Below are 56,435 nucleotides of genomic sequence, written 5' to 3' on the forward strand. Positions count from 1 at the left end.
GGGGGGGGGGGGGGGGGGGGGGGGGCCCGCGGCCGGCGGGGGGGGGGGGGGGGGGGGGGGGGGGGGGGGGGGGGGGGGGGGGGCCCCCCCCCCCCCCCCCACGGCGGTGACGGATGACGGACTCCAGGTGACGGATGACGGACTCCAGGTGACGAATAACGAATGACGGATGACAGATATTGAAATCTGTCATCCGTCATGCCATAGTTGAAACACGCCAGCCACCCCTCCCCGCACCCAGGAGCCCCCCGTGCCCACCACCCCCCGCACCACCCTCGGCGCCACCGGCCCGGCCACCTCCGCTCTCGGCCTCGGCTGCATGGGCATGTCCGACCTCTACGGCCCCGCCGACGAGGCCGAGAGCATCGCCACCATCCACGCCGCCCTCGACGCCGGCGTCACCCTGCTCGACACCGGCGACTTCTACGGAATGGGCCACAACGAGCTGCTGATCCACGACGCACTGCGCGGTCGCAACCGCGAGGACGTCCAGATCAGCGTGAAGTTCGGAGCCCAGCGCAGCCCCGCCAACGACTGGCTGGGCTACGACGCCGGCCCGGCCGCCACCAAGTCCTCCCTCGCGTACACCCTGCGCCGCCTGCGCACCGACTACATCGACGTCTACCGCCCGGCCCGGCTGGACCCGAACGTCCCGATCGAGGAGACCGTCGGCGCCATCGCCGACCTGGTCAAGGCCGGCTACGTCCGCCACGTCGGCCTGTCCGAGGTGGGCGCCGACACCCTGCGGCGCGCGGCCGCCGTGCACCCGATCAGCGACCTGCAGATCGAGTACTCGCTGATCTCCCGCTCCATCGAGGCGGAGATCCTGCCCACCGCCCGCGAGCTGGGCATCGGCATCACCGCCTACGGCGTGCTCTCGCGCGGCCTGCTCAGCGGCCACTGGAGCCCCGACCGCGAGCTGGCCGGTACGGACTTCCGCGGCCACAGCCCGCGCTTCCAGGGCGACAACCTCACCCACAACCTCACCCTGGTCGAGGCCCTGCGGGCGATCGCCACCGCCAAGGGCGCCACCGTCGCGCAGGTCGCGATCGCCTGGGTCGCCTCACGCGGCGAGGACATCGTCCCGCTGGTCGGTGCCCGCCGCCGCGACCGTCTCACCGAGGCCCTCGGCGCGCTGGACGTCGAGCTCACTCCGGCCGACCTCGCCGCCATCGAGGCCGCGGTCCCCGCCGGGTCCGCCGCCGGGGACAGGTACGCTGCCGCACAGATGGCCCATCTCGACAGCGAGCACTGAGCGCGGCAGACGCCGCCGACGGGCTCGCCGCCGAGCGCCGGACCGCCTGTCAGCCGCACGACCGTGCGCCACCCCGGTGGCGGACGCACCACCCGTAAGGACGTGTCCCCGTGACCACGGACAACGCACTCACCCCCGAGCAGATCCTGAGCGCGGCGGAGGACGTCCTCAGGCGGTTCGGCCCGGCCAAGGCCACCGTCGTGGACGTCGCCCGCACCCTCGGTGTCAGCCACGGCAGCGTCTACCGCCACTTCCCCAGCAAGGCGGCACTGCGCGACGCCGTCACCCGGCGCTGGCTCGACCAGACGCACACCAGCCTCGAACTCGTCGCCATCGAGCCCGGCCCCGCCGTGGAGCGCCTGCACCGCTGGCTGGTGACCCTGTTCACGGCCAAGAAGAAGAAGGCGCTCGACGACCCGGAGCTGTTCGCCACCTACATGGCGCTGATCCCGGAGACCGGCAGCACGGTCGAGGCCCACATCGAGACCCTGATCGCCCAGATCGGCCGGATCATCCAGGACGGCGTCGAGGCCGGGGACTTCCGCCCCACCCACATCGGCACGACCGCCAGGGCCGTGTTCGAGGCGACCGCGCACTTCCACGATCCGGCGTACGCGGTGGAGTGGAACGACCCGAGTGCTCCGGACCGCCTCGAGGCGGTGTGGGCCCTGCTGCTCGGCGGCCTGCTCCGCAACCCCTGAGCAACAGGGGCCGCCCGGCTGCCCGCCCGGCCCCGTGGCACTCGACGGACGACACGGCGACGGCCGCCGTCCTGCTCCGCCACCTGGTCCAGCACGGCGAGGTCCGACCGGACGCGCCGGCCGACGGGTTCGCCGAGGAGTTCACCAGGGAGTACAACCGCAAGTACGGCCCGTCGACGTACCGGGTGCTGCGCGAGATCCGCCGCGGCGACGACTGGCGGGCCGTGACCGCGCGGCAGTTCTGCGGCCAGGGCTCGTACGGCAACGGCGCGGCGTTGCGGGTGGCCCCGCTCGGCGCGTGGTTCGCGGAGAACCTCGACGCGGAGGCCTGACAGGCCGAACTCCAGGCGCTCACTACCCACTTCCACCCGGAGGCGGTGGTGGGCGCGGTCGCCGCCGCACTGGCGGCGGCGCTCGCCACCCGCAGCCGCGGCCGGAAACCGCCCGAGCGCACCGAGTCGCTGACGGAGGTCGCCGATCGACTGCCGGACAGCCACGTCCGCTCCGGGCTGCGGATCGCGGTCCGGCTGCCCCGGAACGGACAGCAGGACAGGCAACGCGACAGCAGCCGGCTCACGACCAGCCGGCGCACGACCAGACGGCTCAGGGCCGGCCGACGGACGGCCAGGGGCCGCGGCCGGACCGGCCCTGCCGGTACATCACGTCAGCTGCGGGAGTTCCCGAAGAAGATCCGGTAGAGGATCAGCAGCACCAGGGCCCCGCCGATCGCGGAGGCCCAGGTCGCCAGGTCGAAGAAGTGCGCCGACACGGACCGGTGGAAGACCTTCGAGGCGATCCAGCCCCCGACGAAGGACCCGGCGATGCCGATCAGAGTGGTCACCACCAGGCCGCCCGGGTCCTTCCCCGGCAGCAGCAGCTTGGCCAGGGCCCCGGCCACCAGCCCCAGCACGATCCACGCGACGATGCTCATCCGTCCGTCCTCCCGCCCTCCGTCGCGGCGGCACCCGAGCCGACCGCTCCACTGCCGTGGACGCCGGCGCACACCTGTCCGGTTCCCGGGCCCAGGGCCGCTCCTGCGGATCACGCCGCCCGCCTGGCGTGGCCCGAAAGAGAGGCCCCATGCGTGGCATCCTCGCCCGGACCGGCGGGCGGCGCGATACTGCGGCCATGCGCATCCTGATCGCCGCCGCCGGCTCCCGGGGTGACGTCGCCCCCTTCACCGGTCTCGGCACCCGCCTCCAGGCGGCCGGCCACCAGGTGGCGGTGGCCACCCACGGCACCTTCGCCGAATCCGTACGCGCCGCCGGCCTGGAGTTCCGCCCGCTCCCGATCGACCCCCGCGAGGAACTCGCCTCCGCCCGGGGCCAACGCCTTCTGCAGGCCGGCTCCGGACCGTCGGCGATCCTTCGACTCCTGCGCCTGGGCCGTGCGTTCATGCCCGCCCTCGGCGACGGCATCGCCGACGCCACCGCCCTGGGCGCCGACCTCCTGCTCACCACCGGCACCACCGCCGCCTTCGGCCAGGTCGCCGCCGAGGCCGCCGGCATCCCCAGCCTAGCCCTGTACCTCCAACCGCTGGCCCCCACCCGCGAGTTCGCCCCGGCCGTGACCGGCACCCGGTCCCTCGGCCGGACCGGGAACCTGCTCGCCGGGCATGCCGTCCAGGCCGCCGTCGACCAGCTCTTCGCCCCCGCCGTCCGCGGGTTGCGCCGCCGCCTCGGCCTGCCACCACGGGGGATCGCCCGCGCCCGCCGCAACCAGCGGATCCTGCACGGCTTCTCCCCCGCCGTGATCCCCCGGCCCGCCGACTGGCACCCCGGCCTCGAAGTCGTCGGCTACTGGTGGCCGCACCAGGACTACACCTGGCAACCCCCGGCCCGCCTCGTCGACTTCCTCGCCGCCGGCCCGCCGCCCGTCTTCGTCGGCTTCGGCAGCCTGGTCGTCCCGGACCCGGAACGCCTCACCGCCACCGTCCTCGCCGCCGTGCGGGCCGCCAAGGTCCGGGCCGTCCTCCAGTCCGGCTGGAGCGGCCTCGGCGCCGCCGACAGCGAGACCGTCCTCACCGTCGGCGACACCCCGCACCACTGGCTCTTCCCCCGGATGGCAGCCGTCGTCCACCACGCCGGCGCCGGCACCACCGCCGCGGCCCTGCGCGCCGGAACGCCCGTCGTCCCCGTCCCCGGCCAGCTCGACGCGCCGTTCTGGTCCGCCCGCGCCACCCGCCTCGGCGTCTCCCCCGGTCCCGTCCCGCTGCACCGGCTCACCGCCCCGCTCCTGGCCGCCGCGATCCGCCGGGCCCTGGACGACCCCCGCCACCTCGACCGCGCACGGTCCCTCGCCGCCACCCTCGCCGCCGAGGACGGCGCCGCCAGGGTACTGACCACCGCCGAGCGCCTGGCGGGTTGAGAAGCCCCAGCCGACGGCCCCGGCGACCGGAAACAGCCCCGCTAGCCGGGCAGCCCCCGCCCCATCACCCCTGTCTGGCCCGGGAGTCCAGGCTCAACAGCGTGTACAGCAGCAGGCCGGCCGCGAAGCCCACGGCCCAGCCGTAGTCGGCGAGCGGCTTCAGCACCGGGATCAGGCCGTCGACGGGGAACGGGCCGGTCGCCGCCCCGGCGGAGTCGACGGTGGAGTACGAGCCGCCGACGGCGAGCAGCCCGCCGACGCCGAAGGAGAGCACGGCGCGCCAGTTCCAACCCGCCCGGTACCAGTAGGGGCCGGCGCCCGGGGTGTAGAGGGCGGCCAGGTCGAGGAGGGTGCGGCGGACGATCCAGTAGTCGGCGATCAGGATGCCGGCCACCGTACCGAGCACGCCGCCGACCAGGCCCAGCCAGGTGAAGATGTACATCTCGGGGCTGGAGAGCAGCCTCCACGGGAAGATCGCGATCCCCACCACGCCCGTGATCAGCGCCCCCGTACGGAAGTTGACCAGACGCGGCGCGAGGTTGGCCAGGTCGTAGGCGGGTGAGACGACGTTGGCGGCGATGTTCACCGAGAGGGTCGCGACCAGCACGGTGACCAGGGCGAAGATGATCCCCGGCACACTGTCGATCTTCGCGGTGAGTTCGATCGGGTCCCAGATCGCCGTGCCGTAGACGGCCTCCGAGCCCGAGGTGACCAGCACCGAGAGCACCGCGAAGGCCGTCATGGTGGTCGGCAGGCCCAGCGCCTGGCCGAGGGCCTGGGCGCGCTGGCCGCCCCCGAAGCGGGTGAAGTCGGGGATGTTGAGGCTGAGGGTGGCCCAGAACCCGATCATGCCCATCAGTCCGGGGAAGAAGACCTTCCAGAACTCGCTGCCCCAACCGAGTTCGGAGGGCTGCGACAGCAGTGTGCCGAGCCCGCCGGCCTTCACCGCGATCCACACCAGCAGGGCCACCGCGCCCACGATGACGAACGGGGCGGCCCAGTTCTCCACCCTCCGCAGCGTGTCCATCCCGCGGTGGATGATCGCCATCTGGACCGCCCAGAACAGCAGGAAGGAGAGCCAGAGCGTCCACGGGTGGCCGCCGAACTCCGCCGCGGTCCGCCAGGATTCGCCGAACAGCTTGCCCGCCAGCAGGAAGATCCCGGAGCCGCCGATCCAGGTCTGGATGCCGAACCAGGCGCAGGCGACGGCGGCCCGGACGAGTGCGGGCAGGTTGGCGCCGCGCAGGCCGAAGGACGCGCGGGCGAAGACCGGGAACGGGATACCGTACTTGGTCCCGGCATGGCCGGTGAGCAGCATCGGCCCGAGCACGATCAGGTTGCCGAGCGCGATGGTGAGGACGGCCTGCTTCCAGTCCATGCCGAGCGCGACCAGGCCCGAAGCCAGCGTCCAGGACGGGATGTTGTGGGCCATGCCGACCCACAGCGCGAGGAAGTTGTAGGTGGTCCAGGTGCGCCCGGCGACGGGGACGGGCAGCAGGTCGTCGTTGGTGAAGCCGTTGGCCGGGAGGGTGACGGCCGGGTCCAACTCGACCCGGCCGTCGGGGTGCTGGATCTCGGGTGCGGCTGCGCCGCCCCCTATCGCGCCGGTTCCGGTCACCGGCGGGCCCCTTCGGCCAGGTGCGGGATGACGTCGGCGCCGTACGCGTCGATGGTCTGTTCGACGGCGTCGTGCATCGCGTAGACGGCGAACTGGTCGACGCCCAGGGCGCGGAGCCGCTCCAGGCGTTCCAGCTGGGTGGCCACCGGGCCGATGAGGCAGAAGCGGTCAACGATCTCGTCGGGGACGAAGGCGGTGTCGGGGTTTCCGGCGCGACCGTGGTGGCTGTAGTCGTAGCCCTGCCGGTCCTTGATGTAGTCGGTGAGGGCCTCGGGGACGAGGTCGGAGTGCTCGCCGTAGTGGGTGACCAGGTCGGCGACGTGGTTGCCGACCATGCCGCCGAACCAGCGGCACTGTTCGCGGGCGTGGGCGAGGGCGGCCGGGGAGTCGTCGTCGGTGACGTAGGCGGGGGCGGCGACGCAGATGGTGAGCGCGGCGGGGTCGCGGCCGGCCTCGGCGGCGGCCGCCCGGACGGCCTTGATCATGTACTCGGTGAGGTACGGGTCGGCGAGCTGCAGGATGAAGCCGTCCGCCTGACGGCCCGTCAGGGCGAGCGCCTTGGGGCCGTACGCGCCCATCCAGATCGGCAGTTCGGCGCCGGACCGCACCCAGGGCAGGTGCATCTCGGTGCCGTCCACCTCGATCGAACGGCCTTCGGCCAGGGTCTTGATGGCGTTCATGGCCTCGGAGAGCCGGGCGAGCGTGGCGGGGCGGCGGCCGGCGACGCGCATCGCGGAGTCGCCGCGGCCGATGCCGCAGACGGTGCGGTTGCCGTACATGTCGTTGAGGGTGGCGAAGAGGGAGGCGGTGACCTCCCAGGTGCGGGTGGAGGGGTTGGTGACCATCGGGCCGACGGTCAGCCGCTCGGTCTCGGCCAGGATCCGGCTGTAGATGACGAAGGGCTCCTGCCAGAGCACGCAGGAGTCGAAGGTCCAGCCGTGGGTGAAGCCGGCCCGCTCGGCGCGGACCATGCGGTCGATGAGCAGGCGGGCGGGCGGGTCGGTCTGCAGGACGAGGCCGATGTCCATCGGGGCGCTCCAGGGAAGGGGCCGCCCGGGGGCCGGCGGTGACGGCCCCCGGGCAGCGGCCGGGCGGGGAGAGGGGGGAGGAAGGAAGGAACGAGGGGGTTCAGGTGAGGTACTGGCAGGTGTCCCGGCGCAGGAAGGCGCCGTGGCCGGCCCGTCCGTGCCAGCTTCCGCCGTCCACGAGGACGGTGCCGCGGGAGATCACCGTCCGGGCGCGGCCGGTGAGTTGGCGGCCCTCATAGGCCGAGTAGTCGACGTTCATGTGGTGGGTGGCCGCGGAGACGGTCTGGACGGCGGTGGGGTCGTAGACGACCAGGTCGGCGTCGGCGCCGGGGGCGATGGTCCCCTTGCGCGGGTGCAGGCCGAACATCCGGGCGGGCGTGGTGCAGGCGATCTCGACCCAGCGGCGCCTGCTGATCCGCCCGTCGACGACGGCCTGGTGGAGCAGGTCCATCCGGTTCTCCACGCCCGGCAGACCGTTCGGGATCTTGGAGAAGTCGCCCCGGCCGAGCTCCTTCTGGCCGACGAAGCAGAACGGGCAGTGGTCGGTGGAGACCACCTGGAGGTCGTTGGTGCGCAGCCCCCGCCAGAGCGCCTCCTGGTGCTCGCGGGGGCGCAGCGGGGTGCTGCACACGTACTTGGCGCCTTCGAAGCCCGGTTCCGCGAGGTTGTCGGTGGAGAGGAACAGGTACTGCGGGCAGGTCTCGCCGAAGACGTTGAGGCCGGCGTCGCGGGCCTGGGCGAGTTCGGCGAGGGCGGAGGCGGCGGAGACGTGGACGACGTAGAGCGGGCTGCCGGCGACCTGGGCGAGCCTGATCGCGCGGTGGGTGGCCTCGGCCTCCAGGAGTTCGTGCCGGACCTCGCCGTGGTAGCGGGGGTCGGTCCGCCCGGCGGCGAGGGCCTGTTCGACCAGGACGTCGATGGCGATGCCGTTCTCGGCGTGCATCATGATCAGCCCGCCGTTGGCGGCGCCGCGCTGCATGGCGCGCAGGATGCGTCCGTCGTCGCTGTAGAAGACGCCGGGGTAGGCCATGAAGAGCTTGAAGGAGGTGGATTCGCCGGAGTCGACGAGGGCGTCCATCTCCTTGAGCACGCCGTCGTTGACGTCGGAGACGATGGTGTGGAAGGCGTAGTCGATGGCGCAGTTGCCGTCGGCCTTGGCGTGCCAGGCGTCGAGGCCCTCGCGCAGGGCGCCGCCGACGGGTTGGACGGCGAAGTCGACGATGGTGGTGGTGCCGCCCCAGGCGGCGGCGCGGGTGCCGGTCTCGAAGGTGTCGGAGGCCGAGGTGCCGCCGAAGGGCAGTTGCATGTGGGTGTGGGCGTCGACGCCGCCGGGGATGACGTAGTGGCCGGCGGCGTCGATGACCTGGGCGTCGCCGTTTCCCCAGGCCGCTGCGGCGTCGCTGCCGGTGGCGGCGAGGGCGGCGATCCGCTCGCCCTCGATCAGGACGTCGGCGTGCAGTTCGTCGGTGGCGGTGATGACGAGGCCGCCGCGGATGACGGTTCGGCTCATGGTGTCGGCCCCTCTCACGCCTCGGTCAGGGGTCCGTAGGCCTCGGGCCGCCGGTCGCGGTAGAACGCCCACTGTTGGCGGACCTGCTCGATCAGGCCGAGGTCGAGGTCGCGGACGACGAGTTCCTCCTCCTTGTCGGAGGCGACGTCGCCGACGAACTGGCCGCGCGGGTCGACGAAGTAGGAGGTGCCGTAGAAGTCGTTGTCGCCGTACTCCTCGGTGCCGACCCGGTTGATGGCCGCGACGAAGTACTCGTTGGCGACGGCGGCGGCGGGCTGTTCGAGCTGCCAGAGGTATCCGGAGAGCCCGCGGCTGGTGGCGGAGGGGTTGTAGACGATCTGCGCGCCGGCCAGGCCGAGGGCGCGCCAGCCCTCGGGGAAGTGGCGGTCGTAGCAGATGTAGACGCCGACCTTGCCGACGGCGGTGTCGAAGACGGGCCAGCCGAGGTTGCCGGGCTTGAAGTAGTACTTCTCCCAGAAGCCCTTGACCTGGGGGATGTGGTGCTTGCGGTACTTGCCGAGGTAGCGGCCGTCGGCGTCGATCACGGCGGCGGTGTTGTAGTAGACGCCGGGCTGGTCCTCCTCGTAGACGGGGACCACGACGACCAGGCCGAGTTCGCGGGCGAGGTCCTGCATCCGCAGGACGGTGGGGCCGTCGGGGACGGCCTCGGCCCAGCGGTAGTGCTCGGGTTCCTGGACCTGGCAGAAGTACGGGGCGTTGAAGACCTCCTGGAATCCGATGATCTTCGCGCCCTGGGCGGCGGCCTCGCGGGCGTACCGCTCGTGGAGGGCGATCATCGATTCCTGATCACCGGTCCACCGGGTCTGGACGAGGGCGGCGCGGACGATCTGCGACATGGGTACCTCCGCAACTCCGGGGCCCAGCCTGGGGGTCGGGCCAGCGGTCTGAGGGTTGACGGGGCGGATCCGCCTGCGGGTCCACGGGTGTTCCACCCGCGAATCTACGTGCGTAGAACGTGGTGCGTAGACCGTAGGCCCGGCTTCGGTGGCCTGACAATACGTCGGACGCAACGCGGTTGGGGCGGTCTTGTTGCGCTGACACGCGGGGTCTCCCGGATGGGATGAAACGGTCATCTACCCCGCGAGCCTCCTTCTTACTCATTTGAGTGAATCCCTGTGCGAGGTACTGCGTGTCGGGGTAGGAAGCGCCATGATGCTGCTCCGGTCCGTCACCGGCCGGCATCGGAGGGTCACAGCCGGGGTCGCCCGGCGGAAGCGGTCGGGCAGGAGTGGTCACGGGGGAGGTGGACGTGACGGCGGCACAGGAGCAGCACAAGCAGGCGGTACCGCAGGCGGAGTCGGTGCAGGCGGAGTCGGTCCGGCCCGCCGCGCGGCGGGCCGGTCGAGGCGGCCGGCGCCTGGCCGCCTGGGCCCGGGAGTCGGCGCGGCGGCCCCCGGTACCGGCGTGGGCGGGGCTGCTGCTCGGCCTCGGATCGCTGCTTCCGGCCGTGTCGGGGAGCCTGCTGTTCGCCCACCGCGCCCCGCCGGTGCAGGACGTCCGGCTGCAGCTGGCCGGCTCCCGTGCGGCGGCCGCGGCCGTGGTCGGCGACCGCCTCGGCGCCTACCGCACCGCCCTTCGGGCCGACTACTGGCTGCTCGGCGGCTACACCCTGACCCTGCTCGCCGCCTGCCTGTTGGGGGCGTACGTCGCCTCCCGGCCGCGGACCAGGATCGTCGCACTCGGTGCGGCGGGCGGCGCGCTGCTGGCCGGCCTGTGCGACCTCGCGGAGGACGTGCTGCTCGGCGCCGGCCTCGACCGGCTCGCGGCCGGCGGCGGCTCCGACACCCCCTTCGCCGTCGCCGCGGCCCTCGCCACCGTCAGATGGCTGCTGCTCCTGCCGGTCGGGGGGTTCGCGCTGGCCGCGCTCGCCGTCACGCTCGGCCGCGCCCTGCCCGCCGCCCTCCGGCGCGACCGGCCCCGCCGCCCGTCCGCCCCCGGCGGCCCGCCCGAGGGTCCGCTCGACCCGCCCGGGACCGCCCCGCCCTCCGCGGGCGGCCAGGGCGGCCCCGAGCTGATCCCGCCCTGGCCGGTGGCCACGGCGCACGGCGGGCGCTGGCCGCCCGACCGCCGCGCCCACCCGCCGCTCGACCAGCACGCCCGCTGGCGCAACGGCGCCCGGGTGCCGCCCGGCCGGGAGCACGCCCGGCTCGGCTTCTGCGTCTCCGGCGGCGGGATCCGCTCGGCCTGTGTCACCCTCGGCGCACTGCAGGCGCTGCGCCCCTGGCTGCAACAGGCCCGCTACCTGGTCTCCGTCTCCGGCGGCGGGTACACGGTCGGGGCGCTGCAGCTGGCGCTCAGCGACTCCGCGCCCGGCTGCCCGGTGCCCGTCGCCTCCGGCCTGACCTCGGACAACGTCATGGAGCCCGGCTCACCCGAGGAGGACCACCTCCGGCGCCACTCCAAGTACCTGGCCGACGGCGCCGGCCAGTGGCTGGTCGCCCTCTGGACGCTGCTGCGCGGCCTGGTCGCCGCGCTGACGCTGCTGCTCGCCGCCGTGCTGGTGGTCGGCCTCGGGCTCAGCCAGTTCTACCGCCTGGTGCCGCTGACCGACCTGGACGGCCTGGCCGCGATCGGCCTGGGCACCGGCGGCGGCGCCCGTCTCGACCCGCTCGACCTCCGACGGCCCGCCGTCGGAGCCGTCCTCGGGCTGGGGGCGGCCGCCGTCGGCTGCCGGCTGCTGTGGCTGCTGGCCTTCCCCCTGCTCGGCTGGGACAACCCGCTGCCCCGCACCCTGCGGCGGCTCTCGCACGCGGCCCTCGCGCTGGCCGCGCTGGTGGCCACCGGCACCCTGGCGCTGCCGGGCCTGGCCTGGGGCGCGGTCCGGCTGCAGCAGGCGATGGCGGTCGACGCGGGCCGGACCGGCGCCGGCCTCAGCGCCACCGTGCTGCTCAGCTATCTGGCGCTGCTGCTCGGCATACTGTGGCGCGGACGCCGGGCGATCGAGCTCGGCGCGACCGGCCTCGGCCGCCTGCTGCGCGGCACCCGGCAGGCCGGCGGACTGGCCGGCGGCGCCGCCGAGTACCTGACGGTGTGGGCGGCCCTCGCGGCGCTGTCGGTCGGGGCGCTGCTCGCCCTCGGCTGGGCGGTCGCCACCGGCCGCGACTGGCCCGTCCTCGCCCAGGTGCTGCTGCCGGTGGTGCTGGGCGCCGTCGGACTCAACCTGGACCAGACGTGGATGAGCCTGCACCCGTTCTACCGGCTCCGGTTGGCCTCGGCCTTCGCCGTCCGGCGGGCCACCGAGGACGGCGAGGCGCTGGCCCGCCCGTACCCGTTCTTCCGGGAGCCGACCTGGCTCAGCCACTACGGCGCCCGGCACCCCGGCTTCCCTCAGGTGATCTTCGCGGCCGCGGCGAACCTGTCCGGCAGCTCCCGTACGCCACCCGGTCGCCGGGCGGTCTCGTTCACCTTCTCGCACGACTACGTGGGCGGTCCGGACGTCGGCTACGCCCGGACGGACCTGCTGGAGCGGCGCACCCGCGGGCACATCGCCCGGGATCTGACGGTGCAGTCCGCGATGGCCGTCTCCGGCGCCGCGTTCTCCTCCGCGATGGGCCGTCAGTCAAGGGCCTACCAGGGGCTGTTCGCCGTCACCAACTCCCGGCTCGGCACCTGGCTGCCCAACCCCGCCGCACTCGCCGCGCAGTGGGCGCCCGAGCAGGACTGGCGGCGTGCGCCGCAGCCGGCCGTGCGCCGCCTCCAGTACCAACTGCGGGAGCTGTGCGGGCGCTTCCCGATGGACGACCGCTTCCTTCTCACCACCGACGGCGGCCACTACGAGAACCTGGGGCTGGTCGAGCTGCTGCGGCACGGCGTACGGACGGCGGTCTGCGTCGACGCCAGCGGGGACACCTCCTACGCCGCCACCCTCGCGGCGGCGATCACCCTCGCCCGTGAGGAGCTGGGCATCGTCATCACCCTGCACGGGCCCGAGCGGTTGATCCCCGGCAGCGCGGCGACGGACCGGCAGCCCGACAGCGGGGCCGGGGGCGGGCCCGGCGAGGGGCGGTCGGCGCCGTTGCGCGGGCTGGCGGCGCAGCTGGCCGCGCGGCTCTCCGCCACCGTGGTCGTGACCGGGGACATCCACTATCCGGATCCGCTCGACCTCGGCCGGAGCGGCGCCGGAGCGGACGGCGGCGGGGACGGTGGCGGGGGCGGTGGGCAAGGATCGGACGGCGGCGGTACGGGCGGCGGCGGTGCGGGCGGGGGCGGGCGCCGCGGCACGCTGGTCCTCGTCCAGGCCGTACTCACCCCCGGGATGCCGTACGAGCTGCACTCCTACGCGGTCGCCAACGCGGCCTTCCCGAACGACAGCACCAGCGACCAGTGGTTCGACCACCGCCAGTTCGACGCCTACCAGACGCTGGGCCGCTACCTGGGCGAGCAGGCGGCGCCCGTGATCAAGGCGGCGCTGGCCGCGGCGGACGGCGCGGCGCCGAGCAGCGGCGCGGCCGCCGCCGAGGCGCCCGGCGCCGCACCCACCCCGGCCCCTCCCCCGCCCCGGCGCGCCGCGCAGGGGTGACGGGGCTCGCTTGACTCGTGCCCGCTTCGTCGGGAAAGATCCGGCGCATGGACTCCGGCACCACTCTGGTATGCCGCCTGCACGTCGATCTGCGACGCCAGGCGAGTTCCATCTGTGCCTGTTGACCTTGCTCCTTCCCGCCGGTCCTGCCCTGTGACGTCTTCCGGGGCCCGCACCGCGCACTCGTCTCCGCGTTCCTGACGCGCCCCGCCGGGCGCACCCTGCCGCCGTGTCGGCGCGCCCGCCCCCGGGCTCCGCCACCGCGCGACTCCGTCTCTCCCGCCTTCCCCGAGGACGCCTCATGAGCCTGGACCTCGCCCCCGACCACGCCCCTTCCCCGGCCGCCGCCACCTCCACCTCCACTGCCACCGCATCGGCGGGACCGGTCGAGGAGGCCCCCGCCCCTCTGGCGCCGGGCGCGCTGCGCGAGATCGTCCGCGGGCTGGCCGAGCAGCCCGAGCAGTGGATCCACCACGTCCGGCTCTCCATGGAGGAGCGCTGGTACCGGCGGCTGGCCGCCGACCAGGACCACGAGGTCTGGCTGATCAGCTGGCTGCCCGGCCAGTCCACCGGGTTCCACGACCACGGCGGCTCACGCGGCGCGTTCACCGTCGCACTCGGCGAGCTGGAGGAGCTGTCCCTGGGCGGCCCGGAGCAGGGCCTGCTGATCCGGCGGATCCCGGCCGGCACCGTCCGCGCCTTCGGCCCGGAGTACGTGCACGACGTCCGCAACACGACGGCCGGACCGGCCGTCACCATCCACGCCTACTCGCCGCCGCTGAGCGAGATGGCGCACTACGACCTGCGGGCCGGCGGGCTCGTCCGCACCTCGGTGGAAGGACCGGAGCAATGGTGACCACGATCGACGACCTGGTGGAGCGCGCCCGCGAGGGCGTCCACCGCCCCCGGGCCCGCGAGGCCTACGACGCACACCTGGAGGGCGCGCTGCTGGTGGACATCCGGCCGGCCGCCCAGCGGGCCGCGGAGGGGGAGATCCCCGGTTCGCTGGTGATCGAGCGCAACGTGCTGGAGTGGCGGCTCGACCCGACGGGCAGCCACCGCATCCCGGAGGCGTCCGGGTACGACGTGGAGGTGATCGTGGTCTGCTCGGAGGGCTACGCCTCCAGCCTGGCCGCCGCCTCCCTGCGGGAGCTCGGGCTGCACCGGGCGACCGACCTGGACGGCGGCTTCGTCGGCTGGGCCGCCGCCGGGCTGCCGACACGTCAGGGCGGCTGAGCGGCCCAGCGGCGGTAGCGGCAACCGGCGCCAGCGGCGCCGCAGCGGCTGAACGGCTCACCGGCTGTACCGCGGTACGACCGAGGGCCGCAGCCGCCGCAGGGCCGCGGCAGGGCCGTCGCAGCGCCGAGGCACCGCGACGGCCGATCCCACCCGCCCGACCGTCACCCGGCGGCCCGGGCCGTCCCACCTGGTGGTAATTCAGGGACAGGAGGTAATTCAGGTCATAGGCTGATCAGAGTTTCCGCCGGTCCAAAGCTGGGCAGCCACGCGGGCGGAAGAACGCCCAGGCAGGTAGGACGAGAGGTGTCCCCGACATCACGGACAGTCACCTACCGGCAATCCGCCACCGACCGACAGACCGCCACCATCGGCGCCGCCACCACCCGGGGCGCCCGAGCTAGGAAACTCCTCTTGATCAGATTCGACGGCGCGGGCAAGCGCCACCCCGACGGCACGATCGCCGTCGGGGGCCTCGACCTCGACGTTCCGACCGGCCGGATAACCGTGCTGGTCGGCCCGTCCGGCTGCGGCAAGACCACCCTGCTGCGCATGGTCAACCGGATGGTCGAACCGACCTCGGGCCGGGTGCTGCTGGACGGTACCGACGTCGCCGAGCTGGAGCCGGCCAAGCTGCGCCGCGGCATCGGGTACGTGATCCAGCAGGCCGGGCTCTTCCCGCACCGCAAGGTGATCGACAACATCGCCACGGTCCCGTACCTGCTCGGCTGGGACCGCCGCAAGGCCCGGGCCCGCGCCGCCGAGCTGCTGGAGCTGGTCGGCCTTGCGCCGGAGACCGGCAAGCGCTACCCGTTCCAGCTCTCCGGCGGCCAGCAGCAGCGGGTGGGCGTGGCCCGGGCGCTCGCGGCCGACCCGCCCGTCCTGCTGATGGACGAGCCGTTCAGCGCCGTCGACCCGGTGGTCCGGGCGGGCCTGCAGGACGAACTCCTGCGACTGCAGTCCGAGCTGCAGAAGACGGTGCTGTTCGTCACGCACGACATCGAGGAGGCCGTCCGGCTCGGCGACCAGGTCGTGGTGCTGCGCGAGCAGGGCCGGATCGCCCAGCTCGCCGACCCGCACACGCTGCTCACCGCGCCCGCCGACGACGGCGTGGCCGCCTTCCTCGGGCGCGACCGCGGACTGCGCGGGCTGGGCCTGCGGTCGGCCGGCGCCGTCGTCACCCGCCCGGTGGCCGCCGGGCTGCGGTACGACGGCTGGGAGCTGGCGCTGGACGACGAGCGGCGCCCGATCGGCTGGATCGACCGGACCGCCGTCACCTCCGAGCTGCACCCGGCGGCCGGCTACCGGCCCGAGAGCGACACCCTGCGCACCGCGCTGGACGCCGCCGTCCTCTCCCCCGCCGGGGTCGCGGTCGCGCTGGACGCCGACGGCCGGGCCACCGGCACGGCCACCCGGGAGGCGGTCCTCGCCGCGCTCGCGGTACCGGCCGCACCCGCCGAACGGGCCCCCGCAGCCGCCGCGGCCGCACCAGCCGCACCGACTGCCGCGGCCGCACCGACTGCCGCGGCCACGCCGGCCGTCCCGGCCGGCCAGGACGTCGCCGGTGTCCCGCAGGAGGGCGCTCCCGGTGGACGATGAACCGATCGTCCGCTGGTACTGGATCGGCGACCACCTCGGCTACCTGGGCGACCTGCTGCGCGACCACGCCGTGATCGCCCTGCTCCCGGTGCTGATCGGACTGCTGGTGTCGGTACCGCTGGGTCTGGCCTGCACCCGCTACCCCCGGCTCTACCAGCCGTTCGCCGCCGTCTTCAACGTCGTCTACGCGCTGCCCTCGCTGGCCGTGTTCGTGGTGCTCATCCCCTACACCGGGCTGGCCACCCAGGCCACCGTGATGATCCCGCTCACCTTCTACGCGATCGCCGTCCTGCTGCCGACCACGGTGGAGGGGCTGCGCGCCGTCCCGGAGTCCGTCCGGCAGGCGGCGACCGCGATGGGGTACGGGCCGTGGCACCGGCTGGCCTCCGTCGAACTGCCGGCCTCCGTCCCGTACCTGGTCGCCGGGCTGCGGGTGGCCGCGGTCTCCAGCATCTCGCTGGCGAGTGTGGGCGCCCTGGTCGGCCGCGGCGGTCTCGGCTACCTGTTCATCGACGGCTTCCAGCGGACCTTCCCGACCCCGATCGTGGCCGGGATCGTGCTGATCGCGGCGCTCGCGCTGGCCGTGGACCTGCTGCTGGTCGGCGCCCGGAGGGTGCTCGCGCCGTGGGCCGTCCGCGAGAAGGGGGCGGTCCGATGAACTGGCTCTCCTGGCTGGGGGACTTCTTCTCCTCCCCCGACCGTCGCAGCGGCCCGGACTCGATCGTGAACCGGGTCGCCGAGCACCTGCTGCTGTCCGGTGAGGCGCTGCTGTACGCCGCACTGCTGGCCGTCCCGCTCGGGCTGCTGATCGGCTACACCGGGCGCGGCGCCACCGCCGTCACCTCACTGGCCGGCGCCGCCCGCGCGCTGCCCACGCTGGGGCTGGTCACGCTGGCGGTCCTGCTCGCCGGGGTCGGCGACACGGCCGTGCTGATCCCGCTGGTCGCGCTCGCCGCGCCGCCGCTGCTGGTGGCCGCCGTCGAGGGGGTGCGCGGCACCGACCCGGACGTCCGGGACGCGGCGCGGGGCATCGGGCTGACCCACCCGCAGGTGCTGTGGCAGGTCTGCGTGCCGTCCGCGCTGCCGACCCTGCTGGCGGGGTTTCGCACCGCGACCGTGCAGGTCATCGCGACGGCGACGGTCGCCGCGTACGTGGGCCTCGGCGGCCTCGGCCGCTACGTCATCGACGGGCTGGCCACCCGGAACTTCGCGGTGACGGTGGGCGGTGCGCTGCTCGTGGTGCTGCTCGCGGTCGGCGCCCAGCTGTTCTTCGCCCTGCTCGCCCGGTACGCGCTCCCGCCCGGGCTGCGTGCCCAGCGCCGGGCCCGCTGATCCTCCCACCCGTTCCCGAAAGGACACACATCACCATGTCGACATCCGCCCACCGTGGCAACGGCCGCCGCCTCCTGGTTCTCGGCACCCTCTCCGCGCTCGCCCTCGGCGCCACCGCCTGCGGCTCCTCCGGCGGCGACCCGCTGGCCTCCGGCTCGAAGACCGGCGGATCCGGCGACGGCGCGGGCTCGACCGTGGTGGTCGGCTCGGCGAACTTCCCCGAGAACGTCCTGCTCGGCTCGATCTACTCGCAGGCGCTGAAGGCCAAGGGCGTCAAGGTCGAGGAGAAGTTCAACATCGGCAGCCGCGAGCTGCTCTACGGACAGCTCAAGGACGGCAGCCTGACCGTGCTGCCCGAGTACAACGGCGCGCTGCTCGCCTACCTGGACCCCAAGACGACCGCCGCCACCAAGGAGGAGGTCAACGCGGCGCTCGCCACCACCCTGCCGGCCTCGCTGGGCCTCCTCGACTCCTCGCCCGCCGAGGACAAGGACTCGCTGAGCGTCAGCCAGGAGAGCGCCGACAAGTACCAGCTGAAGAGCATCACCGACCTGGCCGCCAAGGCGGGCGAGTTCACCATCGGCGGCCCGCCGGAGTTCAAGACCCGCCGCGAGCAGCAGCTCAAGGACGTCTACGGGCTGACGTTCAAGGAGTGGAAGCCGACCGGCGAGACCACGGCCAACGCCCTGAAGGACGGCTCGGTCCAGGTCGGCAACGTCTTCACCACCGACCCGAAGATCACCCAGCTGAAGCTCGTGCCGCTCTCCGACCCGAAGAACATCTTCGGCGCGCAGAACGTCACCCCGCTGGTGAACAAGGCGGGCGTGGACGCCAAGGCGTCGGCCGCGCTCAACGCGGTGTCGGCGAAGCTGGACACGGCGGGCCTGTCCGGGCTGATGAAGCGGGTCGCCGTGGACAAGGAGGACCCGTCGGCGGTCGCCAAGGACTGGCTGAAGGCCAATGAGCTGAGCTGAGCCGGGGGTGGTTCGGGCCGCAGCCGGGTGGACCCGGCTGCGGCCCGGGTGGCGGGTGCGGGTCCGGAAGGGATCTTCCCTTGAACGGCGCGAACATGACAGTGTGACGGGATGCGCACTCGTCTCCTCGCCGCCACCCTCACGGCATTCGCCGCGGTGAGCCTCGCCGCCTGCTCCAGCTCCGGGTCCGGGACCACCTCCGCCGCGACCGCCCCGAGCGCCACCGCCCCGAGCGCCACCTCGGCCACCACGCCCGCCGCCTCCCCGGCCGATCCCACGGCGCCCGCTTCCGCACCCGCATCGGCCTCCGCGCCCGCGCAGGCCCCCACGACCGGCGCCCCGGTGCCGCCCGCGTCGCCCGCACCGTCGGCGCCCGCCACCGACGCACCGGCCCCGGACGCGACCGCCCCCGGCGCCCCCGCACCGTCCAAGCCCGCACCGCCCGCCGACGCCGGGCTGCCCACCAAGCCGGGTACGGACGGCTCCGCCCAGCTGGTCGCCGCGTTGGACGCGATCGACCCGGCGATCGTCGACGGCAAGCCCGAGCAGGCCGTCGACCGGGCCCGCAACCAGTGCCAGTCGATGTACCAGTTCCCGAAGGACCGCGCCAAGCTGGTCGAGCTGGCCAACCAGCGCTTCACCACCCCGGACCACCCGCAGGGCTTCGGCGCCGAGAAGGCCGAGAAGATCATCGACGCGCTGCGCGGCACCCTCTGCCCGCCGGCCTGAGGCCCTTTGACCTGAGCCGCCCCGAGCAGCCCGGTGTCCTGAGCACCGGGCCGCCGTGGCCGCGCGCGACGACCGGCGCGCGGCCACGGCACCCTGCGCGCGATGCGCGCCACTGCACCGCCCGCGCCGCCGCAGCGCCCGCGCCGCCGAGCGGACCCTCGCCCTCGCGCCCCCGCACCCCCGCCTGAAGCAGCGGCGGGGAGGTGCGCCGCCGACAGGTGACCCGGGAAGCCTCCCTGTCGAGATCACATCCGGCGCCGGTCGACCCCGGAGCGCCATCGCCCGTCCCAGGCGGATTGTTCGTCCGACGACTGCCAGACCGGTCCGCTGACGAACTGTTAGGAGTCTTGACAGACGAGTGGTCTAGTCCAACCATAAGCATGTCGATCCGACCGGGATGCACTGTGGGGGTGTGACCACCGGCGGCTGAGGCATTGCCCTGCCCTGCCCTGCTCCGCACCGCCCCCGACCCGCACGGCGAACGCGTGCCCACGCAGCGTCGTCCGTCCGTTCCGCGTGTCCACGGGGTACCGCACGCCCGCACGCCGCACGCCCCCACCCTGGCAGTTCCACGGCTCCCGCAAGTCCGCAGCTCTGCAAGCCACGGCTGTACGGCTTCACGGCCGCGCGCAGTTGCACGCCCCGCCACGCAACCCAGTGCTTCACCAACGTCCTGCCCCACCAAGTCTGTTGGAGAACCCATGCGTCTACGCAGAACGATCCAGGCCACCCTGACGGCCTGCGCCATGCTGGCCGCCTCGGCCGGCCTGGTGGCCGCCGGGACGGCGTCCGCCGAGGCCGCGACCCCGCTGCCGACCCGGGTGTTCGCACCGTACTTCGAGTCGTGGACGGGCCAGAGCCCGGCCACCCTGGCGGCCCAGTCCGGGGCCAAGCACCTGACCATGGCGTTCCTGCAGACCGTCACCAAGGGCTCGTGCACGCCGTACTGGAACGGTGACAGCTCACTGCCCGTCTCCTCCTCCTCGTTCGGCGCCGACATCGCGGCCATCCGCGCCAACGGCGGCGACGTCATCCCGTCCTTCGGCGGCTACACCGCCGACAACACGGGCACCGAACTCGCCGACAGCTGCACCGATGTGAACCAGATCGCGGCGGCCTTCGAGAACGTCATCACCACCTACGACATCAGCCGGATCGACCTCGACATCGAGGACAACTCGCTGACCAACACGGCCGGTATCGACCGCCGCAACAAGGCGATCAAGCTGGTGCAGGACTGGGCCGCCGCCAACGGCCGCTCGATCCAGTTCTCCTACACCCTGCCGACCACCCCCACCGGCCTGGCGTCCAGCGGGCTGGCGGTGCTGAAGAACGCGGTCACCAACAACGCCCGGATCGACGTCGTCAACATCATGACGTTCGACTACTACGACGGCGCCACCCACGACATGGCGGCCGACACCCAGACCGCCGCGACCGGCCTCTACAACCAGCTGGCCAAGCTGTACCCGGCCAAGACCCCGGCGCAGCTGTGGGGTTCGGTCGGCATCATCGAGATGGTCGGCGTCGACGACTACGGCCCGGCCGAGACCTTCACCGTCGCCAACGCCACCACGGTCTACAACTGGGCGGTCTCGAAGGGCGTCAACACACTGTCCTTCTGGGCCCTTCAGCGTGACAACGGCGGCTGCCCGGGCACCGCGGGAAGCGACAGCTGCTCCGGAATCAGCCAGGGCACCTGGGACTTCACCCACATCTTCGCGCCGTTCACCAGCGGCACGCCGGTCACCAACGACTTCTCGGTGGCGGTGAGCCCGGCCTCGGGCACGGTGGTGGCGGGCTCGTCCACCAGCGCGACCGTCAACACGGCCGTCACGGCCGGTTCGGCGCAGACGGTCAACCTCGCCGTCAGCGGCGCCCCGGCGGGCGTGAGCGCCACAGTGACCCCCGGCAGCGTCACCGCCGGCACCGCCGCCACGCTCAACATCACCACCACCGCGGCCACCGCGCCCGGCACCTACCCGCTGACCGTCACCGGCAGCGCCGCCTCGGGCAGCCACACCAGCACCTTCAGCCTGAAGGTGACGGGTACTCAGCCCGGTAACGACTTCTCCATCGCGACCACGCCGGCCTCCGGTTCGGTGGCGGCGGGCTCGTCCACCAGCGCGACCGTCTCCACGGCCGTGGCCTCGGGTTCGGCGCAGACGGTCAACCTCGCCGTCAGCGGCGCCCCGGCGGGCGTGAGCGCCACGGTGACCCCCGGCAGCGTCACCGCCGGCACCGCCGCCACGCTCAACATCACCACCACCGCGGCCACCGCGCCCGGCACCTACCCGCTGACCGTCACCGGCAGCGCCGCGTCCGGCAGCCACACCGCGACCTTCACCCTCACCGTGACCGGCGGCACGCCGACCGGTCTGGTCAACGGTGGTCTGGAGACGGGCAGCCTGGCTCCGTGGACCTGCCAGAGCGGCGGCGCCGTGGTCTCCACGCCGGTCCACTCCGGCTCCCACGCGCTGCAGGCCGCGGCGACCGGCGGCCAGACCGGGCAGTGCGCCCAGACCGTCACGCTGGCGCCCAACACCTCGTACACGCTGAGCGGTTGGGTGCAGGGCAACTACGCGTACCTCGGGGTGAGCGGCGGCGCCACCGCCAGCACCTGGACCAACTCGGCGGGCTGGACCAAGCTGACCGTCCCGTTCACCACGGGCGCGTCCGGCACGGTCACGGTCTACCTGCACGGCTGGTACGGCCAGGGCAACGTCTTCGGCGACGACTTCTCTATCGCCTGATCCGAGGCCCCGGATCCCCTTCCCACCCCGCCGGGGGTGCCGCGACCACCGTCACGGCACCCCCGGCGGCATGCGGGGCCCGGGTGGGACCAGGTTCAGCCCGCCTGGGCGGCAGCGGGTTCGGCCGGGCGCCAGGGGCGGCAGAGCACGAGGTAGGACGCCAGGGAGAGCAGGGCGCAGGCCAGGACGACCACGGCGAGCAGGATGGCGGAGGGGCGGCCGCCGATGCTGCTGAGCGGGGCGACGACGGCGCCGCAGAGGAAGGTGCCGGTGCCGAGCAGGGCGGAGGCGGAGCCGGCTGCCTGCGGGGGGACCAGGCTGAGGGCCTGGGCGGCGGAGTTCGGCAGGATCACGCCGAGACTGCCCATCAGGACGAACAGGGCCGGGCAGACGCCGAGCAGCCCGAAGTCCCAGACCGCCGTCACCAGGACCAGTGCCACCCCGGCTGCGACGGCCGTGCCGAGGCCGCCCAGCATCAGTGCGCCCGGGGTGAAGCGTCGGGCCAGCACCCGTCCGTTCAGCTGGGTCACGGCCACGATCGCCAGCGAGTTGAGGCCGAACAGCAGGCTGTAGGTCTGCGGTGAGACGTGGTAGACGTGCTGGAGCACCACCGAGGAGCCGCTGATGTAGCCGAACAGTGCGCCGAAGGCGAAGGTGCTGGTCAGGACCAGTCCGAGGAAGGGCAGGTCGCGCAGCAGCCCGCCCATGGTGCGCAGTGTGGCGGTGAGGCCGCCGCCGCGCCGGCTCGCGGGCGGCAGCGTCTCGCGCAGCACCGCGAAGGCGATCAGGGTGAGCAGCAGGCCGAGCGCGGCGAGGGCGCCGAAGGTGCCGCGCCAGGAGGTGACGCGGAGCAGTTGGGCGCCGAACAGCGGGGCGAGGATCGGCGCGAGGCCGGATATCAGGCCGATCGAGGCGAGGAAGCGGAGCATCGCGACGCCTTCGAAGCGGTCGCGGGCGATGGCCCGGCCGATCACCAGGCCGGCGGCGCCGGCGGCTCCCTGGACGAAGCGGGCGGCCACCAGGACGGTCAGGTTGGGTGCGATGACGCAGGCCAGGCTGGCCAGGGTGTAGACGACGAGGCCGGCCAGCAGCGGGGGGCGGCGGCCGAGGCGGTCGCTGAGCGGGCCGAAGACCAGCTGGCCGGCGGCGACCCCGAACATCGAGAAGGTGAGGGTGAGCTGTACGGCGGCCGGTTGGGCGGAGAAGTCGTCGGCGATCGCGGGCAGGCCGGGGAGGTAGAGGTCGGTGGTGAGGGGGCCGAGGGCGACCAGTCCGCCGAGCATGGCGACGGTGCCCCGGCCGGGGGCGGCCGCGGCGGGGGCTGCGGGGGCTGCGGGGGCCGGGCCGGGGGCGGGGACGGCCGTGACGGCGGCTGCGGCCACGGCGGCAGCGGCGGCGGGGCTGGTGGGGAGGGCCGACGCCGGTGCGGCGGGTGCGGCGGAGAGGGCGGCGAGGTCGGGGGCGGAGTCGGGGGCGGTCGACATGTCGCCGGTGGAACCGGCGGTCGGACCAGGCATGGGGCTCCTCACAGGACGGGCACGGGGTTTGTACTCGCTCCGTCCTACCCCAGCGGCCCCGGGTGCCGATACCCGGGGTCCGCCGCGCGGATCATCACCCGAAGGCCTGGGCGGGCCCGGTCCGCCCCCATCCGCCCCCGGTCCGGGCACCGCGCCGCTCAGCCCGGCGTCCGGCGTCCGGCGTCCGGGGCCCGGGCCCGGGGCGCTCAGTGCTTGGCCGCGTGCTCCGCGCGCTGGGCGGCCTGGACGGCGGCCCCGTCCTGCCAGGCGTACAGCTGGTTGCCCGCCAGCGTGACGTTGTAGTGCCCGCAGGTGCCGCTGGCCTTGGCGGTGACCCCCTCGGGGAACCAGCCGGCCTTCAGCTTCACCGGCGCCGGGTGGGAGCCGCTGGCCGGCACGGTGGTGGTGCAGCCGACGGGCAGCCGGCCGTCGGGGAGGGTGGCGCGCAGCAGCCGGTCGTCACCGGTGGTCGACATCAGGTACCGGACGGAGGCCGCGTCGTCGGGCAGCCAGGCCGGCAGCGATCGGCTCTCCGCCTTGGCCTCGCTGCCGGTGGTGTACGTCGCCTGCTTCTGGTGGCGCTCGTCGTACCAGTCGGACACCCGCGGGCCGACCACCACGGCCGCGACGGCGAAGGCCATGCCCGTGCCCGCGACTCCGAGTGCGACCTTGCTCATGATGCCGTTCATGCCCGCCCTGCCCTCTCCCTGTCCGTTCCAGGTGCCCGGGCCCGCTGCCCGCGCCCTGTGGTGTCCATCCTGACCGGCCGTGCCCTGTCGGGGCGTCACCACGAGGTCGCGATCGGGTCTGCGACCAAGGGGGTACGGCCTCCACCTTCAGAGGTACACGCAGCCACCTGATGTCGGGGTTGCAACGTGGTGGAGTCCCGCTTGAGCCCTGCTGGAGCGGGCGTCCAGCGGGGCCGGTGGGGCCGCCGGGGCTCTGCGGGGGTTCAGACGGGGGCCGCGACGGGCCGCGCGACGGGGAACGGCCGGCCGTCCAGAGTCCAGTGCGGGTCGATGGGCCGGCCGAGTGCCGTGTACACCTGGGCGGCGACGTCCGGATGGCGGATCTCCCCGGTGGGCGGCGCGGCGGGGATGCCCGGACCGGCGCAGGCCACCCAGGCGGTGCGCTCCTCGGCGGTGCGCCCGCCGTGGCCGCCGGCGTCGACGTGGCCGTGGTCGGTGACGACGATGACCGTCCACGCCTCGTCCGGGTAGGAGGCACGGCCGCGTACCGCGTCCAGCAGGCGGCCGAGGCGCTCGTCGGCGGTGCGCATCGAGGCCCGGTACTCCGCTCCGCAGCCGAGGAAGTGCGCGGTCTCGTCGACCGCGCCGAGGTAGACGAAGGACGCCTCCGGGTCGGCGCCGCCCAGTACGTGCACGGCCTCCCGGGTGACCTCCTCGTCGACCACCTCCCAGGCCTCGGGGGTGTCCTCGGCCGGGGAGACGTAGGACAGCCGGCCGGGCGCCCGGAAGAGCGGGCCGCCGGCCTCCCTGATCACCAGCGGGTCCCAGCCGGCCGCGACGAATGTGCGGCGGCGGTCCTGCCGGGCGAGCCGGGTGGCGAAGTCGGGGAAGACGTCCAGCCGGTTGCCGCCGAGGTGGTTGCCCCAGACCCCGTGCTTGGCCGGCTCGACGCCGGTCACGATGGTCGCCCAGCAGGGGCCGGACATGGTGGGCGTGGAGTCCGCGACCGTGACCGGCGCCAGGAACCCGGCCTCGGCCACCTCCGCCAGCCGGGGCATCGGGACCTCGTCCAGCAGGTCGTACCGGACGCCGTCGATGCCGACGACGAGCACCCGGGGCCGGGGCAGCGGAGCTATGGACATGGGAGGGGTTTCCTTTCGGGGGTGTGCGGTCGGCCGCGCGCCCGCAGGCGCCGCCGACCGCGCCATGGTCCACGGCACGCCGTACCGGATGGTGTCCCCCGGGGGAACGGCCGGTGTCCGGGCGGTGTCGGCGCAGTCGCCGCACCGGGCTCCCCCGGGCCCGGACCCCGGGCCGGGTGGCGGCCCCGGGCATCGGGCCCGGATCGCGGGTCAGCGCGTCACGGCGTCGGGCGGAACTCGTGGACGACCTCGATCCGGCCCACGATGTGCCGGTTGAACTCGGGCAACTCCTCCGCCGGCACCCAGAGTTCGAGGATCGTCCGGCCGCCGGCCTGCTGGACGGGGTAGCGGGCCAGGAAGGCGGTGTCGACCTCGAAGCGGGTGACGTAGCCGACGCCGGAGGCCGGGACGTTCCAGTCCCTGGCGATCCGGATCGCGTAGTCCTCGTTCAGCACCGGGTAGAAGATCGGCTGGTCGGGCAGCCGGGGCGGCCAGGCACGCCGGCCGGAGGCCTCGACCAGGGCCAGCTCCGCGGGCCCGGTGGGGCGCCAGAGCGTCGTGGTGGGGGTGCTCGCGGGGGTGCCGCTCCAGCCGGTGTCCATGGCAGCCGACCGTAGCCGGGCCGTCGCCGGGGCGGCCAGCCGATTTCCGCCGGCCGTACCGCTCACCGCTCGCCTGCGGCACGGCCGTGCGGGTGGGCGCCCGTCAGCGGTACGCGGACTCGCCGGTGATGGCCTCGCCGAGGACGAGGGTGTGGATCTCGCTCGTCCCCTCGTAGGTGAGCACCGACTCCAGGTTGTTGGCGTGCCGCAGGACCGGGTACTCGGTGGTGATGCCGTTGGCGCCGAGCACCGTGCGGGCGCTGCGGGCGATCTCCAGTGCGGCCCGCACGTTGTTGAGCTTGCCGAAGCTGACGTGGGCCGGGCGGGCCGCGCCCTCGTCCTTGAGCCGGCCGATCCGCAGCGCGACCAGGTACGCCTTCTCCACCTCCAGCATCATCTCGACCAGCTTCTGCTGGGTCAGCTGGAACCCGGCGATCGGGCGGTCGAACTGGATCCTGCTCTTCGCGTAGTCGAGCGCGGTGGTGTAGCAGTCGCGGGCGGCGCCGACGGTGCCCCAGAGGATGCCGTAGCGCGCCTCGTTGAGGGAGGACAGCGGGCCGCGCAGACCGCTGACGCCCGGCAGGACGGCGTCGGCGGGCAGCACGACCTCGTCGAAGACCAGCTCGCTGGTCACCGAGGCGCGCAGCGAGAGCTTGCCGTGCACGTCGTTGGCGGTGAAGCCGGGCATGCCGGGCTCGACCAGGAAGCCGCGGACGCCCTCCTCGGTCTGCGCCCAGACCACGGCGACGTCGGAGATGCTGCCGTTGGTGATCCACATCTTGGCGCCGGAGAGCACCCAGTCGCCGCCCCGGCGCCGGGCGGTGGTCCGCATGTTGGCCGGGTCGGAGCCGAAGTCCGGTTCGGTGAGGCCGAAGCAGCCGATCAGCCGGCCGGCCGCCAGGCCCGGCAGCCAGCGCTGCTTCTGCTCCTCGGAGCCGAAGGCGTGGATCGAACGCATCGCCAGCGAGCCCGTGACGGAGACGAAGCTGCGCAGCCCGGAGTCCGCCGCCTCCAGTTCCATGCACGCCACCCCGTAGGCGACGGCCGTGGAGCCGGTGCAGCCGTAGCCGTCCAGGTGCATCCCGAGGACGCCGAGCGCGCCGAGTTCGGGGGCGAGTTCGCGGGCCGGGAAGACGCCGCGGTCGTACCAGTCGCCGATGTGCGGGCGGATCCGCTCGTCGGCGAACTTCCGCACGGTGTCGCGGATCAGCCGCTCCTCGTCGGTGAGGAGGTCTCCGACGGCGAGCAGGTCGGCGGGGTCGATCCGGGTCGGCTTCGTCATTGAAGCTCCTTGCAGTCTCTGGTCGCGGCGCGGCGGCGGCGACCGGCCGGCGCGTGGCGGGTACCGACGGGTACAGGCGGTTGCGGCGAGTATTCCGCACGCCGTGGCGGGCGGGACGGAGCGGAGGCAAGGAGTGACCATGTTCACGATCGGCGGGCTGACCGCCCGCGGACGCGATGCCCCCGGCCACCGCCTTCCGCACGGTGCCGGGGTCGGTGGGCCCGTCGGCGGCGTGGGTACGATGTTTCCTTCTGGAAGCCGAACGAGGGGTGGAGCATGCCGCGCTGGGCACTGATCGTCCAGGAGACCGAGGGCGTCGGCAACGACCGGATCTGGGGCACCAAGGTGCTCGACGAGCTGGAGGGGACCCGGGAGGAGGCGCTCGCCGAGCTGAAGCGCCTCGTCCCGACGTACACCCCGCAGCATCCGTTCAACAGCCGTCAGCGCACGCTGCTGCGGGACGGCGACACCTATCTGCTGATCTCCAAGGGCAGCATGCGGGACTACCACTGCGTGTTCAAGGTGTGGGAGCTGCTCTGGGACAGCAAGCGGCCCGAGATCCAGCAGGAGCGGCTGGAGGAGGGCGCGGCCGGCTGACGGCCGGCCGTGCCGTGCCACCGCGCCTGGGGTGGCGGCGGGTTCTGGAGTCCGCCCTGGGTCACGGCGCTCGTCGCGGCGGGTCAGGACACCCCGCACAGCCGGAGTACCGCCGTGGTGGCGGCTCCCGCGACCACGACCGCGGGGAAGGGTGCGCGGCGCAGGGCGAGAATCCCGGCGACCAGGACGCCGCCCGGGCGCGCCCAGCCGGCGAAGTCGTGCCCCTGGGTGAGGGCGCCGGTGGCCACCAGGGCGACCAGCAGGACGGCGGCGGCCACCGAGAGCAGCCGCTGCACGCGGTCGGAGATGGTCAGGCGGTGGCCGAGCGCCGGTCCGGCGATCCGGAACGCATAGGTGCCGACGGCCAGCAGCAGGATGGCGTACAGGGGCATCAGTGGGCCTCCTTGGCGAGTTCAACGCGCGGCTCCCCGGCCGTCGGCGCTCCCCCGCGGACCGGCTTCCGGCCGGCTGCCTGGTCCCGCTCGGTTGCCTGGTCCCGCTCGGCCGTCGGCTCGCGCTCGCGGTCCGACGGCGCGCGCCCGGCGAGCAGCAGCCCGGCGAGGGCCAGCAGGACGGGCAGGCCGGAGGGCAGGAACGGGGTGGCCGCCACCGCGACGGCCGCGCCGAACAGGGCGGCGTTACGGGTGCGGCGATCCGCCAGCGAGGGCAGGACGAGGGCGAGCAGGACGGCCGGGAAGGCCGCGTCCAGTCCGAGGGCGTCGGTGTCCCCGATGAAGCCGCCGGCGGCCGCGCCGAGGACGACGGCGGCGTTCCAGACCACGAACAGCGCGAGGCCGCAGAGCCAGAACGCCGCCCGCCGCCGGGGCCGGTCGGGTTGGAGCAGGGTGAAGGCGACGGTCTCGTCCGTCAGCAGGTGCGCGCCGAGCAGCCGCCGCCACCGGGGGCCGTCGAGCACGCCGGCGACGGTGAAGCCGAACGGCAGCAGGCGGGCGTTGAGCACCAGCCCGGTCGCGACGGCGGCGATTACGCCGCCGCCGGAGAGCACCACGCCGATGGCGGCGAACTGGGCACCCCCGGCGAAGACCAGGACGGACATGGCGACCGGTACCCAGAGCGGCAGGCCGCCGGAGACGCCGATCGCGCCGAAGGAGACGCCGACGAGGGCGTCGGCGAGGCAGACCAGAGCGATGTCACGGAGCGTGGCACGTTCGAGGGTTCGTGATAGCGAACGCATGTCCAGTAGAGTGAACCCGATAGCCGTCGTTCGTCAAGCCGAACGAATTGACCCGTGGAGCGAACGCATGAGTGCGAACAGCGTCGGCAACACCTCCCCGACCTCCGCGTCGGCCCCTGCAGCAACCCGTCCACCGACCTCGGCCTCCGGCTCGGGCTCGGAGCTGATCGGGCTGATCGCCGCCGCCATCCGGCGCGAGCGCGAGCGCGCCGGGCTCTCGATGGCCGAGCTGGCCCGGCGCGCGGGGATCGCCAAGTCCACGCTGTCGCAACTGGAGTCGGGCGCGGGCAACCCGAGCGTGGAGACCCTCTGGGCGCTCGGCGTCGCCCTGGACGTGCCGTTCAGCCGGCTCGTCGACCCGCCGCGCCCGGTGGTGCGGGTGATCCGGGCGGGCGAGGGGCCGGTCACCCACTCCGAGCGGGCCGACTACGCCGCCACCCTGCTGGCCTCCTGTCCGCCGGGCGCCCGCCGCGACATCTACCGGATCGAGGCCCAGCCGGGCGAGACCCGGGCCTCCGACCCGCACATGCCGGGCACGGTCGAGCATGTGCTGCTGAGCGCCGGGCGGGCGCTGGCCGGCCCGGCGGACGCGCCGGTGGAGCTCGGTCCGGGCGACTACGTCAGCTACCCGGGCGACGCCCCGCACGTGTTCCGCGCCCTGGCCGCGGGGACGCTCGCCGTGATCGTGATGGAGCACGTCTGAGCGGGCCGGATCACCGCAACAGCCCGTCCAGGAAGGCGTTTCCGAACACCCGGTGCGGGTCGTGGCGGTCCAGTACGGCGACCGCCTCGTCCCAGCCCGCGCCGCCGCCGGCCCGGTGGGCGGCGGGGATGACCCGGCCGAGCACGTCCGGATCGGCCCAGGCGGCGGCGTCGGTGTAGGCCCAGCCCTTGGACCACTCGACCCGCAGTCCGGCCCGGCCGCCGTCGAAGGTGCGCAGCAGGAACTGCTCGATCTCCCGGTAGAACCGGTGGAGTCCGGGGGTGCCGGGCAGGCTGAGGATGTCGAGCCAGACGGCGGTGTCCCACTCGGGGCGGTCGGGGCGGGGGCGCAGTGCCGACAGCAGGGGTGGCCGGGCGCCGGGCACTCCGGACGAGGCGGGGTCGTCCAGGCCGGTGACCCGGATCTCCACCGCGCCGTTCACCGGGAACTCGCCGCGGGCCCGGTAGGTGTCCAGCAACTGCCGGTAGTAGGCGGCGAATTCGGAGACGACCCATTGCACGTCGGCGCGCCGGGCGAGGACGGCGTAGCCGTTGGCGGTGACCCGCAGGGTGGTCGGGCGGACGTACTGCAGGAGGGTGCGCGAGGGGCCCCAGAGGTCGGAGTGCAGGCCGCCGGCCAGCAGGTGGGTGAGGACCTCGCCGGTGAGCAGGTCGCGGATCAGTCCGCCGGAGAGCAGCACGTCGGTGATGTCGCCGGTGAGTGCCACCTTGGCTACGAGGTACTGGAGTTGGCCGAAGAGCGGGGCCGATGCCCAGGCGCCGGAGACGAGTTGGCCGGCCAGCCGGGCGACGGGCTCGGGGATGCTGTCGGAGAAGGGGTAGTTGTAGGGCTCGTCCACGGAGCGGGAGCCGAAGGGGCGGTTCGGGGTGACGGTCCAGGTCTTCAGCCAGGGGCGGTCGGTGTAGGCGAACCAGATGGCCTCCGCGCGTCCGTCGCGGTCGACGAAGTCGGCGAAGGTGCGGGGGCGGCCGGCTGTGCCGGGCGGTGCGAACAGCTCGGTCGCCGGGATGTCCAGTCGGCTGACGCAGCGCAGCGGCCGGTCGGCTCCGGCGCGCAGGACGACCTCGGTCACGAAGGCCCGGCCGAGGTGGACGAGGAAGGCGGCGCTGTCGGCCTCGGCGCGGTCGAAGGTGCGCAGTGCGTAGCGGTCGGTGGCGGGGTCGTGGACGACGGCGGTGAGCCGGGTGACCTGGTTGCTGAGCGAGCCGTAGCCGTGGCCGTCGGGGCGGGTCTCGCCGGCGGCGGGGACGGCCGTCCCGTGGCCGCCGATGGCGAGGACGCCGCCGACGGTGAGTTCGCCGGGTGCGGGGCAGGCGGTGACGCCGAGGCCGCGGGCGGCGAGGTGGGCGAGCAGGTCCTCCATGGTGGCGCCGGTCTGGACCCGGACGGTGGCCGGGGAGTCCGCGGTGATGGCGGTCAGGTGGCGGCTGGTGTCGAGCAGCAGGACGCGGGCCGACCCGGGGGTCGCGTCGGCGACGGTGAGCGGTGCCCAGGTGTGCCGGTGGCCGTGGGCGCGCAGCCGCCAGCCGTTGGCGCGGGCCCAGTCCGCGAGGGCGGGGACCTCCTCGGGGGTGCGCGGGGCGCAGGTCCAGAGCTGGTCGGTGCGGATCTCGCCCGCCCAGTTCTCGTACACCCGCTGGTAGAGCTCGGTGCCGGCCGGCAGGCCGGGCGGTACCGGCGCGGCGGCCTCGGCGCTGCCCGGTGCGATCGTCCCGCGGAGCAGCCAGGCCGCACCGCCGAGTGCCGCCGACGCGCCCAGCAGCTCCCGCCGGTTCAGGCCGTCCCCGTGTCGCCGTCCCGTCGTCATGCGTCCGCCCCCTGCTTGGTGGTTGTCCCGCCTCGGTGATCATTCGCCCGGTGCCCGGCCGAGCGTACGAACCCGGGCGTCCGGTTGCGGGCCGAATGGTCGCGATCTTCACATGCTGTTCACTCGATCGAGTGAAGATCACCCGTTTCGCCCCGGCCGGCCGGGCTGGTCGCGACCATGACCCGTCGGCCCCGGGCCGGCAGCCGTTGCGGCGCGCCCGGTTCTCACCCCTCTCCCCCGGGCGGAAATACCCGGGGCGGCGGCGGGGCTGTCGTGATCGGAAACGGATCAGGCCGACCAGGAGGTGTGGCGCGCGATGGGTGACCAGGACGTGACGGGCGACGGGCAGCAGTACCGGATCGAGCACGACTCGATGGGCGAGGTGCGGGTGCCGGCCGCGGCGAAGTGGCAGGCCCAGACACAGCGGGCGGTGGAGAACTTCCCGGTGTCGGGCCAGCGCCTGGAGCGGGCGCACATCGCCGCCCTGGCGCGGATCAAGGCGGCCGCGGCCCGGGTGAACGCCCGGCTCGGGGTGCTGGAGGGGGAGACGGCCGAGGCCATCGCGGCGGCCGCCGAGGAGGTCGCGGAGGGCCGCTGGGACGCGCAGTTCCCGGTGGACGTGTTCCAGACCGGCTCCGGGACGTCCTCCAACATGAACACCAACGAGGTGCTCGCCACCCTGGCCGGCGAGCGGCTCGGCCGGTCGGTCCACCCGAACGACCACGTCAACGCGAGCCAGTCCTCCAACGACGTGTTCCCGTCCTCGATCCACATCGCGGCCACCGCCGCCGTCACGCACGACCTGATCCCCGCGCTGGAGCACCTGGCGGAGGCGCTGGAGCGCAAGGCGGCGGAGTTCTCGCAGGTGGTGAAGTCCGGGCGGACGCACCTGATGGACGCCACGCCCGTCACCCTCGGCCAGGAGTTCGCCGGGTACGCGGCGCAGGTCCGACACGGCCGCGAGCGGCTGCTGGCCACGCTCCCCCGGGTCGCCGAACTACCGCTGGGCGGCACGGCGGTGGGCACCGGCATCAACACCCCGCCGGGGTTCGCCGCGGCCGTGATCGAGGAGGTGGCCCGCGCCACCGAACTGCCGCTGACCGAGGCCCGCGACCACTTCGAGGCGCAGGGCGCCCGGGACGGCCTGGTGGAGCTGAGCGGCCAGCTGCGGACCGTCGCGGTCGGCTTCACCAAGATCGCCAACGATCTGCGCTGGATGGGCTCGGGCCCGCGCACCGGGCTCGGCGAGATCAACCTGCCGGACCTGCAGCCGGGTTCGTCGATCATGCCGGGCAAGGTCAACCCGGTGCTGCCCGAGGTGGTGCTGATGGTCGCGGCCCAGGTGATCGGCAACGACGCCACCGTCACGGTGGCCGGCGCGAGCGGCAACTTCGAGCTCAACGTGATGCTCCCGGTGATCGCCCGCAATCTGCTGGAGTCGATCCGGCTGCTCGCCAACTCCGCCCGGCTGCTGGCCGACCGGGCGGTGGACGGCATCACCGCCAACGTCGAGCGGGCCAGGGAGTACGCGGAGTCCTCGCCATCGGTGGTCACCCCGCTGAACCGGTACATCGGCTACGAGGAGGCCGCCAAGGTGGCCAAGCGGGCGCTGGCCGAGCGCAAGACCATCCGCCAGGTCGTCCTGGAGCAGGGCTATGTGGAGCAGGGCCGGCTCACCCTGGAGCAGTTGGACGAGGCGCTGGACGTCCTGCGGATGACCCGCCCGTAGCCCGGTCCGCTCCGGACCGCGCCTGGTCCGGCCGCGCCCCGGTCGCGTCTGCCGGGACGCCGCCGGGGCGCGGAGGCGGCCTCGCCGCTCCGCGCCCCGGGTTCCGGACCGACCGGGGCTTCCCCGGGGGACGGCCCTTCGGGTCAGCCCTTCGCGCGACCTGCCTGGCCGCGTCGCATCGACGCTCCGTTCGACGTCATGGTGGCCATCGAGATCGCCGCGAGTCCGAGCAGGAACATCACGGCACCGGTGATCAGGCAGACCACGATGTTCTTGCCCCGGGCCACCTCACCGGAGATCACCCAGGGGGAGATGATCGTCCAGGCGCCGAGCACCGTCGCCGCCCATGCCCGGGCGTGGGTCCGCTCGTAGGCGGAGCCGTACCCGGCCATCAGCACGGTGTAGGCCAGGCCGACGATCAGGCAGGTGACGGTGAGCGTGCTGAAGGCGGTGAAGCCGACGATCCAGGGCGAGGCCGCCAGGAAGAGGCCGGCCAGGACGGCCAGGGCCTCGACGCCCTGGGCCCGCGGGGTCAGGGTGACCCGCTCGTAGCGCTCCCGTAGTTCGACGATGTCCGGATGATGCTCCATGCCCATCGGAATCTGGGTAGACACCGATACCACCTCCTAGGTCTGGCACATGGAAGGCGCTTGCCCATACCATTCTGGCGCCGTTCTGGCGTTTTGCACCATTTCGACCAGGAAGCTACCCTGTCCGCCACCCGCCGGTGAGCTGCGTCTCACCCGGGCCCGCGGCCATTGCCTATGCAACTCGTTGCATAGCAGGATGCGGGCATGGCACTGGAGCACGCGATCCTCGTCTCGCTGCTGGAGCAGCCCGGGTCGGGCTACGAGCTGGCCCGGCGCTTCGACCGCTCCATCGGACGCTTCTGGACCGCCACCCACCAGCAGATCTACCGGGTGCTGCGGCGGATGGAGGCGGCCGGCTGGATCGCGGCCGAGGAGGTCGCCCAGGACGGCCGGCCGGACAAGAAGGTGTACTCGGCGGCCGACCCGGGCCGGACCGCGCTGGCCGGCTGGCTGCGCGAGCCGGTCGAGGCGGAGACCGTCCGGCACGAGCTGGCGGTCAAGATCCGCGCTGCCGCCTTCGACGACCCGGCCGCGCTGATCTCCGAGGTCGAACGGCACCGCGAGGGCCACGCCGCCCTGCTGGCCCGCTATCTGCACGGCGAGCAGCGCGACTTCCCCGACCGGAGCCCCGTCGACGCCCCCGGCGTACCCGGCGCGCCCGACCGCGACCCGCCCGACGCCCGGCAGGAGCTGCAGCACGTGGTGCTGCGCGGCGGCATCGAGTACGAGCGGATGACCCTCGCCTGGCTGGACGACGTGCTCGCCACCCTGCACCGCCTCGCCGCCCGGAACCGCCCGGACGGCACCCCACCCTCGACCCCCGGGAGCCCGTGATGCTCTTCAACCCGCGTACCTACGACCCCGCGCAGTTCGACGAGCCGACCCGCCGGCTGCTGCGTGCGACCGTGGACTGGTTCGAGTCCCGCGGCAAGAAGGCGCTGATCGACACCTACATCGACCGCAGCTGGTACGGCGACTTCCTCGAATTCGCCGCGCGGGAGGGCCTGTTCGCCCAGTTCCTGACGCCCGCCTCGGCCGACCCCTCGGGCGACCCGGAGACCTCCGGCAAGCGCTGGGACACCGCGCGGATCGCCGAGCTGAACGAGATCCTCGGCTTCTACGGGCTCGGCTACTGGTACACCTGGCAGGTCACCATCCTCGGCCTCGGCCCGGTCTGGCAGAGCGAGAACGAGGCCGTCCGGGCCCGTGCCGCACAGCTGCTGACGGAGGGTCACGTGATGGCGTTCGGCCTCTCCGAGCGCAGCCACGGCGCCGACATCTACTCCACCGACATGATCCTCACCCCGGACGGCGAGGGCGGCTTCACCGCCACCGGCCCCAAGTACTACATCGGCAACGGCAACGTCGCCGGCCTGGTCTCGGTGTTCGGCCGCCGCTCGGACGTCGAGGGCCCGGAGGGCTACGTCTTCTTCGCCGCCGACAGCCGGCACGAGGCGTACCACCTGGTCAAGAACGTGGTGAACGCGCAGATGTACGTCAGCGAGTTCCGCCTGGAGGACTACCCGGTGCGCGCCGAGGACGTGCTGCACACCGGCAAGGCGGCCTTCGACGCGGCGCTGAACACCGTCAACGTCGGCAAGTTCAACCTCTGCACGGCGTCGGTCGGCATCTGCGAGCACGCGATGTACGAGGCCGTCACGCATGCCCACAACCGGGTGCTGTACGGCAAGAAGGTCACCGACTTCCCGCACGTGCGCCGGGAGTTGACGGACGCCTACGCCCGCCTGGTGGCGATGAAGCTGTTCAGCGACCGCGCCGTGGACTACTTCCGCACCGCCTCCCCCGAGGACCGGCGCTACCTGCTGTTCAACCCGATGACCAAGATGAAGGTCACCACCGAGGGCGAGAAGGTCATCGACCTGATGTGGGACGTCATCGCGGCCAAGGGCTTCGAGGCGGACACCTACTTCGACAAGGCGGCGAAGGACATCCGCGGCCTGCCGAAGCTGGAGGGCACCGTCCACGTCAACCTGGCGCTGATCCTCAAGTTCATGGGCAACTACCTGTTCAACCCGGCCGACTACGCGCCGGTGCCGACCCGGCTGGACGCCGCCGACGACGAGTTCCTGTTCCGCCAGGGCCCGGCGCGCGGCCTCGGCGCGATCCGCTTCCACAGCTGGCGCACCGCGTACGACGCGCACGCGCACGTCCCGAACGTCGCCCGCTTCCGCGAGCAGGCCGACGGCTTCTGCGAGCTGCTGCTCAAGCACGCGCCGAGCGCGGAGCAGCAGGCGGACCTGGACTTCCTGCTGGAGATCGGCCAGCTGTTCGCGCTGGTCGTCTACGGCCAGCTGGTGCTGGAGCAGGCCGCGCTGACCGGCCTGGAGGAGGAGGTGCTGGACCAGATCTTCGACGCGCTGGTCCGGGACTTCTCCGCGCACTCCACCGAGCTGCACGGCAAGGCCTCCACCTCGCCGGAGCAGGCGGCGTGGGCGCTGGCGCACGTGCGCCGCCCGGTCGCGGACGGCGAGCGCGCGGCCCGGGTGTGGGCGCGGGTCGAGGCGCTCTCGGGCGCCTACGAGATGCAGCCGTAGCGGGCGCGCGGCCCGATCGGACGGGGGTGCCGGCGGCGGCCGGCACCCCCTTTCCTTCCGTGTGGCCGGTTCGACCCGGTCAGCCGGTTCGGCCGGTCAGGTCCTTCCGGCCGGCCGGCCGGTGGTGGTCACCGGCCGGTTCAGAAGGTCAGCTTCCAGCTGTCGATGTAGCCGGTGTCCTGCCGACCGACGTCCTGGACCTTGAGCTTCCAGGTGCCGTTGGCCGGAACCGCCGACGCGTCCACCGAGTAGGTGGTGATCACGTTGGCGGCGGAGTCGCTGCCGCTGGAGTTCTTCAGCCGGAAGGTGGTGCCGTTCGGCGCCACCAGGTCGATCACCAGGTCGCCGCGCCAGGTGTGCTTGATGTCGACGCCCACCTGGAGGGCGGCCGGCGCGTTGCCGGTGCGCCCGGTCACCGCGTTGTCGGAGGTCACCGCCGCGCCGTAGTCCGGGATCTGGACGTCGTTGGTGTTCTCGAAGACCGTCCCGGTGGGCGGGGTGGTGGTGCCGGCCGAGAGCGTCCAGACCGCGTAGGCGATGGCGTCGCTCATCTTGTCCAGCGCCGCGTCGTTGATGTTGGCGCTGGTGTCGCAGGAGGAGTGGTAGCAGCGGTCGAACGGCTGGCCCGCCGTCCCGCCCCACTTGGCCGCCTGGGCACTGGTCTTGGTGTAGTCGGCGCCGCTGAACAGGCCGCCGACCCGGATGCCCGCGTCCTGGAACGGGGCGTGGTCGGAGCGGCCGTCGCCCTCGAAGTCCTGCTCGGTGCTGATGCCCAGGCCCGCGAAGTAGTCGCGGAACAGCGCGTCCAGCGCGGTGTCGTAGCGGTAGGTGAAGTAGCCCGGGTTGGGCGAGCCGATCATGTCGAAGTTCAGGTACGTCTCGATCTTCGAACGGTCGGCGGCCGGAAGGCTGTTGACGTAGTTCTTGGAGCCGACCATGCCGTACTCCTCGGCGCCCCACCAGCCGAACCGCAGGTGCTTGGTGGGCTGGAGGCCGGCGCGGGACACGGCCAGCGCGGTCTCCAGGATGCCGGCCGAGCCGGAGCCGTTGTCGTTGATGCCCGGACCGCCGGTGACGGAGTCCAGGTGGGCGCCGGCCATGATGACGTGCGAGGTGTCGCCGCCCGGCCAGTCGGCGATCAGGTTGTAGCCGGTCGAGCCGTTGTAACTGAAGGTCTTCAGCGCGGTGGTGAAACCAGCCGCGTCCAACTTGCCCTTGACGTAGTCGATCGACGCCTTGTAGCCGGCCCTGCCGTGGGCGCGGTTGCCGCCGTTGGCGGTGGCTATCGACTGCAGCTGGGCCAGGTGGGCCTTGACGTTGGCGACGGGGATGTCCGGGGCCGCGACCGCGCTCTGACGGGCTTCGGCGGGCGCGGGGGACGATGGGGCCGCGACGGCGGCGGGGGCGAACAGGGCGGCGGCGAGTGTGACGACCGCCCCGGTCGAGAGGGCGGATCGGCGCAGGCGGGATCGCCGCGGGGCGCGCTCGGTCAATGGAGGCTCCAGATTCTGGTGGGGCAGAACGGAAGCGCGGCACCTGGCGGCTGGGAGTCCGGGTGGGCCCCGGACCGGACTCCGGGCGTCCGGATTGGGGTCCGGCCCGGGGTCCGGATCGTGGTCCGGTGAAGTGAGGGGAACAGCTTCGGAGTTCACAGCCGCAAAGTTGACGCGACCATGATGATTGGGCCAAGTCCGGGTTCCGTCAAGAGGTCCACGAAGGACAGCCGGAACCATCCGTGGTCGCAGCGCCCGCTTCGGGCACGACCGGTGTCCGCGGGAGCACCGCCCGGATCAGCGCGCCGCCGTCCTGGTTGACGGCGCGGAAGCTGCCGCCCAACTCCTCGGCGCGGTCGGCCATCGAGCGCAGCCCGAGGCCCGCACCGGAGTGCCGCCCGCCGACCGCGTCCGTCTCCTGCGGGAACCCGCGGCCGTCGTCCCGGGCCTCGACCACCACCTCGCCCGGACGGACCCGCAGCGCCAACCGGGCCCGGGCGGCGCCCGAGTGGCGCAGCACGTTGTTCAACGCCTCGCCGCTGATCCGCAGCACCGCCACCTCGACGGCGGCCGGCAGGGCGGGCGGCGGATCGGGGTCGAGCTCCAGGGTGATCCGCACCTCGCGCCCGTCCAGCCCCGTGACCAGGCGGCGCAGCGCTCCCGCCAGCCCCTCGCCCGCGAGCGCGGCGGGCGCCAACCCCTCGGTGATCCGCCGCAGTTCGACGATCGCCTGGCCGATCCCGGCGGAGACCGCGCCCAGCGAGCGGGCGGCCGGGGAGTCCTCGGGGACGGCGGCCCGGGCGGTGTCGACACCGAGCCGCAGCCCGGACAGCGTCGGCCCGAGCCCGTCGTGCAGGTCGTGGCGCAGCCGGCGCCGCTCCTCCTCCCGGGCGAGGACGATCTGCCGCCGCCCGGCCTGGAGTTCCTCGTACATCCGCAGCGAGGCGATCGCGGGCGCGGCCTGGTCGGCGAGGAACCGCAGCACCTCGTGGTCCTGGGCGTCCAGGACGGGCTGGCCGGCCCGCGGCGGCGCGTACAGGTCGCCGATCACGGCGCCCTCGTAGCTGAGCGGGAAGACCTGGCTGTCGGGGCCGGTCGCGCCGACCGAGGCGAGTTCGTGCGGTCCGCCGCTGGTGTGCAGGACGACCCGGGCGCCGGGCAGGCCGAGGGCGTTGACCACGGTGTCGCAGAGCAGCGGCGGAGCGTCGGCCGGGCTGACCGCGCGGCTCAGCCGTTCGGCGAGCTCCCGCACCACCTGGTAGGGGCGGGCGCGGTCGCCGTAGTAGAACCGGTCGACGGCGCGCACCACCCAGCGGGTGGTCGGGCCGAGCAGTCCGCCGATGGCGAGGGCGCCGGCGGCGAGCAGTTGGGCGCCGGTGGTGCTGGCCTCGGGCAGGGCGTGGCGCAGCAGCAGAGCGATGCCGAGGTAGCCGGCGATCAGCAGGGCGGTGAGGGCGAGGACGCTGAGCATCCGGCGGGTGGCGCGGTCCAGGTAGCGGGAGCGGTCCCGGGTGAAGGCGTAGCCGACCGCGCCGAGCATCCACAGGGCCGAGCCGGTGAAGTAGACGGCGGCGGCGAGGCCCTCGGAACCGCCCAGCCTGGTCGCGGTGTTGGTGGTGATCAGCCAGACCAGGTAGGGCGCCAGAACGGCCGCGACGGCGCGGTTCGGCCCCGACGAGCGCCGCCAGCGGACGGCCGCCACGACGAGGCTGACGACGGCGAGGGCGGAGGACACGATGACGGTCTGGTTCTCGCCGAGCGCCAGCGCCTCGCCGGACAGCCCCCCGCCCAGGGGTCCGCTGCCTGCTGGGACCGGTACGTCGCCGATGTACGGGAGCGGTCGGCTCGCGCGGGCCGTGTAGGCGTGCAGACAGCTCCACACGGCGAGCGCGGTGAGGTACGGCGGGCCCCAGCGGCCGCCGGGCGGCCGGCCGTCCGGGAGCCAGAGCGGGAGCGCGATGGCGAGGAAGATGAACAGGGCCACCGAGCCGAACAGCAGGGCGGTCGCGAGGGCCTCCGCGACGGGCCCGGCGTCGGCGGCGGCCACCACGAACAGGGTGAAGCGGGACAGGCAGCCGCCGAGGCCGGCCGCGAGCATCAGCCGGCCGAGGCTGCGGCCGGGCGGGGCGGCGGGGTCGGGCGGAGCGGCGGGCCCGGGGCGGGTGGCGGTGCGGGGTTCCGCCGGGGGCTGGGCGGGGTGGTGGGAGAGGACGAGCAGGCCGGAGAGCGCGAAGCCGAAGCCGAGCAGGACGGTCTCGCCGTCGTAGGTGAAGTACGGGCTCGCCCAGGCGTCGTCGAGGTGGGTGAGGACCAGAAGCACCCAGCCGAGCCCGCTGAGCAGGGTCGCGACGCACACCCAGGCGGCCGGGGTGCCGGGCCAGGCGGCCGGGGCCGGTCCGCGCCCGGCGGGCAGGCGGAGGTCCGGGGCCCGCCCGGCCGACCCGGTGGGCCCGGTGGGCCCGGCCTGCCGGGATCGCCCGGTTCGCTCGCTCATCGCACCTCCCTCGTCCCTCGCGCCTCGCGCCTCGCGCCTCGCCCGTGCCTCGGGGTACCTCCGCGTACCGGCATCATCGGCGGCCCGCGGTCCCGGACGCCCGGGACCGCGGTCGGGTCCCGGCCCCGGGTCGGGGCGTCCTGGTGGGGGCTCCCGCCGGTGCCGGGCCCCGGGGTCAGCTGTCGCCGAGGCCCATGTCGCGGGCCCGGGCCACGGCCTCGGCGCGCGTCGCGACGTGCAGCTTCTCGAAGATGTGGGTGACGTGGTTGCGGACGGTCTTCTCCGCCACCACCAGCTCGCGGGCGATCCGGCGGTTGTCCAGGCCGCGCGCCACCAAGTCCAGCACCTCGGCCTCCCGCGCGGTGAGCGCCGGGAAGAGCTGCCCGGCCTCGCGCAGCCGGGCGCCCGCCAGCAGGGCGGTGATCCGGCCCGCCACGTCCGCGCCGAACACCGCGCCGCCGGCCGCGACCGTCCGCACCGCGTGCAGCACCTCCTCGCGCCCGGCGCCCTTGACCAGGTAGCCGCGCGCCCCCGCCTGGAGGGCGGCGAGCAGGCTGCCGTCGTCGTCGGCCATGGTCAGCATCAGCACCGGCGGGGCGGGCTGCCGCGAGGAGAGCAGCCGGGCGGCCTCCAACCCGGAGCCGTCCGGCAGCGAGAGGTCCATCACGACGACATCCGGGCCGGACCGGGCGACCGCCTCGGGCACCTCCGCGACCCGCTCGGCCTCGGCGACCACGGCGATGCCCTCGGCGCTCTCCAGCGCGGCCTTCAGGCCCTCCCGGAACAGGGGGTGGTCGTCGACGATCAGTACCCGCACGGCCGAGTCCTCCCGCGGGTCGACCCGCTGCTCGTCCGGTTGTTCAACCCGCTGCTCTTCATCCACCCGGCCGACACTACCAGCGATCGAGACGTGACTTAACGTGACGTGCTCCGGTGCCCGACCGGCCGGGGACCAGCCCTCCGGGCGCTCGCTCGGGCACTCGATCGGGTGCTCGGCCGAGTGGTCGGTCAAGCCGTCGAGCGGCGGTCGATCCGGGCCCGGCTTCCGGGCGTCCGGCCGGTCGTACGGGCTGCGGGACCGGACTTCGAGACCGCTGCCCCATGCGCCCGGGACAGCGGGCCGCCCACACTGGTAGCAGTGCCCGGCGAACGGCCGTCGGTGGACCACATCCCCCAGCCCGTTTCGAGGCGGTGCCATGACCACGGTGACCTCTCCCCGCCCCCGGACGCCCGCCCGCCCCCGGCGCTCCGACCCCGACCGCCGCGCCCGGCTCCAGCTCAGCGCGGCGGCCGCCGTCATGTCCCTGTGCCTGGCCCTCGCCACCCTGTGGACCTGCTACGTCCTCGCCCACCTGGGCGATCCCGAGGTGGCCCAGACCCGCGACCAACTGGCCGTCCTGGCCTACGCCCTGCCGACCGCCGGGGCGGGCATGCTGCTGCACGCGCACCGGCCCGGGAGCCCGCTCGGCTGGGTCATGCTGGCCTACGCCCTCGCGGCGATCCTGCCCAAGGCGGCGGCCGCACCGGTCTGGGTCGAGGTCACCGATCCGGGCATCGTGGGCGCGGTCACCGTGCTCAAGGCGGTCTGCGACACCGTCCGCGAGACGCTGTTCTTCGTGCTGCCGCTCTGGCTCCCGTCGGGGCGGCTGACCGACCGGCGGTGGTGGTGGTACATCGGCGCGGTCGCCCTCTGGGAGACCCCGGTCTACCTCTCCTACCTGGGCGAGAGCGAGCTCTTCGACCGCCCCAACCCGCTGGCGGACACCCCGCCCGCCCGGTTCCTGATGGCGGCCTACGACCGGCTCGGCGGCTACGACGACCAGGTGTTCTACGTCCTGGTCGGCATCGCGGCGGCCGTCCTGCTGACCCGGATGCTGCGCGCCGCGCCGAAGGCCCGGCCGCGCACCGGCCTGATGCTCGGTGCCTACCTGCTGTGGGCCGGGATGCAGGACTACTACACCCGCGCCCCGGCCGACGACCACTGGCTCGCCTACGGGCTGTTCGCCGCGGCCGGGGCGGTCTGGGCCGTCGCGATCGCCTACCTGGTCATCAAGGACGGCGGCTGGCGACTCGACCGGGCGGCCCGCCGGATCCTCAGCGGGCTGCTCCTCGCCACCGGGCTGACCACGCTGTTCGTCGTGTTCGCCACCGTACTGTCCAGTTGGCTGGTGCCCGGCCGGGGTGCGGCGGCGCTGCTCCTGATCGCGCTGGTCTTCGCCCTGGGCTCCGGCCTCCCCCGGTCCGCCCGGTGGGCCGTCGGGCTGGTCGACCGGCTGTACTACGGCGAACGCGCCCAGCCCTACCAGGTGCTGCGCACGCTGGCCGAACGGGTCCGGCAGGTCGTCGACCCGCAGCGGCTGCCGGCCGCGCTGTGCGCCACGGTGGCGCAGGAGCTGCGGCTGCCGGGCGTCGCCCTGACCGTCAGCACCCGGGCCGGACAGCGCCCACTGGCCGCGGTCGGGCGCCTGGACGGCCCGCGCCAGGACTTCGCGCTGGTCCACCACGGCACGGTGATCGGTGAGTTGACCGTCGGACTGCGCGCCGGCGAGGAGCGGCTGGACAGCAGCGACATGGACATCCTGCGCTCGCTGGCCGACCAGGCCTCGCCCGCCGTCGCCTCGCTCCGGCTGCAGGAGGACCTCCAGGCGAGCCGGGAGCAGATCGTCGCAGCGCGCGAGGAGGAGCGGCGCTGGCTGCGCCGGGACATCCACGACGGCCTCGGGCCGGCCCTGGCCGGACTGCGGCTGCGGGTCGACAACGCCGGTGCCGCGCTGGCCGCGCAGGCCCCGCTCTCGGGCACGCTGCGCGGCATCTCGGGCGACCTCGCGATGGCCATCAAGGAGGTCCGGCGGATCACCGACCGGCTGGGGCCCGCGCCGCTCGGCGAACTCGGGCTGGCCCGGGCGATCCAGCAGCTCAGCGCCACCTTCAACGGCGCGGGGCTGACCGTCACTGCGGAGCTGTCCCCCGATCCCCTGCCGGAGCTGCCGGCCGCCGTCGAGGTGGCCGTGTACCGGATCACCGCCGAGGCCCTCAACAACGTGTTGCGGCATGCCCGGGCCCATTCCGCCCAGGTCCGTGTCCAGGTGCAGCGCGACACGCTGACCCTCGTCGTCCAGGACGACGGGATCGGGTACCGCGGGCTGTCGGCGGGCGACCCGGCGGAGGCGGGCGGTGCTGGTACTGCGGGCACTGGGGGCAGTGCGGGTGTTGCGGGTACTGCGGGCGAGGTGGTCGAGGGGGTCGAGGGGGCTGAGAGGGCCGAGGCTGCCCGCGGCGGCGGGGCGGTCGCGGCCGGGACGGACGCGGGCGGCGGGGTCGGACTGCGCTCGATGTCGGACCGGGCTGCCGAGATCGGCGGCCGCTGCACCGTCGGGCCGCTGGAACACGGCACCCGGGTGCTCGCCGTACTGCCCCGCTATCCGTCGCACCCCGCCCGGGAGTGACGGCCTCGGGCGGTCCCGCGCCGCCCCATGGCCTGCCCCCGGCACCGGGGTGGTGTCGGGGGCAGGCCTGGTGAGGGGGTCGGGCTTCAGTGGCAGTTCTTCTCGCCGACGTCGCACTTTCTCGGTTCGTCCGCGCCAGGCGGTGCCACCAGGCCGGTGCCCGGGGACCCGTCGGCGCAGGCCGACCTGACGGCGCCGGCGATCGCGCTCCTGAGTGCGAGGCCCGCTGTGGCGACGCCGACGACCAGCGAGGCCATCCGAACTGCCTTGGTCGTTGTACTGGTTGTCATGGAAATCACTCCAGATCTTCCGAGTGGTCGAACCGATCGGCCGTTCTTCCTTCACTCTGCGCGGGGGCCCGCCCCGGGCGCATGGGCCCGCCGTCCCGTTCCGGTCCCAAAGGCGGGTGCGAAGGCCGTGGCCGGCTGATGCCGGTGGCGGTCACGGTGCCGGGCGGCGGAGGCCAGGTGGTTCGCGGTGCTCATCAGGCGGCCCCGGGGAGGGCAGGGCGCAGCTGGTAGCCGGCCCGTTCCAGGCTCGGGGCGCCCAGGTAGCCGTGCAGGGCGGTGGCCGGACCGGCCCGGTCGGTCTGGAAGCCGTGCCACTCGCCCGCCGGGAGGTAGACCAGGTCCCCACGGGAGAGGTGGGGTCCGCCCGTTGCGGTGAGGTGCCGCCCACCGCCCGAGACGAGCAGGAAGAACTCGTCCGCCGCCGCGTGCCGGTGCAGGTCGTGGCTGCCGCCCGAGGCGAAGGTGGAGGCCGCGACGGTGATCCGTCGGGCGCCCACCGTCTCCGCACTGGCCAGCCAGTGCACGCCCGTTCCGGCCGAACCCGGGACGGCGGCTCCCTCGGCGGCGCCGCCACCGGGGGGCGGCGCCAGCGGGACGGCGTACGGCCGGGGCGTTTCCGGCCGCGCCGTCGGCAACGGCGTCGGCGTCCGTAGGGGCGACCCGGTGCCGGGTCTCGGCCGGGCGGTGAGGATGGCGGCCGGTGCACCCGGCAGTGCGGTGAGACCGCCGGCACTGCCCGGCGGGTGGTAGAGGCCTTCACCGGGACCAAGGATCCGCCCGGCCGAGCGGATCCGCCCGGAGAGCACGACGGTCACCGACTCGGCCACGCGGGAGGGGTGTTGTTCGATCCGCACGCCGGGTGGCAGGGTCTCGACGATCAGTCCGCCGTGCGCGGACGGCAGGAGTTCCGGGTCGATCAGCCGACGGAACGCGGGTGCCGTGCCGGGCACGGCGGCGGGTACGAGGATCATCACGTCACGCTTCCTGGGGCGTCTGAGGAATCGGGGGTCGGAGGCGTCGGAGGGGGCCTGGGCGGAGCACTGCGGCCGTTCGCGGGCAGCCGGAACGGCCGCGGACCCGTCGGGCCCGGGCGCCCCCGGTCGGGGCGCCCGGGCCGGGGGTTCACGGGCAGTGGGTTCACGGGCCGGGGGTTCACGGGCAGTGGGTTCACGGGCGGGTACGCCGCTCGGCGCGGCGCCGGGCCAGGGCGTCCCTCGTCCCTGCGGCCCGGCGCGCGGCGGCGAGCGTGAGGCAGAGCAGCTCGGCGCCCAGCGGTCCTGCGTCCAGTCGGAGCGGGTGGCCGCGCCGGGCCAGCAGGAGGTCGCCCTCGGATGCCAGGTACTCCGGCTCGTCGGCCACCTCACCGGCCAGCACGGCTCCGCGCAGGACGTAGACCACGCTCTCGGCGTCGTCGCGCCCCGGCAGGACGTGGTGGGCGCCGGGGCTGAGCCGCAACTGGTCGAAGGACTCGCAGGCGCTGGCGACCATGGACTGCCGCGCGAGGCAGCGGACGCGGACGCGCTCCCCGTGCGGGCCGAGGATGACGGCGGCCGAGCCGGAGTCGGTGGTGACGATCATCGTGAATCGCCTTCTTCGGGAGTCTGCGGGGTCGAGGGGTTCTGCGGCGTCGGGGGAACGGCGAGGATGGCGTGGAAGTACTCCAACCCCGCCGTCCCGGCGGTCAGGACGGTGCGGGTGCCGAGCGGCAGCGTCAGGGCGGTGCCCTCCATCAGCGGGATGCTGTCGGCGGCCTCCTCCTGGTCGGCGGGGCCGCCCAGACCTGCGGCGTCGGCGGCGTCGGGGTCGGGGTCGGGGTCGGGTACGGAGGCCGTGCCCGAGCCGGCGGTGAGGTACAGGGCGTGCTCGATGCCGTCGGAGGCGACTTCGGTACTGCGGCCCGGGTCGAGCCGCTGCAGACCGACGGCGCGCAGCGGTCCGGTGAGCACTCGGCCGGGGTCGACGGCGCCGCGTCGGCGGAGGTCGGTGATGACGGTCCCGGTCATGGCGGGGGCTCCTTCTGCTTCTGCTGCTGCTCGGGTTGCTCGGCTTGTGCTGGTCTGCGGCCCTTCCGGGTCCGCTTCTGAGTCCACGGTGCGGCGCCTGCCGTCCCGGCCACACGGGGACCGGGTCCCGTCCTGATCCCGGCCACCGCCCGGCCACCGCCCGGACGGGGCGCGGCGGCAGTCAGACCGTCACGGGCACGGACGCGGGCACAGGCCGCGGTGCGGGGAAGATGCTGCGGGCGGCGGACGCCCGGGCCGGACCGTCGACGGCGGCGCGAAGTACCGGGTCGGCCACCGGGGTCAGCAGCAGGCCGTCGGCGCAGCGCGGGCGGCCGAGGCCGCCGAGCAGCAGCAGGCCGGGCTCGGCGGCCGTGTGCAGGGCGTCCACCAGGGCGGTGGTGTCCCACTCGGCCGGGAGCGCGGTCGCGCTGCCGTTGCGGGCCAGCAGCTCGCAGTGGGCCCGGGCGTCGGCGCTGTCCAACAGCCCGAGCCGCACCGCGATCCGGGCCGCCAGCAGCAGTCCGAGTCCGTCGGCGTCGCCGGGGGCGAGCGCGGGACCGTCAGGGGTGTCCCCACCGCCGGTTACGCGCCGGACGGCCTCGCCGAGGCTCCGGCCGTAGAGCAGGGCCAGCGCCGGGCCGGTCTCGTACGGGTCGAAGCAGACCAGGGTGGCCCGGGCGTCCGCGCAGATGGCGAGGAAGGCGCAGAGCGCGCGCTCGGAGTAACGGGCGTCGGGGCGCAGCGCGTTGGCGAGGGACTCGTACAGGGCCGGACAGACGGCCAGGACGTGCCGGATCACGGTGACCATCCCGGCGCGGGTCTCCGGGGCTGGCCGGTCGGCCAGGAGGTCGCTGCGGACCCAGACCAGCACGGGTTCGGGGTGTTCCGGGGCGGGGCGGCGCATCGACAGGGCGGGCCCGCACGCGGCGGCGAGGGTGGTCGGCAGCCGGACCTGGGCGGCGATGCCGCCGGCCTGCTCGCCGCCGAGGGCGATCACGACCGTCCGGCCGTCCGTGGGCCGGGTCGGCCTCCGCCAGTCCTGCACGGTGGTGGGCGCCTGGGCGGTCGCGAGTGTGCGGACGTGGGCGAGGTAGGCGGCGGGCGCGGCACCGTCGGTGGCGATGACGAACCGGTCGGCGTGGAACCCGGCGAGGTGGTCGGCGAGTTCCTGCCAGCAGGATTCGCCGCTGCGCACCAGCAGGCTGAGGTACGAGGCTCCGGCCTGGATGCGCCGTTCGAAACCGACACTGGGGGTCATGGCGGTCCTCCTCCCGCTTCCGACCACCCACGATGGGCGGCCCGACGCCCCGGGCACCTGAGCCGCGGTGCCCGAGTCCACCCCTGCGGTTCCTGGGTCCCGCGGGGGGACGGGGGTCGGAGGGGGACGGGCGGCCGGGCAGGCGCCGCGTGCCCCGGCGCCGATCGGCGCCGGGGCACGGGGAGGAGGAGGGTGGCACGCGGCGCCGTTGTCGCGATGACGGATTTCACCATCCGTCATCCGTCATCCGTCAGCTGTCAGCTGCCATCCGCTGTCCGTCAGCTGCCAGCCGCCGCCTCGGTGGCGGCGCCGGAGGCCGGGGAGGCGCGGCCGCCGGCCGGGCAGGGTGGGTCAGCGCAGGCACGTCCGCACCCCCAGGGCCGACCGGGCTACGCACGGACCCCGCCCGCCGCCCGCTCCTCGGCCGCCCAGTTCCTCAACTCACTTGCAGAGTCCGCCAACTCACTGATCGTCAGATCACTGACGAACACCCCTCGTCCGAGTCCCGAAGGCAGCGGAAGCCGCCGGCCCTCGCGGTGGCGGGCGGTGTCGGCCAGCGCCTCGCCGAGCGTGAGCGGTTCGATCAGCGGGTGCCAGACCGGGAGTTCGAGCCGTCGCATCAGCCGGAGGATGCGTTCGCCCTGCCCCGCGTCGAGCAGTCCGCGCCGCCGGGCGAGCACGGTGGTGAGCGCCATGTCGACGCAGACGGCCTCACCGTGCAGCAGTTCGGGCAGGGCGCGCATCTCGACCGTCGGGCTGAACGAGTGCCCGTAGTCCGTCAGGCGCTCCGGGCGGTGCTCCCTGGGATCGGGCCGGAGCTCCCGGAGCATTCCGTGCACCGCCCGGGTGAGGACCTCGGCACCCGGGCACCGGTCCTGGAACCGCCCGTCGAGCAGGACCGGGCCGTGGCGTTCCAGCAGTTCGAACAGCCGCCGGTCCTTGATCAGCGCGACCTTGAGGATCTCGGCGAGCCCGTTGCCGATGTGCCGTCGGTCGAGGGTGGCGAGGAACGCCGGGTCGAGCAGCGTCTCGGCGGCCGGGCGGTAGGGGCCGATCCGGTTCCCGCGCCGGCCGTGGTCGGCGGCGCCGGCCATCGCCCCGACGCCAGCGTCGAGCAGTCCGGTCAGCGTGGTGGGCACCCGGACGAACGGGGTGGCGCGCCGGTAGAGGCTGCAGGCTAGGCCGACGATGTCGGTCAGGACGCCCCCGCCGATCGCGATGACCGGGTCGCCGCGGCGGGAGACGCCGACGTACTCCATCCGGTCGGCGACCCGGAACACCGAGTCCATGGTCTTCAGTTGCTCGTGGGCGAGCAGGACCAGGACCTCGTAGTCGATGCCGCGGCCGGCCAGGTAGGCGTGGATCCGGCGGCCGTAGAGCTCGTAGACGCGGGCTTCGACGACCACCAGGCGAGGCCCGGGCGGTCCTCCGGCGCGGGCCAGCGCGGGGTCGGCCGGGTCCAGCAGGTCGGGGGTGAAGCGCACCCGGTGGCGGGCGGGGGGCACGGTGGCGACGGCCCGGCCGGTGCACGGCGCCCCCGTAGCGGGCAGGCCGTGGACGGCGGGGCGGTGGTGGCGCTGGGGAACGGACACGGGTGCTCCTCGGGGTGTCGGGACGGGCGCGGACCTTCCGGCACCGGGTGGGGCACCCGGCCGGCAGGTCCCACCCTCCGGTGCCCGGTGTCCCGGGCACACGGGCACCGGGTCTCGCCCACGTCCCGGACCGCGTCCCGGCCTATGCGCAACCGGCGTCCCGGCCCGCCCCGCACCGCGGCTCCGTACCGCGTCCGAGGCATCGCCCCGGGATCCCGGAGCGGGGACCCGGCCCCCCGCCACCCGACCGACGTACGGTGGAACCCGGAGGCCGTGCCATGCATGTCACCGGGACCGGGTTCACCGACCGTACCGACGCGGGCCGCCGACTGGCCGCCCGCCTGGAGCACCTGCGCGGCGCCGACACCGTGGTCGTCGCCCTGCCGCGCGGGGGCGTCCCGGTGGCCGCCGAGGTGGCGGCCGCGCTCGGCGCCCCGCTCGACATCTGCGTGATCCGCAAACTCGGCGTGCCGTACCAGCCCGAGCTGGGCATGGGGGCGATCGGCGAGGACGGCGTCCGGGTGCTCAACGACCACGTCCTGCGCATCGCCGGCGTCACCGCCGACCAGCTGGCCCGCGTCGAGGAGCAGGAGCGGGCCGAGCTCGACCGCCGGGCCCGCCGCTACCGGGGCGACCGGCCGCGCGCCGACCTGCGCGGGTGCACGGTGGTCGTGGTCGACGACGGCATCGCCACCGGTTCCACCGCCCGGGCGGCCTGCCGGATCGTCCGGGCCCGGGGGGCGGCGCGGGTGGTCCTGGCCGTGCCGGTGGCGCCGCCCGACTGGACCGACCGGCTCGCCGAGGTCGCCGACGAGCTGGTCTGCGTGCTCACGCCCTCGCCGTTCTACGCGATCGGCGAGTTCTACGCCGACTTCTCGCAGACCGGCGACGACGAGGTCCTGCGGATCCTCGCCGAGGCGCGCGGCGAGGATGCGGCCGGCGCGGGGCTCGTGGCCGTCCCCGTCGACCGTGAGGTGGCCCTGCCCGCCGACGGGGTCCGGCTGGCGGGCCGGCTGACCGTACCGGCCGACGCGCGCGGCCTCGTGGTGTTCGCGCACGGCAGCGGCAGCAGCCGCCACAGCCCGCGCAACCGCCACGTGGCCACCGGGCTCAACCGGTCCGGCCTGGCGACCCTGCTGTTCGACCTGCTCACCGAGGCCGAGGAGCCGGACCGGCGCAACGTGTTCGACGTGGAGCTGCTGGGCTCCCGCCTGACCGCCGTGACCGACCTGCTCGCCGACCAGCCTGCCGAACGGCGCGCCGGCCGAGGCGGCCCCGCCGACCCGCCTGCCGACCTCCCGCCCGGCCTCCCCCTCGGCCTCTTCGGCGCCAGCACCGGCGCCGCCGCCGCACTCTGGGCGGCCGCCCGGCTGGGCGACGGCGTGGCCGCCGTGGTCTCCCGCGGCGGGCGCCCCGACCTCGCCGGGGCCGAGCTGCTGGCCGAGGTCACCGCGCCGACCCTGCTGATCGTCGGCGCCCGGGACACCACCGTGATCGACCTGAACCGGCAGGCGCGGGCCCGGCTGCGCTGCGAGAGTGAACTCGCGGTGGTGCCGCACGCGGGGCACCTGTTCGAGGAGCCGGGCGCCCTGGACCGGGTCGCCGATCTGGCCCGCGACTGGTTCCTGTCGCATCTGCGGCACCCGTGAGGCCCACGCGCCCGCCGGCCCCGGACCCGCGCCCGGCCACCGGGAGCGTCCGCCGCACCGACCTGCGGAACCACCCGGTCCGGCAGCACAATTTGTTCAGCCGACTCGGGGATTTTCTGATCACCTTGTACACATTGAACAGTGAAATCCCGACCTGTTGCCCAACCACCCCGACAGGAGCAAGCTCTCCGCTCAGCCGCCCCGCCCACCCCTGCGGCGCGGCCGCCTCAAGCGGATGCCTCAATGCCGAGGCCTCAATGTGGAGGAACGACCGATGACCCCGCAGACCCACGCCCTTGAGCTGACCCCCGAGGAACGCGAGGCCGGTCTCGACGCCGAACAGCTGCGCCGCCTCGTCGGCCTCGTCGAGCACGACCCCGCCACGGACCCGTTCCCTGTCATCGCACAGGACGCGATCGTGTTCGTCGTGGGCAACGCCACCCAGACGGCCCACTTCTACCAGGCCGTGTTCGGCATGGAGCTGGTCGCCTACTCCGGTCCGGAGACCGGCCGGCGCGACCGCAAGGCCTTCGTGCTGCGGTCCGGCTCCTGCCGCTTCGTGATCAAGGGCGGCGTCTCCCCGGAGAGCCCGCTGCTGGACCACCACCGCCGGCACGGCGACGGCGTCGTCGACCTGGCGCTCGAGGTGCCGGACGTCGACAAGTGCATCGCGCACGCCCGCGCCCAGGGCGCCATCGTGCTGGAGGAGCCGAACGACGTCTCCGACGAGCACGGCACCGTGCGCCGCGCGGCCATCGCCACCTACGGCGAGACCCGGCACACCCTGGTCGACCGCTCCCGCTACCACGGCCCCTACCTGCCGGGCTTCGTGGCCGCCCAGACCCGGGTGACCCGCCCGGCCGGGCAGCCGAAGCGGCTGTTCCAGGCGCTGGACCACGCGGTCGGCAACGTCGAGCTCGGCCGGATGGACGAGTGGGTCGGCTTCTACAACCGCGTCATGGGCTTCGTGAACATGGCCGAGTTCGTCGGCGACGACATCGCCACCGAGTACTCCGCGCTGATGTCCAAGGTCGTCGCCAGCGGCAACCACCGGGTGAAGTTCCCGCTCAACGAGCCGGCCGTCGCCAAGAAGAAGTCGCAGATCGACGAGTACCTGGAGTTCTACGGCGGCCCCGGCTGCCAGCACCTGGCGCTCGCCACCAACGACATCCTCAGCACGGTCGACATCCTGCGCGCCAACGGCGTGGAGTTCCTCTCCACCCCCGACTCGTACTACGACGACCCGGAGCTGCGCGCCCGGATCGGCAAGGTCCGCGTCGACGTCGAGGAGCTGAAGAAGCGCGGCATCCTGGTCGACCGCGACGAGGACGGCTACCTGCTGCAGATCTTCACCAAGCCGCAGGGCGACCGGCCGACCGTGTTCTTCGAGTTCATCGAGCGGCATGGCTCGCTCGGCTTCGGGAAGGGCAACTTCAAGGCGCTCTTCGAATCCCTGGAGCGCGAGCAGGACCGTCGCGGCAACCTCTGATCGACACCCCTGATCGGAGCGCACCCGGCGGCGGACCAGACGGGTCAGTCGGCGAACGGCCCAGGAGGAGCAGGACGATGGCGCACTACCGGCAGCTGGGCAGCATCCCGCCCAAGCGGCACACGCAGCACCGCACACCCGAAGGCGGTCTGTACTACGAGGAGTTGATGGGCGAGGAGGGGTTCTCCTCGGACTCCTCGCTGCTCTACCACCGGGGCATCCCCTCGGCCGTCGTGGACGCGGTGCCGTGGGAGCTCCCGGACCAGTCCACGGTGCCCAACCATCCCCTGCTCCCCCGCCACCTGAAACTGCACGAGCTGTTCGCGGGCGAGGAGTGGAAGTCAACGGACGTGGTCGGCGGCCGCCGGCTGGTCCTCGGCAACGGCGACGTGCGGATCTCGTACGTCGCCGCCGGGGCCCCGAGCGAGCTGTACCGCAACGGGCTCGGCGACGAGTGCGTGTACGTGGAGTCCGGCTCGGGCACCGTCGAGACGGTGTTCGGCACGCTGGAGGTCGGCCAGGGCGACTACGTGCTCATCCCCCGGGCCACCACGCACCGCTGGGTGCCCTCCGGTGACGGGCCGCTGCGCGCCTACTGCATCGAGGCGAACAGCCACATCACCCCGGTGAAGCGCTTCCTCTCCAAGTACGGGCAGCTGCTGGAGCACGCGCCGTACTGCGAGCGGGACCTGCGCGGCCCGTCCGGTCCGCTGCTGGTCGACGGCGAGGACGTCGACGTCCTGGTCAAGCACCGCGGCCCGAACGGCGTCGCGGGCACCCGCTACACCGTGCCGCACCACCCGTTCGACGTGGTCGGCTGGGACGGCTGCCTGTACCCGTACGTCTTCAACATCGGCGACTACGAGCCGATCACCGGCCGGATCCACCAGCCGCCGCCGGCCCACCAGGTGTTCGAGGGCAACGGGTTCGTCATCTGCAACTTCGTGCCGCGCAAGGTGGACTACCACCCGCTGTCGATCCCGGTGCCCTACTACCACTCCAACGTGGACAGCGACGAGGTCATGTTCTACTGCGGCGGCGACTACGCGGCCCGCAAGGGCTCGGGCATCGCCCAGGGTTCGATCTCGCTGCACCCCGGCGGCCACACCCACGGTCCGCAGCCGGGCGCGTACGAGCGCAGCATCGGCGCCGAGTTCTTCGACGAGCTCGCCGTGATGGTGGACACCTTCCGTCCGCTGGAGCTGGGCGAGGGCGGCCGGGCCAGCGAGGACGGCAACTACGCGTGGACCTGGGCGGGCCGGGGGCCGAAGCGATGAGCCGCATTCCCGCGCTCTTCCAGGGCCTCTTCGACGACGCGGCGGTGTTCCCGCCGGGGAACCTGCCGGTCGCCGAGGCGGTGCCCGCCCACCGCGTGCACCGCTCCGCCTGGTACGCCGAGGCGGTCGGCCCGCTCCTCTGCGGGGCGGGCCGGCTGGGCGAGCTGGCCGGAGCCGCCGGGGCGGCCGACCCGGTTCTCCGGGTCGGGCTCGTGCTGCCGGGGGGCAGCGCGGAGCTCGGCCCGGCGTTGGCGGCCGCCGCGCCGTTCGAGATCGCCGGCGTCGAACTGGCCACCCGCGACGCCCGCGAGGCCGTCGCCGCACTCGACCTGCTGCTACCGCCGGACGTTCCGGCCGCCGTCGAGCTGCCGCGCGAACTCCTGCGCGGCGACGGGCTGGACGAGGTGCTGGACGTCCTCGTCGACAGCCCCTACCGGGCGAAGTTCCGCACCGGCGGGCTGGTCGCGGGCGCCTTCCCGGACGAGCAGGAGCTGGCCGCCTTCCTCACCGGCTGCGCCCAGCGCGGCCTGCCGTACAAGTGCACCGCCGGCCTGCACAACGCCGTCCGGCACACCGACCCGGTCACCGGCTTCGAGCACCACGGCTTCCTGAACGTCCTGCTGGCCGCGCTCGCCACCGACCGGACGGCCGCCGCCGAGGTGCTCGCGGAGCGCTCCGGCGAGGTCCTCGCCAAGGCGGTCGGCGAACTGACCGGGCATCAGGTTACGGTGATCAGGAACTCGTTCACCGCGTTCGGCACCTGCAGCATCGCCGAGCCGCTGGACGACCTGGCCGGACTCGGCCTGCTGCCCCCCAGTTCACCGCACCAGCCCCCGTCCCAGGAGGACCGTTGACCACCCCCCGCAGCTGGCTCGCCACCGCGCAGGACTCGCCGTTCGGCGTGCACAACCTGCCGTACGGCGTCTTCACCGCAGCCGACCGGCCGGGCCGGCGGCGCATCGGCGTGCGCATCGGCGACTTCGTCCTCGACGCCGGGGCCGCCGCCCGCGCCGCCGGGTCGCCGTCCGTCCTGCTGGACGCCGAGACCCTCAACCCGCTGCTCGGCGCGGGCCGTCCGGTGTGGACCGAGGTCCGCGCGGAGCTCACCCGGTGGCTCACCGACGAGTCGTACCGGGACGCCGTCTCGCCGCTGCTGGTGCCGCTGGCCGAGGTGGAGCTGCACCTGCCGTTCGAGGTGGCCGACTACGTCGACTTCTACTCCTCCGAGCACCACGCCACCAACCTGGGCCGGATCTTCCGCCCCGGTGTGGAGCCGCTCACCCCCAACTGGAAGCACCTGCCGATCGGTTACCACGGCCGGGCCGGGACGGTCGTCGTCTCCGGCACCCCCGTCGTCCGGCCGCAGGGGCAGCGCAAGGCGCCCGCCGAGGCCGTGCCGTCCTTCGGTCCGACCCGCCGGCTGGACATCGAGGCCGAGGTCGGCTTCGTCGTCGGCGCCCCGTCCGCGCTCGGCACGCCCGTCACCCTGGACGACTTCCGCACGCACGTGTTCGGCGTCTGCCTGGTCAACGACTGGTCCGCACGCGACATCCAGGCCTGGGAGTACGTGCCGCTCGGCCCGTTCCTCGGCAAGTCCTTCGCGACCTCGCTCTCGCCGTGGATCGTTCCGCTGGACGCCCTGGAGCACGCCCGGGTCAGCCCGCCCGCCCGGGACGTCGAACCGCTCCCCTACCTGGACGACCGGGGCGGCGAACCCTGGGGCCTGGACCTCGCGTTGGAGGTCGGCCTGAACGGGCACACGATCTCCCGCCCGCCGTTCGCCTCGATGTACTGGACGGCCGCGCAGCAGCTCGCCCACATGACGGCCAACGGCGCGTCGCTGCGCACCGGCGACCTGTTCGCCTCCGGCACCGTCAGCGGCCCCGAGCGCGAGGCCAGGGGCGCGCTGATCGAGCTCACCTGGAACGGCGAGGAGCCGCTCAAGCTGCCCGACGGCACCACCCGCACCTTCCTGGAGGACGGCGACGAGGTCACCATCACCGCCACCGCCCCGGGCCCCGACGGCAGCCTCGTCGGCTTCGGCGAGGTCGTCGGCCGCGTGACGCCGTAGCAGTCCCGCAGGCCCGACCGCTCGGACCGCGTCGGCAGGTGTGACCACCGAAGGGCGGCGCCGGAGAACGGCGCCGCCCTTCCGCACGGGCCCGGCGGCCCGCCCGGTCCCGCCCCCGGCGGTGGCACGCCGGGGCGGTCAGGGCGCGGTGATCAGGTCGCGGAGGGGAGCGGGCTGCCGATCCGCAGCAGGTTGCCGCTGCGGTCGACGAGGGCGAACTCGCGCATCCGGTAGTCGGTGTCGACCGGCGGCTGCAGCCGGCTGCCCGTCGCCCGGTCGCCCGGTACGCCGATCCGGGCCCACTCGCGGTGGAGGGCGTCCGCATCCGCGACATGCACGTAGCAACTGCCCGCCGTGGCCAGCGGATCCACCTCGGGGTGGTGCCGGAAGTGCAGCTCCACCGTCCCCCGGACCATGATCAGGTAGCCGTACTGCTCCGGTGACGCGCCTCGCTGCTCGAAGCCGAGGCGGGCGTAGAACTCGAGCGTCTCACCCAGCTCGCGGCTGGGCAGGATGGGCACCGCGTACTCGTCCATGCGGCACACCGTAGCGCCCCGCTCCGACACCGGCGCCCGCGCCGGGCCCGGGTCTGGGATCCCGTGGCGGGACACGGCCGGACAGCGCCGGACACGGCCTAGTAGCGTGTCACGCGGATCTTCAGGGCGGACGAAGGACGGGAGCGGGCCCGATGAGCGCAGAGGTGCGGGTATTCACGGAGGGCCGGGTCGGGCGGATCGTGCTCGATCGGCCGAGGGCGCTCAACTCGCTGACCCACGGCATGATCGGCGCCGTTCGCGCGGCGCTGGACGGCTGGGCGGCCGACGACGCCGTCGACGTGGTGGTGCTGACCGGTGAGGGCGAGCGCGGGCTCTGTGCGGGTGCGGACATCCGCGCCATCCACGACGACGCCAAGGCGGGCGGAGCCGGGTCGCGGGCCTTCTTCCGGGACGAGTACGAGCTCAACGCGCTGATCGGCCGCTACCCGAAGCCGTACGTCGCGGTGATGGACGGCATCACGATGGGCGGCGGTGTCGGCCTCTCCGCGCACGGCGCGGTGCGGATCGTCACCGAGCGCTCCGTCGTGGCGATGCCGGAGACCCGGATCGGCCTGGTGCCGGACGTCGGCGGGAGCCGTCTGCTCGCCCGCGCGCCGGGCGAGGCGGGCACCCACCTCGGGCTCACCTCGGCGTCGATGGGCCCCGGCGACGCGCTGTTCTGCGGCTTCGCCGACCACTTCGTCCCCTCGGCCGCCGTCCCGGCCCTGCTGGCGGACCTGGCCGCGCTCGACCTGACGGCCGGGGC

49 protein-coding genes and 1 pseudogene (1 of these 50 running past the window's edge) are annotated in these 56,435 nt (G+C 74.0%); 26 read left to right on the forward strand and 24 right to left on the reverse strand.

What is annotated here, in order from left to right; translation table 11 throughout:
• Positions 1–250: 250 nt before the first annotated feature.
• The 3 genes and pseudogenes from ACGFZP_RS13675 to ACGFZP_RS13685 all read left to right on the forward strand — a co-directional run bounded on the left by ACGFZP_RS13675 (position 251) and on the right by ACGFZP_RS13685 (position 2,654).
• Positions 251–1,255 (forward strand): aldo/keto reductase, encoded by a 1,005-nt coding sequence (locus ACGFZP_RS13675; RefSeq protein ID WP_392931819.1) that lies wholly within the window; start codon positions 251–253, stop codon positions 1,253–1,255.
• A gap of 110 nt (positions 1,256–1,365) precedes the next feature.
• Positions 1,366–1,956 (forward strand): TetR family transcriptional regulator, encoded by a 591-nt coding sequence (locus tag ACGFZP_RS13680; RefSeq protein WP_392931821.1) that lies wholly within the window; start codon positions 1,366–1,368, stop codon positions 1,954–1,956.
• Positions 1,917–2,654 (forward strand): annotated as a pseudogene (locus ACGFZP_RS13685) (ADP-ribosylglycohydrolase family protein). Before ACGFZP_RS13680 ends, ACGFZP_RS13685 begins: the two are co-directional and overlap by 40 nt.
• Here the strand turns inward: ACGFZP_RS13685 and ACGFZP_RS13690 are convergent.
• Entirely contained in the window at positions 2,621–2,887 is a 267-nt protein-coding gene (locus ACGFZP_RS13690) for a GlsB/YeaQ/YmgE family stress response membrane protein (RefSeq protein WP_392931823.1), read from the reverse strand. The pseudogene ACGFZP_RS13685 and the gene ACGFZP_RS13690 overlap by 34 nt on opposite strands.
• A 197-nt stretch (positions 2,888–3,084) precedes the next feature.
• Between ACGFZP_RS13690 and ACGFZP_RS13695 the strand changes: the two genes are divergently transcribed.
• Positions 3,085–4,323, forward strand: coding sequence for a glycosyltransferase (locus ACGFZP_RS13695; RefSeq protein ID WP_392931825.1), 1,239 nt, complete (start codon positions 3,085–3,087; stop codon positions 4,321–4,323).
• A 64-nt stretch (positions 4,324–4,387) separates the two neighbouring features.
• On the opposite strand, the gene ACGFZP_RS13700 is transcribed toward ACGFZP_RS13695, so the two are convergent.
• The 4 genes from ACGFZP_RS13700 to ACGFZP_RS13715 all read right to left on the reverse strand — a co-directional run bounded on the left by ACGFZP_RS13700 (position 4,388) and on the right by ACGFZP_RS13715 (position 9,336).
• On the reverse strand, positions 4,388–5,941 hold the full coding sequence (locus ACGFZP_RS13700; protein ID WP_392931827.1) for an NCS1 family nucleobase:cation symporter-1: 1,554 nt from the start codon (positions 5,939–5,941) through the stop codon (positions 4,388–4,390).
• Entirely contained in the window at positions 5,938–6,969 is a 1,032-nt protein-coding gene (locus ACGFZP_RS13705; protein WP_392931829.1) for a TIGR03842 family LLM class F420-dependent oxidoreductase, read from the reverse strand. The genes ACGFZP_RS13700 and ACGFZP_RS13705 overlap by 4 nt, the downstream gene beginning before the upstream one ends.
• A 100-nt stretch (positions 6,970–7,069) precedes the next feature.
• The gene (hydA, locus tag ACGFZP_RS13710) at positions 7,070–8,479 is read right to left on the reverse strand and encodes a dihydropyrimidinase (RefSeq protein ID WP_392931831.1); all 1,410 of its coding nucleotides are present in this window, start codon (positions 8,477–8,479) and stop codon (positions 7,070–7,072) included.
• A 14-nt stretch (positions 8,480–8,493) separates the two neighbouring features.
• The gene (locus tag ACGFZP_RS13715) at positions 8,494–9,336 is read right to left on the reverse strand and encodes a nitrilase-related carbon-nitrogen hydrolase (protein ID WP_392931833.1); all 843 of its coding nucleotides are present in this window, start codon (positions 9,334–9,336) and stop codon (positions 8,494–8,496) included.
• A 413-nt stretch (positions 9,337–9,749) separates the two neighbouring features.
• Here ACGFZP_RS13715 and ACGFZP_RS13720 point away from each other — a divergent pair, with 413 nt between their 5' ends.
• From ACGFZP_RS13720 to ACGFZP_RS13765, 10 genes are all read left to right on the forward strand, one after another.
• Positions 9,750–13,019, forward strand: coding sequence for a hypothetical protein (locus ACGFZP_RS13720; RefSeq protein ID WP_392931835.1), 3,270 nt, complete (start codon positions 9,750–9,752; stop codon positions 13,017–13,019).
• Positions 13,020–13,066: 47 nt separating this feature from the next.
• Positions 13,067–13,144: a putative leader peptide gene (locus ACGFZP_RS13725; RefSeq protein WP_101948289.1), complete on the forward strand. Its 78-nt coding sequence runs from the start codon at positions 13,067–13,069 to the stop codon at positions 13,142–13,144.
• Positions 13,145–13,320: 176 nt separating this feature from the next.
• Positions 13,321–13,875 (forward strand): cysteine dioxygenase, encoded by a 555-nt coding sequence (locus ACGFZP_RS13730; protein ID WP_392931837.1) that lies wholly within the window; start codon positions 13,321–13,323, stop codon positions 13,873–13,875.
• Positions 13,869–14,255 (forward strand): rhodanese-like domain-containing protein, encoded by a 387-nt coding sequence (locus ACGFZP_RS13735; protein WP_392931839.1) that lies wholly within the window; start codon positions 13,869–13,871, stop codon positions 14,253–14,255. Before ACGFZP_RS13730 ends, ACGFZP_RS13735 begins: the two co-directional genes overlap by 7 nt.
• A gap of 414 nt (positions 14,256–14,669) precedes the next feature.
• Complete coding sequence (locus ACGFZP_RS13740) at positions 14,670–15,854, forward strand: ABC transporter ATP-binding protein (RefSeq protein ID WP_392931841.1); 1,185 nt, start codon at positions 14,670–14,672, stop codon at positions 15,852–15,854.
• Positions 15,844–16,512, forward strand: coding sequence for an ABC transporter permease (locus ACGFZP_RS13745; RefSeq protein ID WP_392931843.1), 669 nt, complete (start codon positions 15,844–15,846; stop codon positions 16,510–16,512). The genes ACGFZP_RS13740 and ACGFZP_RS13745 overlap by 11 nt, the downstream gene beginning before the upstream one ends.
• Entirely contained in the window at positions 16,509–17,186 is a 678-nt protein-coding gene (locus tag ACGFZP_RS13750; protein WP_392931844.1) for an ABC transporter permease, read from the forward strand. Before ACGFZP_RS13745 ends, ACGFZP_RS13750 begins: the two co-directional genes overlap by 4 nt.
• 35 nt (positions 17,187–17,221) lie before the next feature.
• Positions 17,222–18,160, forward strand: a complete 939-nt coding sequence (locus ACGFZP_RS13755; RefSeq protein ID WP_392931846.1) for an ABC transporter substrate-binding protein — start codon at positions 17,222–17,224, stop codon at positions 18,158–18,160.
• A 111-nt stretch (positions 18,161–18,271) separates the two neighbouring features.
• Positions 18,272–18,889: a hypothetical protein gene (locus ACGFZP_RS13760; RefSeq protein WP_392931848.1), complete on the forward strand. Its 618-nt coding sequence runs from the start codon at positions 18,272–18,274 to the stop codon at positions 18,887–18,889.
• 701 nt (positions 18,890–19,590) lie between these two features.
• A complete protein-coding gene (locus tag ACGFZP_RS13765; RefSeq protein WP_392931849.1) occupies positions 19,591–21,642 on the forward strand; it encodes a glycosyl hydrolase family 18 protein in 2,052 nt (683 codons plus the stop codon).
• Between the two features lie 95 nt (positions 21,643–21,737).
• Here the strand turns inward: ACGFZP_RS13765 and ACGFZP_RS13770 are convergent, their stop codons facing one another.
• The 5 genes from ACGFZP_RS13770 to ACGFZP_RS13790 form a co-directional block, all read right to left on the reverse strand.
• Positions 21,738–23,159, reverse strand: coding sequence for a multidrug effflux MFS transporter (locus tag ACGFZP_RS13770; protein WP_392931850.1), 1,422 nt, complete (start codon positions 23,157–23,159; stop codon positions 21,738–21,740).
• Between the two features lie 206 nt (positions 23,160–23,365).
• The gene (locus tag ACGFZP_RS13775) at positions 23,366–23,836 is read right to left on the reverse strand and encodes a hypothetical protein (protein WP_392931852.1); all 471 of its coding nucleotides are present in this window, start codon (positions 23,834–23,836) and stop codon (positions 23,366–23,368) included.
• Positions 23,837–24,111: 275 nt separating this feature from the next.
• Entirely contained in the window at positions 24,112–24,990 is an 879-nt protein-coding gene (locus tag ACGFZP_RS13780) for an alkaline phosphatase family protein (protein WP_392931854.1), read from the reverse strand.
• 218 nt (positions 24,991–25,208) lie between these two features.
• On the reverse strand, positions 25,209–25,592 hold the full coding sequence (locus tag ACGFZP_RS13785) for an ADP-ribosylation/crystallin J1 (RefSeq protein WP_392931856.1): 384 nt from the start codon (positions 25,590–25,592) through the stop codon (positions 25,209–25,211).
• Between the two features lie 103 nt (positions 25,593–25,695).
• Positions 25,696–26,874 (reverse strand): acyl-CoA dehydrogenase family protein, encoded by a 1,179-nt coding sequence (locus ACGFZP_RS13790; RefSeq protein WP_392931858.1) that lies wholly within the window; start codon positions 26,872–26,874, stop codon positions 25,696–25,698.
• 276 nt (positions 26,875–27,150) lie between these two features.
• On the opposite strand from ACGFZP_RS13790, the gene ACGFZP_RS13795 reads away from it, so the two are divergent.
• Positions 27,151–27,471 carry a hypothetical protein gene (locus ACGFZP_RS13795; protein WP_392931860.1) on the forward strand — a complete coding sequence of 107 codons (321 nt, stop codon included), beginning with the start codon at positions 27,151–27,153 and terminating at the stop codon, positions 27,469–27,471.
• Between the two features lie 83 nt (positions 27,472–27,554).
• Here the strand turns inward: ACGFZP_RS13795 and ACGFZP_RS13800 are convergent, their stop codons facing one another.
• Entirely contained in the window at positions 27,555–27,863 is a 309-nt protein-coding gene (locus tag ACGFZP_RS13800; RefSeq protein ID WP_392931861.1) for an AzlD domain-containing protein, read from the reverse strand.
• Positions 27,863–28,666, reverse strand: coding sequence for an AzlC family ABC transporter permease (locus tag ACGFZP_RS13805; protein WP_392931862.1), 804 nt, complete (start codon positions 28,664–28,666; stop codon positions 27,863–27,865). Before ACGFZP_RS13805 ends, ACGFZP_RS13800 begins: the two co-directional genes overlap by 1 nt.
• Positions 28,667–28,733: 67 nt before the next feature.
• On the opposite strand from ACGFZP_RS13805, the gene ACGFZP_RS13810 reads away from it, so the two are divergent.
• Positions 28,734–29,369: a helix-turn-helix domain-containing protein gene (locus ACGFZP_RS13810; RefSeq protein ID WP_392931864.1), complete on the forward strand. Its 636-nt coding sequence runs from the start codon at positions 28,734–28,736 to the stop codon at positions 29,367–29,369.
• Between the two features lie 10 nt (positions 29,370–29,379).
• On the opposite strand, the gene ACGFZP_RS13815 is transcribed toward ACGFZP_RS13810, so the two are convergent.
• Entirely contained in the window at positions 29,380–31,197 is a 1,818-nt protein-coding gene (locus ACGFZP_RS13815; RefSeq protein WP_392931866.1) for a cholesterol oxidase substrate-binding domain-containing protein, read from the reverse strand.
• Positions 31,198–31,513: 316 nt separating this feature from the next.
• On the opposite strand from ACGFZP_RS13815, the gene ACGFZP_RS13820 reads away from it, so the two are divergent.
• Entirely contained in the window at positions 31,514–32,926 is a 1,413-nt protein-coding gene (locus ACGFZP_RS13820) for a class II fumarate hydratase (protein WP_392931867.1), read from the forward strand.
• 143 nt (positions 32,927–33,069) lie between these two features.
• Here the strand turns inward: ACGFZP_RS13820 and ACGFZP_RS13825 are convergent, their stop codons facing one another.
• Positions 33,070–33,540, reverse strand: coding sequence for an SPW repeat protein (locus ACGFZP_RS13825; protein WP_392931869.1), 471 nt, complete (start codon positions 33,538–33,540; stop codon positions 33,070–33,072).
• A gap of 180 nt (positions 33,541–33,720) precedes the next feature.
• Here ACGFZP_RS13825 and ACGFZP_RS13830 point away from each other — a divergent pair, with 180 nt between their 5' ends.
• Both ACGFZP_RS13830 and ACGFZP_RS13835 read left to right on the forward strand, forming a co-directional pair.
• Entirely contained in the window at positions 33,721–34,350 is a 630-nt protein-coding gene (locus tag ACGFZP_RS13830) for a PadR family transcriptional regulator (protein ID WP_392931871.1), read from the forward strand.
• Positions 34,350–36,071 carry an acyl-CoA dehydrogenase family protein gene (locus ACGFZP_RS13835; RefSeq protein ID WP_392931873.1) on the forward strand — a complete coding sequence of 574 codons (1,722 nt, stop codon included), beginning with the start codon at positions 34,350–34,352 and terminating at the stop codon, positions 36,069–36,071. Before ACGFZP_RS13830 ends, ACGFZP_RS13835 begins: the two co-directional genes overlap by 1 nt.
• A gap of 140 nt (positions 36,072–36,211) precedes the next feature.
• On the opposite strand, the gene ACGFZP_RS13840 is transcribed toward ACGFZP_RS13835, so the two are convergent.
• From ACGFZP_RS13840 to ACGFZP_RS13850, 3 genes are all read right to left on the reverse strand, one after another.
• Positions 36,212–37,564 carry a M28 family metallopeptidase gene (locus ACGFZP_RS13840; RefSeq protein WP_392931875.1) on the reverse strand — a complete coding sequence of 451 codons (1,353 nt, stop codon included), beginning with the start codon at positions 37,562–37,564 and terminating at the stop codon, positions 36,212–36,214.
• A 208-nt stretch (positions 37,565–37,772) separates the two neighbouring features.
• A complete protein-coding gene (locus ACGFZP_RS13845) occupies positions 37,773–40,058 on the reverse strand; it encodes a sensor histidine kinase (RefSeq protein ID WP_392931876.1) in 2,286 nt (761 codons plus the stop codon).
• A gap of 175 nt (positions 40,059–40,233) precedes the next feature.
• Complete coding sequence (locus ACGFZP_RS13850) at positions 40,234–40,875, reverse strand: response regulator (RefSeq protein WP_392932251.1); 642 nt, start codon at positions 40,873–40,875, stop codon at positions 40,234–40,236.
• Positions 40,876–41,254: 379 nt separating this feature from the next.
• Between ACGFZP_RS13850 and ACGFZP_RS13855 the strand changes: the two genes are divergently transcribed.
• Complete coding sequence (locus ACGFZP_RS13855; RefSeq protein WP_392931878.1) at positions 41,255–43,504, forward strand: ATP-binding protein; 2,250 nt, start codon at positions 41,255–41,257, stop codon at positions 43,502–43,504.
• 86 nt (positions 43,505–43,590) lie between these two features.
• Here ACGFZP_RS13855 and ACGFZP_RS13860 read toward each other — a convergent pair whose 3' ends face one another.
• The 6 genes from ACGFZP_RS13860 to ACGFZP_RS13885 form a co-directional block, all read right to left on the reverse strand.
• A complete protein-coding gene (locus ACGFZP_RS13860) occupies positions 43,591–43,794 on the reverse strand; it encodes a hypothetical protein (RefSeq protein ID WP_392931880.1) in 204 nt (67 codons plus the stop codon).
• A gap of 194 nt (positions 43,795–43,988) precedes the next feature.
• A complete protein-coding gene (locus tag ACGFZP_RS13865) occupies positions 43,989–44,765 on the reverse strand; it encodes a cupin domain-containing protein (RefSeq protein WP_392931882.1) in 777 nt (258 codons plus the stop codon).
• Between the two features lie 196 nt (positions 44,766–44,961).
• On the reverse strand, positions 44,962–45,372 hold the full coding sequence (locus ACGFZP_RS13870) for a hypothetical protein (RefSeq protein ID WP_392931884.1): 411 nt from the start codon (positions 45,370–45,372) through the stop codon (positions 44,962–44,964).
• On the reverse strand, positions 45,369–45,797 hold the full coding sequence (locus ACGFZP_RS13875; protein ID WP_392931886.1) for a hypothetical protein: 429 nt from the start codon (positions 45,795–45,797) through the stop codon (positions 45,369–45,371). Before ACGFZP_RS13875 ends, ACGFZP_RS13870 begins: the two co-directional genes overlap by 4 nt.
• A 181-nt stretch (positions 45,798–45,978) precedes the next feature.
• Positions 45,979–47,055, reverse strand: coding sequence for a hypothetical protein (locus ACGFZP_RS13880; protein ID WP_392931888.1), 1,077 nt, complete (start codon positions 47,053–47,055; stop codon positions 45,979–45,981).
• A 389-nt stretch (positions 47,056–47,444) separates the two neighbouring features.
• Positions 47,445–48,647, reverse strand: a complete 1,203-nt coding sequence (locus tag ACGFZP_RS13885) for a sedoheptulose 7-phosphate cyclase (RefSeq protein WP_392931890.1) — start codon at positions 48,645–48,647, stop codon at positions 47,445–47,447.
• A 278-nt stretch (positions 48,648–48,925) separates the two neighbouring features.
• Here ACGFZP_RS13885 and ACGFZP_RS13890 point away from each other — a divergent pair, with 278 nt between their 5' ends.
• The 5 genes from ACGFZP_RS13890 (at position 48,926) to fahA (ending at position 55,133) form a co-directional block, all read left to right on the forward strand.
• On the forward strand, positions 48,926–50,296 hold the full coding sequence (locus ACGFZP_RS13890) for a phosphoribosyltransferase family protein (RefSeq protein ID WP_392931892.1): 1,371 nt from the start codon (positions 48,926–48,928) through the stop codon (positions 50,294–50,296).
• 274 nt (positions 50,297–50,570) lie between these two features.
• On the forward strand, positions 50,571–51,785 hold the full coding sequence (gene hppD / locus ACGFZP_RS13895; RefSeq protein ID WP_392931894.1) for a 4-hydroxyphenylpyruvate dioxygenase: 1,215 nt from the start codon (positions 50,571–50,573) through the stop codon (positions 51,783–51,785).
• Between the two features lie 77 nt (positions 51,786–51,862).
• Positions 51,863–53,062 (forward strand): homogentisate 1,2-dioxygenase, encoded by a 1,200-nt coding sequence (locus tag ACGFZP_RS13900; RefSeq protein ID WP_392931896.1) that lies wholly within the window; start codon positions 51,863–51,865, stop codon positions 53,060–53,062.
• The gene (locus ACGFZP_RS13905) at positions 53,059–53,916 is read left to right on the forward strand and encodes a hypothetical protein (protein ID WP_392931897.1); all 858 of its coding nucleotides are present in this window, start codon (positions 53,059–53,061) and stop codon (positions 53,914–53,916) included. The genes ACGFZP_RS13900 and ACGFZP_RS13905 overlap by 4 nt, the downstream gene beginning before the upstream one ends.
• Positions 53,913–55,133: a fumarylacetoacetase gene (gene fahA, locus ACGFZP_RS13910; protein WP_392931899.1), complete on the forward strand. Its 1,221-nt coding sequence runs from the start codon at positions 53,913–53,915 to the stop codon at positions 55,131–55,133. The genes ACGFZP_RS13905 and fahA overlap by 4 nt, the downstream gene beginning before the upstream one ends.
• Positions 55,134–55,285: 152 nt before the next feature.
• Here fahA and ACGFZP_RS13915 read toward each other — a convergent pair whose 3' ends face one another.
• Positions 55,286–55,669 (reverse strand): bleomycin resistance protein, encoded by a 384-nt coding sequence (locus ACGFZP_RS13915; RefSeq protein WP_392931901.1) that lies wholly within the window; start codon positions 55,667–55,669, stop codon positions 55,286–55,288.
• A gap of 152 nt (positions 55,670–55,821) precedes the next feature.
• On the opposite strand from ACGFZP_RS13915, the gene ACGFZP_RS13920 reads away from it, so the two are divergent.
• Positions 55,822–56,435 carry the 5' portion of an enoyl-CoA hydratase/isomerase family protein gene (locus ACGFZP_RS13920; protein ID WP_392931902.1) on the forward strand. It continues 469 nt past the right edge of the window, so 614 of the gene's 1,083 nt are visible here — the first part of the coding sequence; it begins with the start codon at positions 55,822–55,824; its stop codon lies beyond the right edge, outside the window.

Origin of the sequence: Kitasatospora sp. NPDC048239, assembly GCF_043202015.1 — a bacterium.
Taxonomy (GTDB): domain Bacteria; phylum Actinomycetota; class Actinomycetes; order Streptomycetales; family Streptomycetaceae; genus Kitasatospora.

Bases quoted from the DNA above. Each gene is read 5' to 3' on its own strand.
- ACGFZP_RS13690 (WP_392931823.1), bottom strand. From the start codon at position 2,887: ATGAGCATCGTCGCGTGGATCGTGCTGGGGCTGGTGGCCGGGGCCCTG.
- ACGFZP_RS13695 (WP_392931825.1), top strand. From the start codon at position 3,085: ATGCGCATCCTGATCGCCGCCGCCGGCTCCCGGGGTGACGTCGCCCCC.
- ACGFZP_RS13705 (WP_392931829.1), bottom strand. From the start codon at position 6,969: ATGGACATCGGCCTCGTCCTGCAGACCGACCCGCCCGCCCGCCTGCTC.
- hydA (WP_392931831.1), bottom strand. From the start codon at position 8,479: ATGAGCCGAACCGTCATCCGCGGCGGCCTCGTCATCACCGCCACCGAC.
- ACGFZP_RS13715 (WP_392931833.1), bottom strand. From the start codon at position 9,336: ATGTCGCAGATCGTCCGCGCCGCCCTCGTCCAGACCCGGTGGACCGGT.
- ACGFZP_RS13725 (WP_101948289.1), top strand. From the start codon at position 13,067: ATGGACTCCGGCACCACTCTGGTATGCCGCCTGCACGTCGATCTGCGA.
- ACGFZP_RS13730 (WP_392931837.1), top strand. From the start codon at position 13,321: ATGAGCCTGGACCTCGCCCCCGACCACGCCCCTTCCCCGGCCGCCGCC.
- ACGFZP_RS13735 (WP_392931839.1), top strand. From the start codon at position 13,869: ATGGTGACCACGATCGACGACCTGGTGGAGCGCGCCCGCGAGGGCGTC.
- ACGFZP_RS13750 (WP_392931844.1), top strand. From the start codon at position 16,509: ATGAACTGGCTCTCCTGGCTGGGGGACTTCTTCTCCTCCCCCGACCGT.
- ACGFZP_RS13755 (WP_392931846.1), top strand. From the start codon at position 17,222: ATGTCGACATCCGCCCACCGTGGCAACGGCCGCCGCCTCCTGGTTCTC.
- ACGFZP_RS13760 (WP_392931848.1), top strand. From the start codon at position 18,272: ATGCGCACTCGTCTCCTCGCCGCCACCCTCACGGCATTCGCCGCGGTG.
- ACGFZP_RS13765 (WP_392931849.1), top strand. From the start codon at position 19,591: ATGCGTCTACGCAGAACGATCCAGGCCACCCTGACGGCCTGCGCCATG.
- ACGFZP_RS13770 (WP_392931850.1), bottom strand. From the start codon at position 23,159: ATGCCTGGTCCGACCGCCGGTTCCACCGGCGACATGTCGACCGCCCCC.
- ACGFZP_RS13775 (WP_392931852.1), bottom strand. From the start codon at position 23,836: ATGAGCAAGGTCGCACTCGGAGTCGCGGGCACGGGCATGGCCTTCGCC.
- ACGFZP_RS13780 (WP_392931854.1), bottom strand. From the start codon at position 24,990: ATGTCCATAGCTCCGCTGCCCCGGCCCCGGGTGCTCGTCGTCGGCATC.
- ACGFZP_RS13785 (WP_392931856.1), bottom strand. From the start codon at position 25,592: ATGGACACCGGCTGGAGCGGCACCCCCGCGAGCACCCCCACCACGACG.
- ACGFZP_RS13790 (WP_392931858.1), bottom strand. From the start codon at position 26,874: ATGACGAAGCCGACCCGGATCGACCCCGCCGACCTGCTCGCCGTCGGA.
- ACGFZP_RS13795 (WP_392931860.1), top strand. From the start codon at position 27,151: ATGCCGCGCTGGGCACTGATCGTCCAGGAGACCGAGGGCGTCGGCAAC.
- ACGFZP_RS13800 (WP_392931861.1), bottom strand. From the start codon at position 27,863: ATGCCCCTGTACGCCATCCTGCTGCTGGCCGTCGGCACCTATGCGTTC.
- ACGFZP_RS13805 (WP_392931862.1), bottom strand. From the start codon at position 28,666: ATGCGTTCGCTATCACGAACCCTCGAACGTGCCACGCTCCGTGACATC.
- ACGFZP_RS13810 (WP_392931864.1), top strand. From the start codon at position 28,734: ATGAGTGCGAACAGCGTCGGCAACACCTCCCCGACCTCCGCGTCGGCC.
- ACGFZP_RS13815 (WP_392931866.1), bottom strand. From the start codon at position 31,197: ATGACGACGGGACGGCGACACGGGGACGGCCTGAACCGGCGGGAGCTG.
- ACGFZP_RS13820 (WP_392931867.1), top strand. From the start codon at position 31,514: ATGGGTGACCAGGACGTGACGGGCGACGGGCAGCAGTACCGGATCGAG.
- ACGFZP_RS13830 (WP_392931871.1), top strand. From the start codon at position 33,721: ATGGCACTGGAGCACGCGATCCTCGTCTCGCTGCTGGAGCAGCCCGGG.
- ACGFZP_RS13835 (WP_392931873.1), top strand. From the start codon at position 34,350: ATGCTCTTCAACCCGCGTACCTACGACCCCGCGCAGTTCGACGAGCCG.
- ACGFZP_RS13845 (WP_392931876.1), bottom strand. From the start codon at position 40,058: ATGAGCGAGCGAACCGGGCGATCCCGGCAGGCCGGGCCCACCGGGCCC.
- ACGFZP_RS13855 (WP_392931878.1), top strand. From the start codon at position 41,255: ATGACCACGGTGACCTCTCCCCGCCCCCGGACGCCCGCCCGCCCCCGG.
- ACGFZP_RS13860 (WP_392931880.1), bottom strand. From the start codon at position 43,794: ATGACAACCAGTACAACGACCAAGGCAGTTCGGATGGCCTCGCTGGTC.
- ACGFZP_RS13865 (WP_392931882.1), bottom strand. From the start codon at position 44,765: ATGATCCTCGTACCCGCCGCCGTGCCCGGCACGGCACCCGCGTTCCGT.
- ACGFZP_RS13870 (WP_392931884.1), bottom strand. From the start codon at position 45,372: ATGATCGTCACCACCGACTCCGGCTCGGCCGCCGTCATCCTCGGCCCG.
- ACGFZP_RS13875 (WP_392931886.1), bottom strand. From the start codon at position 45,797: ATGACCGGGACCGTCATCACCGACCTCCGCCGACGCGGCGCCGTCGAC.
- ACGFZP_RS13880 (WP_392931888.1), bottom strand. From the start codon at position 47,055: ATGACCCCCAGTGTCGGTTTCGAACGGCGCATCCAGGCCGGAGCCTCG.
- ACGFZP_RS13890 (WP_392931892.1), top strand. From the start codon at position 48,926: ATGCATGTCACCGGGACCGGGTTCACCGACCGTACCGACGCGGGCCGC.
- hppD (WP_392931894.1), top strand. From the start codon at position 50,571: ATGACCCCGCAGACCCACGCCCTTGAGCTGACCCCCGAGGAACGCGAG.
- ACGFZP_RS13900 (WP_392931896.1), top strand. From the start codon at position 51,863: ATGGCGCACTACCGGCAGCTGGGCAGCATCCCGCCCAAGCGGCACACG.
- ACGFZP_RS13905 (WP_392931897.1), top strand. From the start codon at position 53,059: ATGAGCCGCATTCCCGCGCTCTTCCAGGGCCTCTTCGACGACGCGGCG.
- ACGFZP_RS13915 (WP_392931901.1), bottom strand. From the start codon at position 55,669: ATGGACGAGTACGCGGTGCCCATCCTGCCCAGCCGCGAGCTGGGTGAG.